This window comes from Arthrobacter nitrophenolicus (genome assembly GCF_000332815.1).
GTDB classification, from domain to species: Bacteria; Actinomycetota; Actinomycetes; order Actinomycetales; family Micrococcaceae; genus Arthrobacter; species Arthrobacter nitrophenolicus.
Genome location: NZ_AOFD01000003.1, coordinates 57,077 through 114,747 on the forward strand (window position 1 = coordinate 57,077; position 57,671 = coordinate 114,747).

Sequence of the window (57,671 nt, forward strand, 5' to 3'; positions counted from 1 at the left end):
AACACAGGGGAACGCGGGCCGTTGCCCTTGCAATGGCCGCCGCCGCTTCGCTGTCGACGGCGGTGCTGGCCGCCGGACCTGCCCAGGCCATTTCCGCGCATGGCTGGGTTGACTCCCAGGCCGTCTCGGTTGTGCTGCCGTTCACCGCTGCAGAGATCAGCGCCCTGCAGGAGCTTGGCGACTTCCTGGGCGCCAACTCACGGATCACTGCTGACCGCTACGCCTCGGGCAACGCCTACCGGTGACAACCGACGATCCAGGCCATAGGGGTCTGGTCTCTTGGCGGGACAGGGACGCGTGCCTGCGAACCTGTCCCGCTCCCATGACGTCGAACCACTATAAATGTAGTGACACTCCACTACATAAGTAGTAATCTGGCCCCGTGGCCACACACTCATCGGGATCCAGTCCGGAAGCGCCGGCCCCCGGCGCCGGCGGGTCCTGCCAGATTTCCCCCACGGAGGCCAGCCATGACCGATTTCTTCACCATGCATCCCGGCGAAACCGCGGCGCCCCTGCCGCCGGGGCCGGTCCTGTCCACTGCGTCCACCGGCATGCAGCGGGTCCACCGCTTCCTGCTCTGGGCCTACGACGAGGCGCCCGACCTGGTGCGTTCCACCGGCCCCGGAGACACCGCCCGCGCCGCCTACGTGGGAAAAATGCTCAGCAACTTCCACAAGGTGCTCCTCGTCCACCAGGAGGGTGAGGACCTGCTGATGTACCCAAAGCTGGGCGAGCGGGCACCGGCGAGCGCACCGCACGTAGCAGATGCTCAGCCACCACAAACAGATCAGGGACCACCTGGAGGCCATCGATCCCATACTGAGGCGGTGGATGCAGACGGCGGATGCAGAAATCAGAACCGAACTCATCCAGCGCTACGAAGACCTGCAGCCCGTCCTCAAGGAGCACCTGCGCCGCGAGGTCACCGAGGTGATGCCCGTCGTCGACCGGGTGATGACCGAAAAGGAACTGATGGCACTCCCCAAGCATGGGGTGGAGCAGTACGACAGGAAGTTCCTGGTCTCCTTCCTCGGCATGGTCCTGGCCACGAACCCGCCGGAAGACCGGAGGAGGATCTTCTTTGACGAGATCCCCGCCCCGGTCCGCCTTGCCTACTGGCTGGTGGGACGAAGGATGTACCGCAAGCAATACGCCACGCTCTTCCCGGGCCGCCCGATCCCCGAGACACTGTAGGCCGACGACGGCGGCCCGCCCCCGCCGTCGTACCTTCCGCGGCCGGCGGGACGGACCGCCGTAACGCCGGGGTAACGCGTCGTCCGGTCCACTGGGTCTTCCGGAAAAGCTGTCGAGGGGGCGGAGTACAGGCATGGGCTGGAGCGGCTGGTTCAACCTAGGTGAACCTGCGGGCGGTTGAGGACGCACTGTAGGAACCAAATGTTCGACGGCGGCACGCGGCCGCCGTCGGGAAGGTAAGGGGTAGGAATTATGAGGACATTACAGACCCCGCAGGCATCGGCGGGCTCTCCTGCAGGGCGCATCGGGGCAGTGGCCGCCGCGGTCATTGGCCTACTGGCCGGCCCGGCGGCCATTCCGGCGGCGGCCTACGACGACGGGCCGCTGGACTACGTGGCCTTCGGGGATTCATACACGGCAGGTATAGGCGCGGGAGTTCCTCGCTTATCGTTGCTTTACCCCATTGATCCTGCGGACCCTAAGCCGTGTTACCAGGCGTCACCGGGTTATGTGGATGTGCTGGACGCACTGGACGACATTGACCTGGCCGTCAACGCGGCCTGTGCCGGCGCTACCGCTGCTGCGACCACGGCTGTGGCACCCACGGTGCCGGAGCAGATTACAGTGGCGTCCGACGCCGGTGATCTGGATTCAGAAACAGACCTCGTCACCATCACTGCCGGCGCCAATGACGTCAATTTCATCAACGCACTCCTGGCCTGCTTGACGCGCAGCGAGGCGGAATGCAGGACTGCAGTTGATGCCGCCGAGGCCCTTGCCCAAAGCGTGTTGCCAGCTGTGCTGGCCCAGGATTACGGAGCAATTCAGACCAAGGCACCCAACGCCACGATCGCGGCACTGGGATATCCGCATTTGTTCGCTCCGGAGTTTGCCGGTGGCGCACTCGTCGAGAACATCGAAATCTTCAACGCCGGTACTGACACCCTCAACAAGATCATCAGGGACGCAGCCAAGTCCTCCGGCGCCGTCTACGTCGAAGTTACTGACGACTTCGCTGGTCACGGCATTGGTGCAGAGGATCCCTGGATCAACTTCAATCCAGCAGACCCCCTGTTCGGCAGCAACTTCCACCCAACTGCCGAAGCTATGCCAAGGGATATGCCGCAGCAGTCGTGGAGGAAGTGGAGATCGGCGAGTTGGCGCACTGACGGGTCAGGGCAAACCCTTCCCCTGAAAAGTCAGGAAGCCTCCGCTTAGCGTTCGACGCTTAACAAATGCATCAGCAAGGCCCGCCGCGGGTTGCCCGGATTGTCGAGGACATGGAATTCCAGTTGGCGGCGGGCCTCCGCTTCGCCGCTGGCCGTGTCTGAGAGGATCTCATCAATAATTTCCTGTGCCTGTTGCTCCAGGAGGACCACTTCCTGATCAGCTTCAGAAAACACCGTGCTGTTATTCATATTCAGCCTTGTCATGTCCGAGCAGGCCCTTATCAGGCCTGCATCCCAGGGCTCCCCAGCCCACTCCAGAATGTTCGGATATTACAAGGCGCCCGGGAAATGCCCGGACAATGACACGCAAATTCGCGGACAAGAATTTTTCGGAATGCAGCACTCAGTTCTGATTTTCGCTACGCAAACTATCCAGCGCGGCCGAAATACGGGTAGCGCCAGCAATTTTAATAGCGGCATAAATTTTGCGCAGCGAAATCGACCGGACCGCTGGATAACATGGCGTGCCCGAGGCTTTGATCAGCGAACCTTCGCCTTGGTCACGGTGATCGTGATCGGGTCCGTGACCGCGTCGGGGCTGAGCCCGTTCGTGGCGGTCACACTGAACGTGAACCTGCCGGCCTTGGTCGGTGTTCCGGACAAGACTCCTGTGGTGGTATCCAGGGTTAGGCCTGGGGGCAAGGCACCGGAGGCAACATGGAAGGTCGGGGCCGGGGCACCTGTAGCGGCGAATGTGTAGCTGTAGGCGGCACGCGTGTTCGACTTGGTCGGCGGTGTGGCCGCGGTGAACACGGGAGCTGCATCCACAGTGATGACCGACACCGTGTTGGAAGCCGTGTTGACGACATAAACCCTCGACCCGTTCGGGGCAACAGCAACGCTGGTCGGAGACGCCCCGACCGTGATGGTGGAAGTCACCGCGCCGGAGACCACGTCGATGACAGACACCGTGTTGGAACCGGAGTTGGTGACGTAGGCTGTCAACCCGTCCGGGGCAATCGCCACACTGTCCGGGGCCCACCCGACCGGGATGGTGGAGGACACAGTTCTGGTTGCCACGTCGATGACCGACACCGTGTCGCCCTCGTTGTTGGCGACGTAGGCTTTGGACCCGTCCGGCGTGAACGCAACGCCGGTCGGAGAAGACCCGACGGGAATGCTGGAGGTCATCTGGCTCGTGCCCACATCGACCACCGACACCATGTTGGAATCCTGCCCGTTGGTGACGTAGGCCGTTGAACCGTCCGGGGTGAACGCAACGGCGTTCGGAAGCGGCCCAACCGGGATGGCGGAGGTCATCGTTCCCAGGGCTACATCGATGACCGACAGCGTGTAGGTACCAGCGCTGGTGACATAAGCCTTCGACCCATCCGGCGTGAATGCAACGGCAGTCGGAGTCTCTCCCATCGAAATCGAGGAGGTCACCGTGCCCGACGCCACATCAATGACCGACACCGTGTCAGAACCGGTGCTGGTCACATAGGCCTTCGACCCGTTCGGGGTTACCGCAACACCGATGGGAAACGGCGCGACCGGGATCGTGGAGGCCGCCGCGCCTGAGGCAACGTCGATGACGGACACCGTGTCGGATTCGGCGTTGGTGACGTAGGCCTTCGACCCGTCCGGCGTGAAGGCGACGTCTCGAGGGCTCGACCCAACCGGGATGGTCGAGGTCACCGTTGTTGCAGCGGTTGCGGGGAGATTGCCGGCCAGCATGAGCGCCGCAACAATTGTTCCGACGACGGCCGCACGCCGCCTGCGCGGGCCGGCTTGCCTAACTTGAGCCGCAGGTCGGACCGAGTGTCGCCGGGACCGTGTCTTTAGTAGCTGCATCAGATTTCCCCTTTTAACGGCGGGCCGAAACGACGGCTTTCGCCGGAGTTTATAGACCGGGAAATCTACGGTCACCGTTGGTTGGTACCTGTCTTTTGCGACGGCGCTACCTGTTGCGGTGGCGGCTAAGCAGAAGGCGTGGGCAGACGCTCTAGCCGATGATGGGCCGTTCTTCGGGGAGGCGGTAGAGGCGCGGGCGGGCTGAGAGCGCCAGGCTGATGCCACTGCTACGGTACCGATGCGTCCAGTGAACATGAGTGCCATGAGAACCCACTCGGCGGCTGGCGGAAGATTGTAGGTAATGCCGGTGCTCAGACCCACCGTGGCGAAGGCGGAGATGGATTCGAAGAGGACCTTTTCCAGGCTGTAGTCGGTAAACATCAGCAGCAGCATGGTTCCGGCGACGACGGCGGCTATCCCGAGGAGAGCCACGGACAGGGCCTGGCGCTGGGAGGATGAACTGACGGACCGGTGTGCGATGGTCACCTGGTCGCGGCCGCGGACTTCGTTCCAGATGGCGAAGCGAGGACCAGGAAGGTGGTGATCTTGATGCCGCCTGCTGTTCCAGCGCTGCCGCCGCCGATGAGCATCAGGATGTTGGTGACCATGAGCGTTTCCGGTGCGGCGACGCCGTAATCGATGCTGTTGAACCCGGCGGTGCGGGGAAATACACCCCCTGCGAAGGAGCCGAGGATTTTGCCGGTGAGGGACAGCTGGCCCAGGGTTTCGTTCCTGTTCCATTCGAAGGCGCCGAACAGCAGCGTTCCGGCGAGCAGGAGCAGGAGCGTTCCGTAGATAGTGAGGCGCAGGTGGATGGTCCAGTTCCTGGGGTGGATGTCACCGCGGGTGAGCTGGATAATCACTGGGAACCCAAGTCCGCCGGCGATGATGGCCAGGCAGATAGGTGTGATGATCCAGGGGTCTTCGGCGAAGTCGATGAGGTTGCTGCTGTAAAGGGAGAAGCCGGCGTTGTTGAACGCGGACACGGCGTGGAACGCCCCGTGCCACAGCGCCCTAGCGGGATTCGAGTCATACGCGATCCAGAACCGGATGGTCAGGACCAGGGCTGTTGCGGCTCGAAGGTCAGCATGATCTTCGCTACCCGGGTGAGCACGGCCCGGACGTCGCCGAGGTTCAGGGTGTGTGTTTCCGACTGGGCGACGAGCTGGCCGCGCAGCCCGATGTTCTTGCGGACCAGCAGCGCGAGCAGGGTTGCCAGGGTCATGATGCCGAAGCCGCCCACCTGGATGAGCCCGAGGATGATGCCCTGGCCCAGCGGGGTCCAGAACGTTGCCGTGTCCACGGTGATCAGGCCCGTTACGCAGACCGCCGAGACAGAGGTGAACAGGGCGTCCATGAACACATCTGCCGACTGGTCGGTCCGGGCCGCCGGGAGCATCAGCAGTGCCGCGCCAATGATGATGACCAGCAGGAACGCCACGGGAACGGCCCTGACGGGATGGGACATTAGCCGGCGGAAGACGTTGTCCTTCCCGGGCTTGCCGTTCCTGGCTTCCCGCAGCATCTTCTGCACGGCGGCCACGCTGGCAGGGTCCAGCCCCGGGTTTCGAGTTTCCGACGGCGGCGGGCCGCCTTTGCGCAGGCTCATCCCACGTGGATGCCCGGACGGCGGTCCGGGTCCGGCTCGTTCTTGCGGATGATTTCGCGGACCACCGGGGCGGTGTCGCCGCGGCCCAGGAGCAGGTAGCGCATCAGGTGGGCGAGGGGGTTTCCTTCCGACCATTCGAAGTAGGCGTGCGGCCGGACACCGGTGGCGTCCCGCAGGGCCAGGAGGATCGCGGCGATGGCGTTGGGGGCGGCCGGGCTCTGGGCGCGGAGCACCCGGTGGCCTCCCACTTCCATGCCGTGCACTTCGAGGGTGTCGCTGAATTCGGAGGGGTCGGTGATGTTCACTTCGAGGAAGATGACGTCGGCAGTCCCGGGCACCGGATTCATCTCGCGCTGGGCGGCTTCCTTGCCCGCGTATTCTGAGGCGCTGCGCGCTTCCGGGCGGTGGGCGATGAGGTTGATCCGGCCGTCAAAATCCAAGGTGTCGCTGATGAAGCGGCGGGCAACGCCGTCGAACACTATGCGGTCGACGCGCAGCTCGGTGGTGCGGCTGACGCGGGAGACAAGGGAGACGGCGATGATGCCGAGGATGAAGAAAGCGGAGATGGTGATGCCGTCAGGTTTGGCCACCACGTTTGCTGCCAGGGCGTAGAGCATCACGAGTGTCAGGACCGTGAAGGCAACGGCGGCTGCCCGGTGTTTGCGGCGGATGGCGGAGATGGTGACGGCGATGGCTCCGGAGACCATCATGGCCAGGATGCCGGTGGCGTAGGCGCCGGCCTGGGCGTTGACGTCGGCGTTGAAGCCGATGGTGATCAGGACGCTGATGGCCGTGTACACGAGCACCACCGGGCGGACGGCGCGGGACCAGTCCGGAGCCATGCCGTAGGACGGCAGGTAGCGGGGGACGATGTTGATGAGTCCGGCCATTGCGGAAGCACCGGCGAACCAGAGGATCAGGATGGAGCTGACGTCGTAGACGGATCCGAAGCCGTTGCCGAGGTGCTCGTGGGCCAGGTAGGCCAGGGCCCTGCCGTTCGCCTCGCCGCCTGCCTGGAACTCCCCGGCGGGGATCAGCACGGTGGTGACGAAGCTGCTGCCGAGCAGGTAGACGCTCATGATCACGGCCGCCGTCGTCAAAAGCCTGCGGGTGTTTTTGACCCTGCTGGCCAGCTTTTCCTCCGGTGTGGCTCCTTGGGCCGCCACGAGGGGCATCATACTGACGCCGGTCTCAAAACCGGACAGGCCCAGGACCAGCAGGGGAAACGCCATCAGCGCCGGCCCAACGACCCCGCTCAAGCCGCCGCCGGACGACGTGAGCGCGTCCGTCCAACCGGTGAGCGCACCGGGTGTGGCGAGGATTTCCGCGACTCCGGCGCCGATGATGATGGCGTTCATGCCGAGGAAGACGGCCACGAGGGGGATGGCGATGGCCACCGCTTCCGAGAACCCCAGCAGGAACACCCCTCCCAAGATCAGGAGCAGGACAACGGTGATCGCCACGGCCTGCCCATCCAGGAAGGGCGGCAGGTAGGGATTTTCGAGCAGGTGCACCGTGGCGTCAGCCGCTGAAAGGGTGATGGTGACGATCCACGACGTCGCGACGAACCCGAGCAGGACCAGCACGAAGATCTTTCCGCGCCAGAAGGGCAGGAGCCGTTCCAGCATCGCCACGGATCCCTGCCCGTGCGGGCTTTCCTTGGCCACCCGCCGGTACATGGGCAGCATCCCTAGCAGCGTCAGGGCCACGATCAGCAGCGTAGCCAGTGGGGACAGCGCGCCGGCGGCCAGGGCTGCGATGCCGGGGAGGTAGGACAGGGTGGAGAAGTAGTCCACCCCGGTCAGGCACATGACTTTCCACCAGCTCTGCTGGGATGCGTGGGTGTCAGAGGTTTCCGGGCCGACGGGCTGGTTGACCCGGTGTTCGAGCAGCCACCGGACCAGCGGACTGCCGGGTGCGGATTTCCGTTCCGGGTTGGGAACGGTGGCGGGTATGGAGAACCGGGCGGAAGCCGTCAAGGACGTGTCTTTCTATACTGCCTGCGACGGGCACAAACAGCCCCGTTTCAGGCGCGACGCTGTGCTGATAACCACCGGAGCGTAGCACCGCGTTCATCCCGTATTCGGGGCGTTTCCGCGGATCTTAATGCTTTCTTAACGCCCCCCCGCTGAACCCTCCAGGGCAGCTATTCCCGGAAACGGTATCCCAGTCCGGCCTCGGTCAGCAGGTGCCGGGGATTCGCCGGATCGGCTTCGAGCTTGCGCCGCAGCTGTGCCAGGTAGACCCGCAGGTAGCCTGTTTCCTCGGCGTAGGCCGGTCCCCAAACCTGCCGGAGGATCTCCTCATGCGTGACCAGGGCGCCGCTGTTCCTGACCAGCAGCTCAAGGATGTTCCACTCTGTGGGGGTCAGACGGACGGGAACTCCGCGCCGCGTCACCTGCTTGGCCGGGAGGTCGACAGTGAAGCCCTCGGTTTCAATCACCGGAACATCCCCGGATGATCCCCTCCGCAGGGCCGCCCGCAGACGGGCCAGGAGTTCATCCATTCCGAAGGGCTTGGTGACGTAGTCGTCGGCGCCGGCGTCCAGCGCCTGGATCTTGTCATCGGAGCCGTGCCGGGCTGAAAGGACCACAATCGGGACGTCGTTCCAGCGCCGGAGCCTGCGGATCACTTCAACCCCGTCCAGGTCAGGAAGCCCCAGGTCAAGGATGATGACGTCCACCGGATGCTGTGCTGCCCGCTCCAGAGCATCGTTCCCCGTCAACGCGGTCACCGTCGAGTAGCCCCGGGCGGTCAGGTTGATCTGGAGGGCACGGAGGATCTGAACCTCGTCGTCAACGATCAGAACTGTGGCCACGCTGTCCTTTCGTGCCGGATGAAGGCGCTACGCCGGTGGAGAGCGGCAACCGGACCACCATCGTCAGGCCCCCGCCAGGGGTGGGCTCGGCCAGCAGGACCCCGCCCATGGCCTCGGTGAACCCCTTCGCCACGGCAAGGCCAAGACCGATCCCGGTTCCCGGCGTCGTGTCATCAGCGCGCTGGAAGGGCCGGAACATCGCCAGGACCTCATCAGCCGGGATGCCCGCGCCGCGATCGACGACGGTCAGCTCGCTGGCGGGAACATCCCCAATTCTTGCACTTCCGGCACCGCCAACAGTTCCGGAAATCACCACATCCGACCCCGGTGCATACTTCAGGGCGTTTTCCACCAGGTTGGCGATCACCCTCTCCAGCATTCCGGGGTCGGCATCGACAGGGGGCATGTTGTCCGGCAACAGCACGCGGAGCCGCGCGGAGTCGGTGCCGCGGAGCGCTTCACCCACGGCGTCTGCCCAATAGACCGGACGGATCAGGGGTGCCACCGAGTCAGCCGTGATCCTGGACATGTCCAACAGGTTGCTCACCAGCCGGTCCAGCCTGTCTGCCCCTGACTCCACGGTGGCCAGAAGTTCCTCCTGCTCCTCCGCGCTGAAGGTGATGGTCTTGTCACGCAGGCTGCTGGAGGCGAGCTTGATGCCGGCCAGTGGAGTGCGGAGATCGTGGGACACCGCCCGCAGGATGGAGGTCCGCATGGTGTTGCCTTCGGCAAGGCGAAGGTTTTCGCGCTGGCTCGCCGTAAGCTCTTCGCGCTGGACCATGGCCAGCAGGTGGGCGCCGAAGGCGGTCAGCAGCCGCCGTTCATCATCAGTGAGATCCCTTCCGGTGAGTGTCAGGATCCGGTCCCGGTCCAGCTGCTCCACAACGTCCGACGCCGATACGTCACCCGGCTGCGGTTTGCCAGAGGACTCCGCAAGCTCCCACACCACGGCCCCGCCCGGGCCGGTTTCCCGTTTGACCCACAGGCCGGCTCCCACCACCTGGAAATGTTCCCGGACCTTGTCCAGGAAAGCAGGGATGCTGTTTCCCTCGGCGACAGCCCGCCGGCTCAAATCGCTGAGGACCGCTGCTTCCGCCCCTGCCAGGTGTGCTTCCTTGCTGAGCTTGGCCGAGCGGTCCACGACCAGTGACACGGCCACCGCCACCAGGACAAAAATCAGCAGCGCCAGGATGTTCTCTGGATCAATCACCGACAGGGACCCCACGGGATGGACGCTGAAGTAGTTAACGATCAGCCCCGCCACGACGGCCGCCAGCACGGCAGGCCAGAGCCCCCCGAGCAGCGCAACACCAACAATGCCGGTGAGGTGGACCAGCATGTCCGTCGACAGCTGGTCGTGGGGAAGCAGGTCCAGGAGGAACTGCAGGAGCGGCGGGAGTCCCAGAGCGAGGATGAATGCCGGTATCTCCCGGCGCCGGCCCAGCCGCGGACGCCTGCGCCCCCTGCGCTCCCCACCAACGATGCGCCGATTACCCGGTTCCATGGCTCTATTGTTCCCCGCGCGGAAGCTCGAACCCCCGGCGGCGCTGAGTTTTGGGCAGATATGGCGACTTGCGGGCTGTTGAGGTCGCTTTATCTGCCCAAAAACTCCTGATGTGGGGGTTTGGTGTCCGCGCCGCCGTCGTTTTCCCGCCTGGTCCGTCGGCTGGCTAGCGGCAGGATCTCCGCCAAAAGTAACGAGCGTTCGGAAGGGGCGGTGGTTGAGCCTGTCGAAACCCGCGGAGGTTTCGACAGGCTCAACCACCGGTTTTCGCAACTAGAGATCGGCGAGGAGGGACGTGGGGTTCTCCATCGCGTCTGCCACGAAGCGGAGGAAGCCGGCAGCGGTGCCGCCGTCGCAGACGCGGTGGTCGAACGTCAGCGTCAGCTCGGTGACCTTGCGGACAGCCAGCTCGCCGTTGACCACCCACGGCTTGTCGATGATCCGGCCGACGCGAGGATGCCCACCTCGGGGTGGTTGATGATCGCGGCGGACCCGTCCACGCCGAAGACACCGTAGTTGTTCAGCGTGAAGGTGCCGCTGCCCAGTTCGGTGGGGGTCGCCTTGCCCTGGCGTGCGACGTCGGTCAGCCGGCGGATCTCCGCGTCCAGTTCGCGCGCACTCAGCTTTTCGGCGCCGCGGACCGAGGGGACCACCAGGCCCCGTTCGGTCTGGGCGGCGATGCCGAGGTTGATCCCGTCGAACGCGACGATCTCCTGGGACCCGTCCTCCGCGGTTTCGATCCGGGTGTTCAGCTCCGGGTACTTTTTTAGCCCGGCTGTGACAAAACGGGCGATGAACGCCAGCAGGCCCGGCACGTCCGAGCCCCCGGCCTTCATTCCCTCGCGAAGTTCCAGCAGAGCTGTGGCATCCACGTCCACCCATACCGTCGCCTCGGGGATCTCCGAGCGGCTGCGGGCCATGTTTGCGGCAACGGCCTTGCGGACGCCGCGGACCGGCGTGCGGGAGGAAACGGGCAGACCGGTGCGGGCATCGGTCGCTTCCGGTGATCGAGCCTGTCGAGATCCAGGAACCTCAGACTTGGTTTCGACAGGCTCAACCACCGGAGCGTTGGTTGAGCTTGTCGAAACCGCAGGCTTGGTTTCGACAGGCTCAACCACCGGGGTGTGTATGGCGGCCTCGACGTCGCGGCGCATGATCAGCCCGCTTTCGCCGGAGCCATGAAGCTCGCCGAGATCCACGCCGTGTTCCTTGGCCATCCGCCGGACCAGCGGGGAGATCACAGCGCCGAGCTTCCCGGGCACGCGGGTGCGCAAAAGTGAGAGGTCGTCGACGGTGGTTGAGCTTGTCGAAACCGTTTCGACAGGCTTGGTTTCGACAGGCTCAACCACCGCCGTTGCGGACCTGCGGGCGCGGGTGCGGCGGGCTGTGCCGTGGCCGCCAGGAGTTCCGTAGCCGATCAGGACGTTGCCGGAGCCCGCCTTCTCCTCTTCCCGGTAGGACTGGGCGACTTCGGGGGTTTCTTTGGTTTCGACAGGCTCAACCACCGGCCCACCCAATTTGGTTTCGACAGGCTTGGTTTCGACAGGCTCAACCGCCGGGGTTTCGACAGGCTCAACCGCCGGCGTCACCGAGATCAGCGGACGGCCGACGTCGATGGTCTCCCCCGGCTGCCCGTGCAGCTCGGCCACAACCCCGGCGTACGGAGACGGCACCTCCACCGTGGACTTGGCCGTCTCCACCTCCGCGATCGGCTGGTCCACCGCAATAACATCGCCCACGGCAACGTGCCAGGACACCAGTTCAGCCTCGGTCAGGCCCTCGCCCAGGTCCGGCAGCAAAAATACTTTCGGAGTGCTCATGGAATCAGTCCTCCCACTGAAGGTCGTCGACGGCGTCGAGGATGCGGTCCACGCCGGGCAGGTAGTACTTCTCGAGTTTGGGTGCCGGGTACGGGATGTCGAACCCGGTGACGCGGCGGATGGGGGCGGCCAGGTGGTGGAAGCAGCGCTCCTGCACCCGGGCCACGATCTCGGAGGACACGGACGCGAAGCCGTGCGCCTCGGCGATCACCACGGCCCGGCCGGTCTTCCGCACGGACTCACACACAGTGACGTCGTCGAACGGGACAAGGGTCCGCACGTCGATGACCTCCAGCGAGCGCCCCTCCAAGGCTGCAGCCTCGGCGGCGGCCAAAGCCGTGGGGACGGACGGCCCGTAGGCGATCAGCGTGGCGTCGGTGCCGGGACGCGCGACGGCGGCCCTCCCCTCAGACGCAAGGCCCGCCGTCGTGCCTTCCTCATAGGAGGCACGCAGGGACGAAAGGTCCACCAGGTCCTTCGACCAGTACAGCTTCTTGGGCTCCATGAACATGACGGGATCGTCCGAGTCGATGGCCTCACGGAGCATCCGGTACCCGTCCGCCACCGTGGCGGGGGTGTAGACCTTCAGGCCGGCGGTGTGGGCGTAGTAGGACTCGGAGGAGTCGCAGTGGTGCTCCACTCCCCCGATGCCGCCGCCGTAGGGAACCCGGATCACCATGGGCAGCTTCACGGCCCCGCGGGTGCGGTTGTGCATCTTGGCCACGTGGCTGACGATCTGCTCGAACGCCGGATAGGCGAACGCGTCGAACTGCATCTCCACCACCGGGCGCATCCCGTTGATGGCCATGCCTACGGCCATGCCCACGATCCCGGACTCGGCCAGCGGCGTGTCGAAGCAGCGCTGCTCGCCGAACGTCTTGGTGAGCCCGTCGGTGATGCGGAAAACCCCGCCCAGGGTGCCCACGTCCTCGCCGAAGACCAGGACGGAGGAGTCGGCGGACATGGCGTCCACCAGGGCGGTGTTGAGGGCCTTGGCCATGGTGACCGGCTGCGGGCCGGCGGCTTCGGCGGTGGCCGCGGCGGAGGCGGCAGCCCGGGCGGTGGCGGCGGATACGTTGCCGTTGGCCTCGGACGAGGTGGTGACGGTGGGGCTCACTTGGCTGCCTCCTGGGATGATGCTGCGGCGTCGCGGGCGAGTTCGTCGGCGAGCAGGGCGGACTGTTCCTTCAGCTGCGGCGTTTGCCGAGCGAAGACGTGGCGGAAGAGTTCCTGCGGGTCCACGGGCACGTCCTCGCTGAGGCCCTCGCGGAGCTGCGCGGCCACGGCCTCGGCCTTCTCGGCGATCCGGGCCTCGCCAGCGGAGTCCAGCAGGCCGCGGTCCGTCAGATAGGTCCGCATCCGGTTCACGGGGTCCTTGGCCCGCCACTCGGCAACCTCGGCGCTTTCCCGGTAGCGGGTGTCGTCGTCGGCGTTGGTATGGGCCTGCATGCGGTAGGTGTTGGCTTCCACCAGGAGCGGGCCGGAGCCTTCGCGGGCGAGTTTCACGGCGCGGTCCAGGACGGCGAGGAGCGCGACGACGTCGTTCCCGTCCACGCGTTCGCCCGCCATGCCGTAGCCCACGGCCTTGTGCGCGAGCGACGGCGCCACGGACTGGTGTGCCAGCGGCACCGAGATGGCGTACTTGTTGTTCTGGACGAAGAAGATGACGGGCAGGTGGAAGACGGCCGCGAAGTTCAGGGCCTCGTGGAAGTCGCCTTCGCTGGTGGCGCCGTCGCCGCACATGGCCAGCACTACGGTGTCCTCGCCGCGGAGCTTGGCAGCATGCGCGACGCCGACGGCGTGCAGCAGCTGGGTGGTCAGCGGGGTGCACTGGATGCCCACGTGGTGCTTGAGGGGGTCGAACCCGCCGTGCCAGTCGCCGCGGAAGATGGTCATCACCTGCACGGGGTCCACGCCGCGGGTCATCACGGCGACGGCGTCGCGGTAGGTGGGGAACATCCAGTCACCGTCGGACAGGCACAGGGCGGCGGCCACCTGGCAGGCCTCCTGGCCGTGGCTGGACGGGTACACGGCCATGCGGCCCTGCCGGACCAGGGCGGAGTTCTGGTCGTTGACCCGGCGTCCGACGACGAGCTGCTCGTACGCTGCCAGCAGTTCCTCATCGCCGGGCAGGGGGTATTCGTGGCCGGGTTCGGTGCCCTGCTCGGCGTCGGGCTTGAGCCGGCCGTCCGGGTCCACCATCTGGATCTGGTACCGGGCGGGGAGCATGTAGTCCTCGGCCGTGATGCCGAACTTCTTGACGGCTTCGGTGAGCGCGTCCTCGTGCTGGACTGCGCCGGCCTCGCCGGTGCTTGTTGCGTCCCGTGCCGTGTGGTCTGCGGAGATCGTCATTGGTCCGTTCCTTCTGTTGCCACTATTCCTCCCCAGTATTGACCTGCTGGAGGTTTCGTATCCAGCACCTGCGGGAATCGTGGAGAAGCTGCACGAATCAGACCCAACCCGGAGACGAATCGTAAGTGTGACGCGCATTACGTGCCGAAGCGGTGGACGAAATGCCAGCCTGACAGGCGGGAACAGCCAGCAGCGCCCGTCACGCCGGTGCGGGGAATGGGTTTGACCGTTTCCGAAGAGGCCTTGACCTCTCCCTGCGCGGGGAGCACACTCTTATGAGCCCGATTGACGAAAATCGTCTATCGCTCAATGGTCGGAAACATCTTTTCCACTGATCACAGGGAGAAGATTCCGCACAGGCGAATGGTCTCGCCTACATGGGATCTCCTGGTGCGGCCGAGACGCGGAGGGGACACTGCGTCCCCTCCGTCTCACATCATTCATGCATAGGGAAATTACAAAGGGTGGGGCATCTGTAATGGACATTAAGCAGCTGTGGGACCGGCTCGAACCAGAGACACGGCATTGGCTCGTGGACAATCCGGGGTGCCGCATCCTCCCCCGGACCATTGCGGCAGAGATCAAAAAGGCCACCGGAGCCGAGTTCGAACAGGACCGGCACGGCGAAAGCATCCTCTCCCCCAGCGACTGCGACTTCATCCGGAGGGCAGCGGAACTCCACGACGCCCGGCGGCGCTGAGTCGATCTAGACGTGATGCCGGTTCGCTACGCCTGGGTCAGACGCGTACCAGGGCGGCGCCCACTACGGCTGCGGTGATGACCAGGAGGACGGCGAGCACGGCGTAGCCCTGCCATTTGGGGCGGCCCTTGTGGGGGTTGATGTCGACGTACGGCATGTCAGGTGCGGCCCTTCCGTCGCACGGCGGGGACAGTTGCCCGCATGGCGCGTCGTTTGAGCCTCAGCATCTGGTGCAGGACGAAAAAGGGTACGAGCAGGGTGCCCAGCAGCAGGCTCAGGGCAAAGGCGTACTCGGATATAGCCACACCAGTCTCCATCGGTCAGAGTGATCTACGATCACCCAGACCTAAGCACGTGACAAGGGCAATGACAAGTCACGCCAACAGCACCGCACCGCCGGCAGGTGTTACCTCCGCAACGCCATCGCCACAACAGCTACCGTCGCGACGGCCAGGGCAGCCAGCAGAAAATAGGAAAGTACCCTTATTTTCCGCTGCCTCAGCTCCCGCCGCGACTGCCGCACGCTGTAAGTTCCCCCATATCTCCCCATGCCGCGATGCTACAAAACACACCCTCAAGGTTTGATCAAGTCACGCCCAGTGTTACGACTCATCAGGACGCAGAAGGCACCGGAGCCGCACCGTTGCTCCCTCTGCCAAGGATCCCTGGGGCTCAGCCGGCGGCCCAGGTCTATGGTCGTGTCCGCGCACGGTGAGCCTGTCCTCGCGCAGGGCAATGGATGGACTTTTCGTATCCAGTGCCCGTCTGAATCGTGGAGAAGCTGCTCCGGCCTGCCTAAACTGGGAGACGATTTGCAAATGTGGGCCGGATGACGAGTAGGGGCCGTGGAGAAGATGCCAGCAAAGGAAACCCGGACGGAACCGGTGCCGCTGGACGACATCGACCGCAGCATCATTGCCGAGCTCACCCGGGACGGCCGGATGTCCGTGACCCAGGTGGCCGAGAACGTCCACATCTCGCGGGCGCACGCATACACCCGCATCGCCCGGCTGACCGGCGAAGGGGTGCTGTCCCGGTTCACGGCCGTGGTGGATCCCATTAAGGCGGGGCTGAAGTCCTCGGCCTACGTGACCCTAAAGCTGAAGCAGGACGCCTGGCGGGAACTGCGAGACCAGCTGGGTGCCATCCCCGAGGTGCACCACATCGCGCTGGTGGGCGGCGACTTCGACGTCATCCTGCTGGTCCGCGCCGTGGACAACATCGACCTGCGCCGTGTCATCTTCGACCAGCTGCAGTCCATGCCGGGCGTGCTGGACACCCAGACGTTCCTGGTGTTCGAGGACGTGGATACGCGGTGAGCATGAGTGATATTTTCCTCCAACAGGCGCGAGGCAACCCGGGAACGTGCGCTACTGACTGCCACTTTGAGACCTTCTTCTCTCCACTGTCCGAGGTGCCGTGGTGATGGGTAGAGAAGGATCACACAGCCGTGGCCACCTTAGTCCTATCTGCGCCTGCCGGTGGGATTATCAACTTTTGCGGCGACCTTACCTTCTAATTAGGGGTGGCAGCTCGGTCCATCTGGGAAGTAAGAAATCCGTTCCGGATTATCAGCTTCTTGTTGATGGACAGCCACAGCCGCCGACTGTTGGATGGCGACTTATCTACGGTACCTATGCCCGGGGGAGCGCGGGCATTAATATCACCCAACAATTGCCAGCGCGTCACGAAGGACGGGCTGGAACTCCCGGCTGACGTCGGCCTTCAAATTACCTCGACCAGCATCCCTGAACCATCCGTCGGGAAGAAACACCCACGCTGGTTCCTCCGGTACAAAGGCCAACGTCGCTGGCCCCTACTGGTAGGTAGGGCAGATGGTACGGGATCTATGAATGGGCAAGGGCCGGGCAGCATGAAGGTGCCTTAACGGCGCCTGCGGGTCGCGCTACGCCTGCACTGACGGAGGGGCGGGTACGACGTTCTACGTCAAGGAAACCGGGACTGGGAACACCGGGCGGGTTTGCTAAGTAACTCCGGCGAGGCGATGGCTAGACGATATGTAGCAGGAGGTGGCCTGCTTAGGCGAAACCCCCCGTGGCGCCTCCGGACCTTCTGAAGGCCCATTGTCGCCGGACCGTTTCCGGAGCGTCCAGCTTTGTGGTCCCCCGTCCCCCCGATGACGGGGTTGGTGGACGCTCCGGATCCTGTTTCCGGCGCTGATGGGCCTCTATCAGAAGGTCCGGGAAATGTGGTCTAGGGGCTGGAACCTCCTTTTCAAAGCAAGACGTGGGTTGCCTGCCACACTTGGCGGACAGGTAGAGCCACATTTGAAATTTGGAGGTTCCAGCTATGTTCGAGCGTACAAGCGTCGGCTTGGATGTCCATGCCCGAACCGTTGTCTCATGCGCGTTGGACGCGCAGACCGGGGAGATCATTCTGCACCGGATGACTCCGGATCATGGTGAGATTCTCGCCTGGATTCTCTCCCTTCCATCGCCGGTCAGAGTCGTTTACGAGGCAGGACCCACCGGCTTCGGCCTGGCTCGGTTCCTGCTGGCCTCCGGAATCGACACAGTGGTCGCGGCGCCATCGAAGCTCCAGCGCCCGTCCGGGGACCGGGTAAAGACCGATGCGAAGGATGCACTGCATCTGGCCCGGCTGCTGAAGCTGGGTGAGGTCACCGGGGTAAGAATTCCCTCAACGGACCAGGAAGCAGCACGGGATCTGGTCCGTTCCCGCGAAGACGTCCGCGGCGATCTCATGCGTTCCCGGCACCGGATCTCCAAACTGCTGTTGCGCCAAGGCCTCGTCTATTCAGGCGGGCAAGCCTGGACTGGCACCCATGAGCTCTGGCTGGCCGGCCAGCGCTTCGATAACCCGGCCCGGCAACTGACCTACGAGTCCTCCCTTGAGGCGATGCATGAGATCTCGGACCGCCGCGACCGCCTCGACCAAGCGATCACAGCGATGGCATACAGCAGTGAATACACCCCCGTGGTCCGGGCACTGCAGTGCCTGCGCGGCATCTCAACACTGACTGCTTTCGGCCTGGCCGTGGAGATCGGCGACTGGGACCGCTTTACCGGCTCCACCATCGGCGCTTACCTCGGCCTCGTTCCGACAGAGCATTCCTCCGGCGCATCCCGGTCCCTGGGCTCAATCACCAAAACCGGCAACAGCCACGCCCGCCGGCTGCTTGTCGAGGCCGCATGGCACCACCGCCGACCCTACAACAACCCGTCCAGGCTCATGCGGTCGCGCTGGGAGGAGGCCACCTCAGAGGCACGAATCCGGGGCCACGCCGGGAACCGGCGCCTGCACGAACGCTGGATCAGCTACCTCGAGCGCCGCAAGCGTCCAGTCATCGCCAACGTCGCCATCGCCCGCGAGCTCTCCGGCTGGTGCTGGTCCCTGGCCGCCGGCACACATCCGATGCCGGCCACCTCCCCAGAATCAAGCGCTTCCCCTCACTGAATGGAAGGACAGAAAAAACCAGCCCCGGCGGGAAACCCAGTTGGAAGTGGTTCCTTGCAGCGCGTGGAGTAAACCCGCGATACAACTATGGGCAACCGGAAACGGCCACGCCCGTCATTGCTAGACCAGCGGTAACCTCCAGCCGAACACTTCGTCCTGCGGTAACCAACCCGCGCATATCAGTCTGACCGCGCAGTCGCCAACGACACGCTGGCCACACCCGACACCTCTTCCCAGGGGCAATAAAAAAGGAAGCGGTCCCAGGCAACCCAGCCCGCGGACCGCTTCCTCACGCTCTTGACAAACGAGACCTACATATCAGTTGTACTTGCAAAATATGCATGTACGTTGCTTTTGCGATGCAAATGATCATGCTGCAAGTGGCTGCTTCTCTGCTGGCGCTAAGGACATGTGCTGGCCTCGCTGATTGTCTGCGGTGCTGGACGCGAGCAGAGCCCAGGCGCCCAAGATCAGCAGCCAGAAGTAGCCCTGCTGGAGTGCGGCGGAAGTCATCGAGAATCCAATGATTACTGCCAGCACTCCGGCCGATGCTGCGTCCTTACCGTGAAACAAGGCGCCCGCAATAAGCCATGCGATTGCGGCCACAATCAAAGCGATCGCGAGTCCAGTCCCCAACCCGCCTTGGTACCAGGCGCGCAGCAGGATGTTGTGCGTGACGGTGATGTTGTCGTAAGTCGCGCCAGAGCCTGTATCAAGGCCCCGCCCATAGAAGGGGTCTCGTTGGATGCCCTGCCACGCGAATTCGTACGTATATTGGCGGATGTCCAGGGTGCTCTTTTCGTGCGTCTGGCCGGTTACCTGCGCAATGCGCTGCGCAGGCCCTCGCAACAGCCCCGCCGCTGCCAGCTGACCAGTGCCCCACAGAGCAGCGCCCACGACGGTTGCCATGGTCAGTATTACCTTGAAAGAAACTCGCGCCGCGATCATAAATATAAGGACGCCGATGGCACAAGCTATAAGAGCACTGATGCTGCCCGAAATGAACAGTCCTGCCACGTTGAGAGCCAAACCGCACAGAAGCGGAAGCTTGCGCTGTTTAGTTTTGAAGATCAGGAACAGGAACAGGACTATTGCGACGCCTGACAACACGCCAATGATGTTTGGGTGTCCAGCTAGACCTGGCGCGCGGCCGAGTGCAGATTTCCAACCGAAAACTGTCATCCCGCTTGCTTGGGCGACTGCCGCCCCCGCAGAAATGCTTTGGCCCAAGAGGAATGCTGCAACCGCTTTTGCCGCAAGCCCCGGTTTGGCAGCTAAACACTTGATCGCGAATGGCCCGAAGGCTATGAAAACTATGATTTGCAGGGCGTAGAGAAGATGGCCCCGCAGCGACTCCGTCTCCCCTGAGGCGCTCACGGCGCCAACCAAGGCTAAGAAAGCTGACGCTATCCAAATCCCTTGATACTTAGGTTGTTTGCCATAGCCAAGAACTACCGTCCCGACGATGCCGGCAAGAACGAACCCGGTCCAGGCAAGGAATGCCGGGGCTGGTAGCGCCTCAGAAAAGGGCAGGACGAAGAAGATAGAGGCCACTGCCGCGCTGAGTAAGATCACGGAATCGGGGTACCGTCTGCATGAAGGAGCGCGGGTCGCTCAGGTGACACCGTGTACTCAAAGGAACCCCACTTCTGATACATCAGCCCGGACGCGAAAGCGGCGCAGAGGACGAGAATGCCTTTGAGTAGTGATTTCCCCATGCGCTGATTCTACCCGCGCAAAATAAGTACTGTGCTCGTCGCGCTCAAAGTACTCGGAACATGAACGAGTACTTTGCCGCCTGCAGGGCGCGTAGTCTCCACGCTGGTCGTCGCCTCTCCACAGCCCATACCTTCTTCGCATGGTTGAAAAGAAGGACTCACTGCCAACTGAAAATCAGTATCCACCCCGACGAGGCCTCCTAAAACTTGGCTCGTTGGTTGCGGCACTTACTGGGGCTTCGGCTGTTTCGGCGGCCACAGCTTACGCGGCTCCCGGCGATAAGGGGCAACCCATGGATTACGTTCCCACAGCCGAGAAAGGGGCGCCTTCTGGCGTTGCAACACTGGACGTAGCGTCCAAGATTCCAACCTCGCAGTTACCGGACTTGGCGCCAATAATCGCGCCGTCGGTCGAATCCAAGCTGGATCGGGATGAGGCAGCCACCATCTATGTTGCTAAGACGGAAGACGCTTTCAGGGTGTCTCGGGCGGACCTTGTTGAAGGGGCGGACAATCGGGATGCGATCCAAGCTGTTATCAACGCTGCCGCCGCATCCGGGATCAGGCACGTCATTCTCCCCGCGGGTGAAATCACGTTAGGCCGTCAACTGACCATCCCTAGTGGTGCACATAATCTGATAATTGAAGGCCATGGTGACGACACCACGATCAGACAGGTCTCTGGCGCGGTAAACAAGGCCTTGTTTTACGGGGCAGGAACGGACGGTACGAAAGCCGCCCTAACCTCGGATGCCGCGGCCGGATCGGGTAACGTCGAGGTCCCGGCCGCCGTGGCGTCAACTCTGAGTCCAGGGGCCATCCTGGGGCTCGAGTGCCAGACACTGGTTTACGGTATAGGAGTACCAGGGTTTGAGGTCTACGCGAGCGAGTTGCGCAAAGTGGTGTCCGTGTCGGGAACAACCGTCACACTAGACAGTGTCCTGTTGCACTCCTACCAAGTGTCTACCGGGGCAGTGGCGTGGAAAATGGACGCTCTATCGGGCGTTCAGGTTCGAAACATGACCATTACCAGCACCGACCCGTTGGCAATTCGAGGCCGGGCCATCATGTTCGAAAAGGCGCGCAATGTGCGGGTTACTGGCATCCGAATTAGGGACGCTGGAGGCGGAATTTTCGCAATGGACACGATGGACTCCTACTTCGCCGACATCTCAGTTGAGAATCTCCCCAACGTAGGAAACTACTTCGGATACGGATTGACGGTGGGTGGACGGTCAGCTCACGCCTACGTCGAAGGGCTGCGTGGCAGAAACTTCAGGCATTTGTTCACGACTCTCGCTGACGAGCGCAAGGGGACTCTCAGCAATACTCAGTGGGGCGGGCCGAGGCATGTAACCATTCGAGGTGGCGCCGGGGAGCAACAGAGTTCGGGCACGCAGTACTCAGTCTGGGACACCCACCCATGTGGCTACGACATTGTCTTTGACCAGTGCCGCGCCTTTGGGGGCTCTGGCCCATCCTCAAACGGCTTTCAGATCAGGTCGAAAAACACTCGCCTTATCAACCCTGTTGCCATGCACTCAGGCAACCTGGGGATTCGTATCGACCCGACGACTTCCGGAGAAATTGAAATTGTCGGTGGAGAAGTTGCCGCGTCCGGCGCGGGAGGCGTTTCACTCGCTCGTAATACCTCAATAAGGGGCGTTTGGATACACGACAACAAGCTATCGGGCGTCTCTTTCACCGACACGGCCAGTGGCTCCAGGATCAGCGACAACCGGATCGAGAACAACCAGTATGGCATCCATGACCAGTCAAGCGGGGCCGCCAAAGGCGTGATCGTGCAGGGGAACAGTATCCCCAAGTCCGCCGCTCAATCATTGGCCCTCGTCTCGCCGAAATCGAATCTTGCGTACGTCCACAACGTCGTTCCGGGCTACGGACCGGGCCATGACGGGATAGGCGGTTCGCCAGCTACCACCATAAAGAAAGCAGGCAACATCACCGATTAGGTGGCGCACAGGCAGCAGAAAACTCCAGTGGCCTATGACGCCCTCCCGACACGAGCCCAATGGTGAGTGATCAGCGAACTCCGGATTGCAATGCAACTCTGCGTCCACGATGTCGCTTGAAACGCGATCCCGGGAATGAGAACCATACATGAAACGGAAATGCAAAAAAGACAGCGTAGACGAGCAGGTAGTGGGCAAAATCGATGCCTAGCGCTAAGTACACGCCTGCGTGGAAGCCGAGAATGAGTAAGATGCTTAGTCTAAATAGCGCCGGCACAAGTACGGACACGATGACGATTCCTTCGGCAAAGATGGTGGCGTAGTCGAGGAATTTCCAAAAGGCGTCAATTTGAACTGTTCCTAGTAACTCCGCCATTGGCCCGACTTTCACAGGGTCACTCAAGTCTCTAGCCAGGTACCTCGCGTTGCTTGGCGCGAAGGATCAAGCCATCCGGTCAGGACCTTTGGCACAGCAGCTGTGAACAGGGCAAAACCAACGGTGAGAGACCATAGAAGCATCGGGAACCCGGCTACAAACCCTGCGGTTTTGTTTCCTCGTCGGAAATTCGGCGTGCCGCGGGAGTCTAATGAATAGCGCGAACCCCATCCAGCAAAGGCCATTGCTGCAGGAAGTAGTTCGTACAGGATGAAGTGATCGACTTTGCCGTATGAATGCGTAAATCCGGAGCCCACGACCATTACTACTGAGAGCGCGACGGAGACACTCTTCGTATGAAAGCCCACCAAGAGAGCTACAGCTAGCGCAGCACGTATTATCTCCAGAAGTACGAGCAGCTCCAGGGAGGGCGCATCGGTGAAGATCGCAAACGGTCCAGGTGGCGGACGAAAGAACGCTCCGGGGACTTCCGCAACCCACTTGTAGTCGACCGGAAAGATCAGAACGTGTAGCGCAAATACGATGCGGATAATCGACAGCGCCACTGGCGATGCTGTGTACGACTCGCAAAGCCTGTCGATGAAGGCAGAGAATACGGCCAAGATCTTGCTCATAGGTCGATCACCCTGGACTCGCATGCGGCAGCATTTGAATAGGTCGCGGTGCGGATGTCAAGATCCGTCTTTCTCCAGCATAAATCGATGCGCTCAGGTTTCTTGCCGCCCCCGAGCTCGCGAGCCTCGTTGGAAAGCCATGCAAGGACTTCCGAGTCTGGGGTGACCGTGCTCCCGGGCTTGAACATGTAGTCGAATGAATACCGCGCCGACGAGAACCGAAAATCGTTCATGAGTTCCGTGACGTGCGGCTCCAAAGTTGTACCGTCCGCGTAAGTGATCGTCGCGCTAACAGCTACAGTCGGGAACAGTCCTGCCTGGTTTGGCGCCGAGCCAAAGGATGGCATCCGAATACCGGGATAGGGCTCATCTTCAGAGGCAAACGAGACTCCAGCCTGAACAACCAATGCCCCTATGAATGCGATCGTGATTAGTGCACGCCTGCTCAGCTTGGGAGACGACATGCGTCAGTTCCTCCCGGCATAGCGTGACGGTTTTTGGCGATCAGCTTGTAGACCTGCCCAGCTATGTGACGAACTCCTGGCGCTAGAATGAGTCGTCCGGCTATTTGCCATCCGGAACCCTTGGCTATTAGGGCCTTGGCGATGGCTGTTTCAGCCCCAGCTTTGACCTCTCCGCCGTCTGCCCAGTACGCAGCAGCTTCAACCATCGATTCGGTGAGCCCGAGTGCTTCCAGGTCCTGTATCCCTTGCCAGGGCTTAATTTGCACTGCACCACCGCGAGCTAACCATTTAGCGGAGCGAGTGCAAAAACCACAATCAGCGTCATAGATAAGCGTGCGCTCAAGCGCAACATCCCCCATAGTCATAACTTAGATTGTAGGTGACTGAAGGCTGGTTGAATTCCCCACTCGACAGCATATTAAAGTCCAGGTACTCCAGCCTTTGTAAAGGCTTCTGCTACGACTGGCGCGAGTTCGGCGCTGAATATACCAGTTAGGTGCCCGGCGTCCGCGTAGATGGCTCGATTCCCGGCAAAGGAGGGGCAAGTACCTTCCAAGCAGAACCAGTCCTTGGTGTCGATGAAGGTCTTCCCCTTAGCTGTGGTGGCAGCAGCCTCGGTTGTCTTCAACGTCTCCCACTCTCTAGTAATGGACCCGGAGCAGTCAGACGGACTTGACAGTGGCGTGTAGCACTCCTGCATATTCTTAGCGCCCGGAGGAGTCACAAGCGTAATCACCTGCGAGGACGGCGGCAGTGAATCTAAGGCAGCACCGTAGGCGGTGGACCATTCGTCGCCTGCCGCCGGACCTTCTGCGTTGCTCACCAACCGCTTAAGTGACAATGCGGAGTCGGACAAGATGATCAAGTCGGGGTTCATGCCTTTGACGGTTTCGGCCGCCCAGGCTTGATGGGCGGTGCAAGCGTCATACGGAGTGGAACTGTTCTGGCTCGGAAAGACCTTAGCCCAAGCGACCGGGCATGCTTGCTTGGTTAAGGCTTGGATTCGATATCCGGCAGGTTCCAAGGCGCCAATGACCGCCGGAAGCCAACTGGTGGCTATGGAGTCACCCATGACTACTGCTGTCTTTGCAGCGTCGGCAGAGCCGTACACGCATTTGTCAAGGTTGCCAGCTGTGACGTCCAAGCACCCGTTTTCAGTCCATTGAGGTACACGCTGATTCGCCATGTTTCCGATCGGTGGATCGAATGCTGGCCATTCAGTGGCAGTCAGAGCGGCTCGAATTTCGACCGCCAGAGCTCCGGCGGCAGTGCTTGCATCGACGTTTTCTGAAGCCGTAGGCACGGGCAGCGTAATGCTCGCCTCAGGAACTTGTGCAGGCTGGCTCAGCGCCAGCCCCGACACTGCCAACGAGGTGACCGCCAAGAGACTGAGTGCTGTCAGCTTGTAGGAGTCCCGCATCGGCTGCTTGTCGCGCACTCGGGCCTTGGGATCTAACCAAGTGGATTTGCGGATAGGGTCTTCAACTAGATGGTATGCATAGGCCGACACCGCAAGGATGATGGCTGCGACAGACAAATAGAACGCGAGGTTCCGTTCCGGAACGAGGGACTCAGCAAAAATAATCACCGGAAAGTGCCAGAGATAGAGCGAGTAGGAAATATCGCCCAAGTACCTGCTAACCGGATTCGTGAATGGCTGCAGCCCTGGGTGCTCGGAGGCCGCAGTGCCGGCGAAGATGAACAGCGCGGCGGAAAGTACTGGCAGAAGTCCCGTGGGCGCCGGGAAAACCGATTTGCTGCTGATGATGAACAGGGAAGCCAGCATCCCGATGAGTCCGGTCCATGCGACGAAACGGCGAGCAGTGAACGGAATGCGGCTTGCATACGGTGCCAGGAACGCTAGTAGCGCCCCCACGCCGAGTTCCCATGCACGAGAAATGGTCGAGAAGTAGGCACTTGTGGGCGCGGATGTCGATTCCAGCATGGCCCATGCAAAGGAAGCCGCGCAGATGATGACAATGCCAAGGGCACCCATTTTGCGGGCATAATCCTCGCGTCCGGTCCTAACCGCCAGCAGCAGTATGCCTAGGAGCAACCAAGGCCAGACGAAGTAGAACTGTTCTTCCACGGCGAGGGACCAGAAATGCTGCAAGGGTGAGACGGGACCGGCCGCTTGGAAATAGTCTGTCCCGGCCGCCGCGAAGTTCCAGTTTGCGGAGAAGAGAAATGCCCAAAGCCCGTCAAACGCAGTTGATAGGAAACGCCCCTGCCCGAATAAGAAGTATGCGGCCGCGACGGTGATGAGCAATGTAAGGGTGGAAGCGGGAAGAATGCGCTTGATGCGCCGGCGGTAAAAACCCGTGAACGAGATGTGCCCCGTCTTGGCATGCTCCCGCAACAAACTGGCTGTGATGACGAAACCAGAAATCACGAAGAAGATGTCAACCCCGACGAAGCCGCCGCTTGGCCACCCCACCATGTGATCAAGGATCACTACAGTAACGGCGAATGCGCGAAGCCCTTGGATATCAGGACGTAGACCGCTGCCGCCTGATTTGCCGAAGGACTTTTTGGGCGCGAACTTACTGAGAATGCTGGTTGCCATACTTCCCCCACTTGAGACCGTTGCGCTAATTCTAGCGGTCGCGTAAGACGGCTAAGTTCCTGCCGCTTGCCCGGCCTCTAGCGTGCACCTTTCCGAGACTGCCCAGGAGATCAACTACTCAGGTGACCAACTTCCTTGAAAAGCGCTCACCCGCTTGATCACATCTGCACGACAATTGAATGTGCCCCCCAATGAATGAGAACGCGGGTAATGCCCCAAGCAAAGGGGTGTTGTCTCGGTCTGCGGCCATTGGAAACACAATAAGACCGGGCTGAAGCACTCCGTCTAGTTGACCCTCGTACAAGGACGCGACGCTTGGCGGAACTACCGATACCCGTCGACAATCGCTGCGGCGATTTCCTTGTAGGCCCGCCGGGTCTCCGGCTTGAGGACGTCCAGAGTGACAAGGTCGCCATCCGCCACGCCTCGGTCATGCGGGACGGCGATCAGTTCACGACAGATCCCGGCAAGGTGTTCCTCGATCGCATCCTTGTCCACGCGCGAGGACACTTCGTCCTTGTCGGTAATCACTACGATGGCGTTGCGTGCCAGGTCCTCATACCCGTGGCTAGCCAACCAGTGCAAAGTGCTGCGGGCGCGCTTGGCACCGCTCACCGCATAGCCGGCAGCGATAACCAAGTTGTCAGCGGACTGCAAGATGCCACTCATGGCGTTGTGCGTTACCCCGGTACCGCAGTCGGTCAGAGCGACGGAGTAATAGCTGGAGACGAGCCTGCGGATCCGCAGATACTCTTCGGCCGTCAACGAGTCTGACACCTCAGGGTCCTGCTCCCCCGCTATCAGGTGCAGTCGGCCGGCGTGATGCATGTACTGTGCCAAAGCGGTCAGCGAATCAACGGACTCGATGTTCTTGAGAAGATCTGTAATCGTGCGGGGGCTCGATTGCTGATAGATGCCTTCCCCCAGCGCGCGCTCCACCAAGTCCCCTGAATCCGGGTTGGCGTCGATTGCGCAGGGGGCGTCACCCCGGTACGCGGCCAGGGTCAGCCCGACGCCTACCGTCGTCGAGGTCTTGCCGATACCGCCCTTGAGGCTCAGCACAGCCGTGTTGTAGCTACCCTGCAGCTGACGCGAGATGCGGCGAGCCAGCTCGTCTTCCTGCCGCTGTTTCGCACCGGGACCCAGATTCCAGGCACCGCCCGTGAGCTTGTAGATGGCACCACGGAAACCGCCTACGGGGCGTGGTTTTTGTTCTCTGACGAATAACCCTGGCGAGCTGATGAAGTCCGGCATGGGGCTGTCGGAAATAGTGTCAGCAACAGTGGGGCGGCTGCGCCGGAAGACCGGAATGTCTGAGGGCGCATCTGACGGCATCGACGGTACTTGCCCGGCAGCATCGGGCTGCAGGGAAGTGGTGCCCGGGGTCGCTTGCTCTGCAGAGGCGGGCGCCCGCGTAGGGGCAGGTACGTGCGGTTTCTGCTTTGCTTCATCTGCTGCGGCTGCGGCCTCGGCCCAGGAGGTCCGAGTCGTGGCTGGCTGGCTGGGGTCAGGTTGGTTTGAGGTGTTGGGTGTTACGGCTGGCATGGTTCCTGTCCGGACATCCGTCATTTCACCGTCGGCACGACGAAGGTCGCGACGACGGCGCTTCGGCTGCCCTGCATCCTCTGCATGGGCGCGTGCGTTCTGATCCGCCGGATCGGGCATGTCTGTCCCCCCAGGACGTTCGGCATAAGGTTCTGCGGCACTGATTCAAACAGTAAGTCTAGGGGTTGCGGCGATGGTGCCTACTCAAACGCGAGTGAGGGCCGCCGAGACCACAGCAGAATCAACGATCAGAGGACGGTTAGGACGGCGTACCCCTGCCATTTTGGCCGGCCTTGTGGGGATTGATATCTACGTATGGCATGGCGATCGGCGGTTACCTCGAGGCGCGGTGGTGGGGACCGTAATCCGTGCGGGCCGGCACTTGAGTCGCAGCACCACGTACAGTGCAAGGAAGGGAACCAGCAGGGTGCCCAGCAGCGCGCACAGCGCGAGAGCGTAGTCGGAAAAAGCCACAATAGCCTCCATCGGTCATAGTGATCCCCATCCCCATGACCTAAGCACGTGGCATAGCAATGCCGACAGCAGTCGCGCCAGTTTCCCGCTAGCGCCCGTTCTGCGTATCGAGCCGCGTATGCTTCTGCACATCCACCGGTACCGTGTCGCGGCAGGACCTAGCCCTGTGACAGAACGATTGACAACTGATCTGTACTAGATTTGACGCAGAAGACGGCCCGAGCCCACCAATGCCGTGCGTTCTGCAGGATCTGTAGATCGAGTGACACGTTTGTATTGACAGCATCAGCAGCCGGTATGATGGCTCCGACTACACGAATAAAACCGTTCTGGTGGTGCGCCATCGGCAGCCCCAGCCACGAAACAGGGGGACCGGTTGGACTTACGAGACTATCTGCGCATTTTTCGGCGTAACTGGATTTTGATAATATCTCTCGCTCTAACCGGCCTTCTTGTCGGCGGTGGCTTATCGATGTTGATGAAGCCGACTTATACCTCTAGTACCCAATTGTTTGTAGCAATCCAGAGCTCCGGGACAGTTACTGAACTTCAGCAGGGAAATACGTTCAGTCAAGCGCGAGTTCAGTCTTACGTTAAAACTGTAAGCGCCCCAGTCGTCCTGAACCCCGTGATTGAATCACTAGGACTAACAGAAACGGCTGCTACGCTGGCCAACCGTATCGAGGCAACTTCTGATCCCAATACAGTCTTGATAACGATTACCGCCTCGGATGAGTCACCTGCCCGCGCGTCAGCGATCGCTCAAGCGGTGGGAGCGAGCTTGGTCCGCGCAGTGGACGACTTGGAAAGGCCGAAAATCGACGGCACCTCACCCGTTCGGCTGTCGATTATTTCTCCTGCCGTTGCACCCGAACAACCGTCGGCTCCCAATACAAAACTCAACCTTGCTATAGGCCTACTTATTGGTCTGGGTTTGGGGCTGGCCAGCGCATTAGTTCGCACGAGATTCGACACCCTCGTACGCGGTGAATCCGATCTTCGCCAAGTTACAGATGCCCCTATTCTTGGGAGAATTTCGTTCGACCCCGACGCAGCAAAAACGCCTCTGCTTACGCAGACCAGCACTCAAAGCCCACGCGCTGAAGCATTTCGTCAGTTGCGCACAAATCTTCAGTTCGCACACGTTATTGGCGATCGTAAGAGCGTTCTGGTGACCTCATCGATACCAGGCGAGGGAAAGAGCACAACAGCCACAAACCTAGCTCTTGCAATCGCCCAATCTGGCCAAAGCGTTTGCCTGGTAGACGCAGACCTTCGACGCCCTATGGTGGACTCATATTTAGGGCTTGAGCGGCGAGTAGGCCTTACCACCGCCTTAATTGGCGCGGCAGATCTTGACGATATATTGCAGCCCTGGGGGGATGGCTTGTTTGTGCTAACCTCAGGTGCCATCCCACCAAACCCCAGTGAACTGCTCGGGTCTGGGGAGATGAAGTCTGTACTGGAACGACTCGAATCAGTTTTCGACGTTGTTGTTCTCGACGCACCTCCACTGCTGCCGGTCACAGACGCAGCAGTGCTGTCACAGCTGGTCGCCGGAGTAGTAGTTGTAGTTGGTTCACAAAAGACGAGTCGGCCCGAAATTGAAAAATCTCTAAATGCACTTGAGTTGGTCGATGCAAAATTGTTCGGTGTCGTTATGAACCGGCTTCCAACCAAGGGTGCCGACGCCTACTCATACAGCTACTACAGCTACGGCAGCACGGCTGAAGGCGCGGATGCAGGATCAAGTCGAGAGGCTCCAGGCACGTGGAATGGTGTTCCACAGGAGCCCGAGCGGTTGGCAACGACCTTCCCCGCTGATGTCAGCGCACAAGTCTCAACGCGGGCTGGCACCCGTCAAAGCCGCTAGCTTTTTTCGCTACCATATTACGCTTTGATTTGACGCACTTCGTTAAGTCGACTGATTCATCAGCTTTGAATTAGTATCAGCGGCAAACAATTAGGACTTTGTATATGGGTCGAAAGAAACTCGCCTCCCAATTTGCGTGGGTCTCCGCCGGGCGCCTCATTGGAGCGCTCATTCAGGCCGTTACAATGCTTCTCCTTGCGCGGGACCTGGGGCCATATGAATTCGGACTGTTTTCCGCTGTTTTTGGCACTATCATCGTCTTCCAATCCGCCTTGGATTTGGGTATCGCGACAATGGTAGTTAAAGAACGCGCTGCCGATCCGCAGAGTCCAGTGATACACTCCGCGCTTCGAGTGGCCGACCACTCAAGCTTTGCTCTGGCGGCTGTCATTGCTTTTCCACTTGCAGCTCTCGGCACGTTTTTAGATCCCTTCTTTATGCTTCTCCTGCCACTGTCGGTTTGGGCAGCAGCTGAGAGGCACTCGGAAACATGGCTTTCAGTTCCTCTGGCGGACGGTGACGCTAGAATCAATACGCAGAACTTACTTATCCGGCGTACCGCTGCTGCTCTGCTATATCTAGGTGCTGTGTTCGCAGGCATTCATGCTGCCGTGGCCTTCTCGGCCGCCATGGCTCTAACTGCCCTAATATCCCTCATCGTCATCCGTAAGGTAGTAAGTAGCCGCCTGACGCCTCCCCTATCCGCACTAGGATTGCGGGAGATCGTACGCATTTCGTGGCCGTTCTGGATGAATTCCCTTGGAACTCAAGCACGCAATCTTGATACCCTTCTTGTCTCCGCTTTTGCCGGACCGACCCAGGCCGGATTTTATGCAGCCACAAGTAGAGCTACTGGTCCACTAAGGATCTTCTCCACATCAATGGCTGCTGTACTCCTGCCTGCCAGTGCTGGAAAGGAACGAAAACACCTTCGCAAGTTGTTCAAACTTGTATGGGCAATGGGTGCTTTTTGCGGCTTGCTCTATGGGACCTTGATGTTGTTAGTTCCGGCTGTTGTCCACCTCTTTTTGGGCGACGCTTACAGAGGTGCGGTGCTGCCTCTACAGATTGTGCTGGCTGGGCTTGTCTTCGCCGCGCTTTCTTCTCTTTTCAATTCGATATTACAGGGTGCCGGTCTTCAGTATTTCGTAGCAAAAACGTCGGTTATCACCACAGGTGCTTGCTTAATCCTTGTTTCCATTGGGAGCCTGTTCCTTGGCGCTATAGGCGCAGCCTTCGCCCTGAGTTTTTCTTTTGTTCTTCAATCCGCCATATTGGCTTCACGCGTCAGCAAGTTCGCTCGCAGGCCTCCCGCGCGGCATCGTCTATCGGCACCAACAGGAATGTGATGAGCATGACTAATAGAACACTTTTTGGAAGTATCTGTGCGCAACAAGACAATCTTGGAGACATAGCTATCCGGAAGGTATTTTTCGATTCCTTTCTTAAGAAGCAGACGCCATTGGTGCTTCTTACGCATGGGATGCCGCAAACTTACATTGACGCTTTCAAGTTTGGTGGGCCTGTTACGTTCATCTCGAATCCCTTATTGTTTCAGTTCCGCCTTATCACCGCGTCCCTCCTGCGTAAGGCTGACTTGGCTTATGCGCCAGGACCTCATGAGTTACGGGACTCCCCTCTCGCGCTTGCCAAGACGCTCCTTATGATCCTCAACATTTTCCTAATCCGATTAAGTGGAGGTCGGGTGAGAACTGCAGGGCGTGCACTCCGCGGCAATGGCCGGATAGCTAGACGTTTAGAACAACTCCTGGTGTCTCTATGCGAGGCTTACATTGTCAGGGACTCACTCTCCAGCGGCATCGCCCAAGTTCCGCTACGCTTCGCACCCGATCTGGCTCTCGGATTGTGCCATAAAGCCCGCACCAACGGACGTAAGCGGATTGCCTGCTCGTTCCGGAATGACACGATCGTGAGCGCGACTACGTTCGAAGGAATCGTCAAGAGTTTCACAAATCTCGGTTTCGAAGTCGTTTTGGTCTCGCAAGTTCAACGAGATGACTCACAGCACCGCGCACTGGCGGCCAAATTCGGCCTGCGACCATATCTTTGGGAATCAAAGAGCCATACTGAGCAACAAGAAGTAGTCGATCAGGTATACAGCAGCTCCTATGCGGTTATCAGTAATCGTCTCCATGGCCTCATATTCGGTATTAACTGCGGCGCACTCCCAATCGAATATCGGTTTGCAGAATCGGACAAGATTTCCTCAACGCTTTCTGTTGGATTCGGCAGTTATATGGTCCTTCACGACGCCTCGCCAGGTGCGGAAGAATGCCGAAATGCAATCCAACTCGATTCCCTTGAAAAGCTCTCACACTCTTTTCCTGAAGCAACAGGCCTCGCGCGCTTGCGAGTAGAAGAAGCACTCGACTCTCTGATGGCCGACCGAGTCTTGACACCTACCGCCTAGCCCTTTCGTCCACGTCGCCGCAGCCAAGCCATAGTAAGGTGCAAAAAAATATGCATGCCCCCCAAAGTCGTCACAATGTCATGTACTTGACGGTTCTACCCTTCTACCGGCAAACCTGCATCCAGTCACTTATGGATCAAGCTGAGCAAGACAAACCGGAAATCTACGCTGGCCCGCGACAGCTGACAGCAACGGTGACTACAGGAATAGCCTCAGACCTTTACCGTCCGCTACGCGCTTGGTTTCTATTGGGTCGCGGCATTATCCTTCGCGACCACGTCTGGAATGCCATAAATGCTAAGTCGCTGATGTTGGATCTCAACCCCCGGTGCGTGTCGGCTTGGTTACTCCTGATCATCAGGAAGATCTTAAGGCGACGTACTGTTGTTTGGGGCCACCTCTACCCAAGAGCGGGTGCCGGATCGCGAACAGCGCGGCTCAGACGTTCCATGCGTGCACTTGCAGACGGTACCGTGTTGTACGGCTTTGATAGCGTGCTGCCCGCCCGGCAAGATCTACCCAATCAAGAAGTCTGGGTTGCACCAAACGCGCTCTATTCGTCTGAGCTCTTGGGGCCGGCTGAAACGCACACCAACAAGTCTTCAGTCATCTATGTGGGACGCCTCGTAGAAGAAAAGAAGGTCGATCTTCTAATTAGAGCCTTCGCGGAAGCATCTCCAAATATGGCTAATGTCCGCCTGAAAATTGTCGGCTCTGGATCCGAGTTGGAACCTCTGAAGGACTTAGCGAGGAATCTTGGATGCGCGTCAGAAATTGAATTTCTCGGCCCCATCACGGACCCGGCTACACTTAAAGCTGCATATACAGATGCAATATGCTCAGTTTCCCCAGGCTATGTAGGACTAAGCTTGACGCAAAGCCTTGGCTTCGGTGTTCCCATGCTTATCGCCGATGATGAGCCTCATGCCCCCGAAGTAGAACTTGAACGTTTCGGAGGAGTCGCACGTTTCAAGGAGAACGACCCTTCATCGCTAGCATCGTTACTGCAAAAAGTAGCCTCAGGTCAGTACGAGTTTCCCGATGCAGCTCGGCTAGCAGAACCAGTGATAAAGAGCTATTCTGCTGAATCCATGGCCCGGGGACTCCTTGACAGCCTCAGAAATCGGGCGCAGTCCTTGGACAGCACAGGATGGCCCGCGGCATGAGCACTGTACGCGCAGCTCGATCTCGTATTCCTGGCCCACTACAGGTAGTTGTCAGGCGCCTACTCAATCAGATGGCAATAGGCAATAACGTCATCGTTGGACGAAATCTCCGCGCCGGCATGGGCAGCAGGATAAATTCACTCCATGGCCTTAGATTGGGGAATGACGTGTCGGTAGGGCCCGGCTCCGTCATTGAGGTAGACGGTTCTATCGATGACTTCGTTCTAATAGCCAGAAACGTCCAAATTGTCGGCCGTATGGACCACGATATTAGTTCCGTTGGCACGCCGATTGTGCATGCAACCTGGGTTGGAGACCGCGATGCTCGCCAAGTGGACACAGTCCACATCGGCCGGGATGTCTGGATCGGCGCTGGGACTATTGTTCTAGGCGGCGTCACCATCGGTGAAGGTAGCGTAATCGGAGCGGGTTCGGTTGTCACCAAGGACATCCCCCCTTACTCAATCGCCGTAGGCTCGCCCGCCAAAAGGGTAGGACCCCGTTTTTCTGACGACTCAGATCGCAGCGAACATTCCGCAGCGCTAGACGTACTTTCCAAGAAAGAGCAATCGCACTAATGAACAATTCCGAAATTGAAAGTAATAGAAGACTTCGGATAACCATCCTGGGCATTAATTACTCACCGGAACCCTCAGGCAATGCCCCGTATACCACTAGCCTCGCTGAAGGCTTACGTCAAGTGGGCCATGAAGTTCACGTCGTCACCGGATATCCGCACTATCCTGAATGGACTTTGAAGCAAGGTTATTCGGGATGGCTCTCCAACGAGGAAATTAACGGCGTTTCGGTTACGCGTCTCCGCCACTATATTCCCAATAAACCGACGACTATAGGTCGCCTGCATATGGAATTAAGCTTTGGGGTACGGCTGCTATTTGCAAAGTGGCATAAACCCGATGTAGTGCTCGTAGTCAGCCCAGCTCTATTCTCGTGCGCCTTGGCAATGGTGCGGATTCGACTTCGGCCTAATCGACCAGCTGTAGCTATGTGGATTCAAGACCTATATAGCCGGGGAGTTGTAGAAACCGGTACCGGAGGGGGAAGGCTGGGGCGCTTCGCCACCTCAATCGAGTCGAAGATACTCTGTTCCGCCGACGGTATCGCAGCCATACATGATCGGTTTAAGAGTCACATGGTCAAGGCCCTAGAAGTACCGGAAGATCAGGTGAAGGTCATTCGCAACTGGACGCATCTTCCCGCTTCCCCCACAACGGGTATTTCTGAACTCCGGGACCGGTTGGGTTGGCAGCAGACTGATGTGGTGGTTCTGCATGCTGGCAATATGGGGAAGAAACAAGGCCTCGAGAACGTGATTGAAGCAGCACGGATAGCAGATGCACGAAATAGCCCAGTCCGTTTCGTGCTCATGGGCGATGGGAACCAGCGAAGGCATCTTGAGTCCCTGGCATCGGGAATAGAGCGTATTTCATTCGTTGATTCGCTTCCGGATGCCGACTTTCAATGTGCTCTGGTGGCTGCCGACGCACTGCTAGTCAACGAACTGCCTGGGGTCAAAGACATGGCTGTTCCCAGTAAGCTAACTTCCTATTTCAACGCTGGGGTTCCAGTTATAGCAGCCACAGACGAAGACAGCGTTACTGCATATGAAATTGAAAACTCGGGGGGCGGAGTCCGTGTAGATGCCGCCGACCCTCTAGCCCTCGTCATGATGGCGGAGGAGCTAGCTAAGGATCCCTCTCGAGGGGCCAAATTGGCCGAGAACGCCCTACGCTTCCGGCATGAAACATTGTCCGAAGCAGTAGCTGTTGCGCACTATGATGAGTTCATTACGAATCTGGCAACGTCGCGCGGCCGTTAGGTCGGGCGGCACTTTTTTGCCATTGTTACTAGTTCTGGGGGCATCATGACCAAACGTGCACTAATCACCGGCATTACCGGACAGGACGGCTCATACCTTGCAGAGTTGCTGCTTGCCAAAGGTTACGAAGTCCATGGCCTGATCCGTCGCGCGTCTACTTTCAACACAGCAAGGGTCGACCACCTCTACGTCGATCCGCACGACCCCAAGGCAAGGCTGTTCCTTCACTACGGTGACCTAAGCGACGGCGCACGTATGGTGACATTGCTCGCGGACATCAAACCCGACGAGGTCTACAACTTGGCTGCTCAGTCGCATGTTCGTGTTTCCTTCGATGAGCCGGAACACACAGCGGACACGACGGGCGTGGGTACAATTCGCCTTCTTGAAGCAGTCCGCCTGTCAGGTATCGAGACCAGGTTCTATCAAGCATCATCATCGGAGATGTTTGGTGCCACCCCTCCCCCGCAGAACGAGGAAACCCCCTTCTATCCTCGGTCTCCTTACGGTGCCGCCAAGGTGTACAGCTACTGGATCACGAAAAACTACCGGGAAGCGTACGGGATGTTCGCCGTAAACGGCATCCTGTTTAATCATGAGTCTCCCCGCCGCGGTGAAACCTTTGTGACTCGAAAGATCACCAGAGCTGTAGCTGCCATCAAAGCTGGTAAACAAGACCTGCTTTACATGGGCAATCTCGACGCCGTTAGGGACTGGGGTTATGCCGCCGAGTATGTGGAGGGCATGTGGCGGATGCTGCAGGCAGATGAGCCTGATGATTTCGTCCTCGCGACAGGTGGCAACTACACGGTCCGTGATTTCCTCCAGATAGCCTTCGAGCATGCAGGTCTCAACTGGGAAGAACATGTCCGTTTCGATGAGCGTTATCTTCGACCCACTGAAGTTGATGCCCTAGTAGGAGACGCTTCAAAAGCCCAAGAGAAGCTCGGATGGAAGGCGACGGTCCATACACCAGAGCTGGCTCGAATCATGGTGGACGCCGATATTGAGGCGCTAAAGCATGCCGGCAATAATTGGATTGACTCCGTCGACCTCGCGAGCTGGAAAAACTGATGTCGGATTCGTTGGGCTTCCAGCCAGCTAAGCTAGACCGTTCCGCCCCTTTCTACGTGGCGGGACATAGGGGTCTTGTCGGCTCAGCCATCTGGCGAAACTTGCAGCGCGAGGGCTTCACCGCGCTTATTGGTCGCACATCTTTAGAGTTGGATCTCAAGGACCGGGAGGCTGTTTTCAGTTTTTTTGCCGAGAATCGCCCTCGATATGTTGCTCTAGCAGCAGCAAAAGTAGGTGGCATCCTCGCCAATAACACCTTCCCCGTTGATTTCCTTAGTGACAACCTGAGAATCCAGGTCAATGTGCTTGATGCAGCAAGGGAGTTCGGTGTCGAGCGCCTCCTATTCTTGGGCTCCTCCTGCATCTACCCCAAGTTCGCAGATCAGCCAATCCGTGAGGACTCACTGCTGACCGGACATCTTGAGCCCACAAACGACGCTTATGCCATAGCCAAGATTGCGGGCATCATGCATATACAAGCTGTACGCAGGCAGTATGGCCTTCCTTGGATCTCAGCGATGCCGACAAATCTGTACGGTCCCGGAGACAACTTCTCTCCGGAGGGGTCGCATGTGATGCCAGCCTTGATACGCCGATACGATGAGGCCGCCCGGGCCGGAACGCCGGTTGTAACTAACTGGGGATCTGGTACGCCACGTAGGGAATTCCTACACGTCGACGACATGGCTGCTGCGTGCCTTCACCTTCTTGAAAACTACGACGGTTCGTCTCAGGTCAACGTTGGTACTGGAACAGACGTCACAATTCGTGAATTGGCCACCTTGGTAGCACAGGCAGTGGGATACGAGGGTGACATCGAATGGGACACGACGAAGCCTGATGGTACTCCGAGGAAACTCCTGGATGTCAGCAAGCTGAGTGATGCAGGTTGGACTTCCTCCATTGGTCTGGAAGAGGGCATACGCAGCACTGTGGCTTGGTTCAGGGACAATTACCTCTCCATCCGCAGCTAACTACCCATGACGGTGAAAAGGTTGTACTAATTGTGGTTCTGAATTTGGGGGACGCCGCGTGAGTGAGGACGCGGACTGGAGAGGACGTTCCTCTCGGCTTTTGGGCCTGGTCGATGCCTTTGTTGTGGTTTGGGCTGTCGTAGGTGCTTTTCTTATTCGGTTCGGGGCTGAACCCGACTTCGTCGGCCCTGCCGAAGAAGTAACCTACATCTGGCTTTCTGCAGCTCTGGCGATAGTTTGGTGGTTCATGCTCGGAGCATGGAATAGTCGCCAGAGCCGTATTCTCGGCTCCGGCGCGGACGAATATAAACGTGTGGCCGCGGCATCGTTATGGCTTTTCGGCATTGTGGCAATCGTGTCCTACGTCCTAAGATTCGACACCGCGAGGGGGTACGTGGGTCTTGCCTTGCCCGTAGGCCTCCTTGGGCTTTTGCTTGGCCGTTGGCTCATCCGTCAGCATCTCAACATTAAGAGGCGGCAGGGACGTAACATGTCCCGGTTGTTGCTCCTGGGTGGGCCTGGTGCCGTTTCGCACCTTGCGGCTTCGCTTGATCGGGCAAGAAATGCGGGCTACATGCCGGTGGCTGCCTATATGCCTGGGTTTGAAGGAGCCGCTGAAATCGAACCGGACTCTGGCCTCCGAGTTTTAGGAACTAAGCCGGAGACTGAGTCGATTGTTTCTGCAATCGAAGCGTGCGGGGCGGACGCAGTGGCCGTCTCAGCAGGTGTTCAACTGCATCCACAGACACTCCGCCATTTGGGCTGGGAATTGGCTTCAAGGAACGTGGGGCTGATCATGGCTCCGGCACTGACAGACGTCGCGGGGCCGCGAATTCATACGCAGCAGGTTGCGGGTCTTCCCCTGATTCACGTGACCACACCCACTCTTGAGGGTGGGCAGCGGGTAGCGAAACGACTCTTCGATATTGTCGTTTCGGCCCTACTGATACTCCTGGCAGCTCCGGCGATGGCCTGCGTAGCCGTATTGGTCAAGCTGGATAGCCCAGGGCCAATTCTGTTTCGCCAGGAGAGGGTAGGTATCGAGGGTCGACACTTCCGAATGCTTAAGTTCCGTTCCATGGTTGTTGATGCGGAGTCGAAGCTACAGGAACTAGCGGACCAGAATGAAGGCTCCGGCCCTCTCTTCAAGATGAAGAATGACCCCCGTATCACTCGTATCGGGGGTGCACTTCGCAGGTTCAGCATCGACGAGCTCCCACAGCTTTTCAACGTCTTTTCAGGATCGATGAGCTTGGTGGGACCCCGGCCGCCGCTCCCGCGCGAGGTTGAAGCCTATGAAAGTGACGTCCGCCGGCGCTTGCTGGTGAAACCAGGGGTTACGGGGCTGTGGCAGGTGAGCGGCCGTTCGAACCTTTCTTGGCAGGACTCTGTCCGCCTCGATCTTTACTACGTCGAGAATTGGTCACTTGCAGGTGATCTCGTAATCATTCTTCGCACTGTTCGGGCGGTTTTTCATAGCACTGGCGCCTACTAACGGTACAAATGCCCTCTGGGGAAGGAATCAAGACAATGCGCATATCTGTAATCGGCTGTGGTTATCTAGGTGCAGTACACGCTGCCTGCATGGCCAAACTCGGGCACGAAGTAGTCGGCATTGACGTGGACGAGCACAAGATCAAAGAGCTAGCAGCTTCCAGAGCGCCTTTTTATGAGCCAGGCCTCGAGGACCTTCTGCGCGAGGTCCAGGACACCGGTCGGCTTTCTTTTACAACAGACATGTCAGCTGCTCAGGGTAACAGTGTCCATTTCGTCTGCGTTGGCACGCCACAGAAAAAAGGTGAGAATGCGGCCGACCTGACCTACGTCGATGCGGCGATTTCCGCGCTCCTCCCGTTCCTGTCACCAGGAGACGTCGTCGTGGGCAAGTCGACTGTTCCAGTTGGAACCGCCGCCCGGCTTGCAGGCTTGGTCGAAAATAAGGAACCTACAGCTCACCTAGTCTGGAATCCAGAATTTCTGCGCGAAGGCCATGCCGTATCTGACACCCTTGAACCAGATCGCTTTGTCTATGGCGTGAGCGATGGATCGGAGGACCATCCAGCCGTCTCAATATTGGATGAAGTCTATGCCGCGCCGCTGTCGAGTGGGACGCCACGTCTCGTAACTGACCACCCCACGGCTGAACTAGTCAAAACCGCCGCAAATTCGTTTTTGGCTACAAAAATCTCGTTCATCAATGCGATGGCGGAACTATGTGAAGCGGCGGGAGCGGACGTCACGAGTTTGGCTGATGCAATCGGCATGGACGACAGGATCGGGCGAAAGTTCCTCAATGCAGGCATAGGCTTCGGTGGAGGCTGTCTGCCGAAGGACATTCGGGCATTTATGGCACGAGCCGGAGAACTCGGCGCTGATCAGGCCCTCACATTCCTTCGAGAAGTCGACGCCATCAACATGCGGCGGAGGGGCCGGGTCGTGGAATTGACCCGGGATTTATGCGACGGCTCCCTGCTTGGGAAACGTATTACAGTTCTTGGAGCGGCGTTCAAACCAGAAAGCGATGACGTTCGGGATTCTCCAGCACTAAGCATCGCCGCCCAACTACAACTTCAAGGCGCTGTAGTCTCCGTAACTGATCCTAAAGCCATCGAGAATGCAAGACGGCGGTTTCCCGAGTTGCATTACGAGCCCAATACCGAGTCTTCCGTTCAGCGTGCCGACGCCATCCTTCTACTGACTGAGTGGAACGAGTATCGGGGGCTGGACCCATATGAATTGTCGCGTCACGTTACGAGTCCCCGTATCCTCGACGGACGTAATGTCCTGGATGCTGCCAAGTGGCGTGCCGCCGGCTGGATATATCGCGGGCTTGGACGCCCGTAGGGATGAGTCCAATGCCAAAGGGTAAGACTCCGCATTCACGGCCTGTACCAAGCAGGAGACGCCGGCGACTTTTGATGGCTCTTGCATTCTCCGCGGTTATTGTTGTGGCCGGAGTGGCAGCCACATTTTGGCTCGCTTCCAAAGCCAATACCATTCAAAGAGAACTGACCAGCGCCACTGCCCTCATTGCTCCTTTAAAGAGCTCAATATCAACCAATGATGCAGAAACCGCTGCAGCTACCGTTGAGCGCCTTAAGCGGCATACGGCAGTTGCCAGAGATACGGCCAACGACCCGCTGTGGAGCCTGGCGTCAGCGGCTCCATGGGTGGGCGCAAATTTCAGCGCTGTTGCAGAAGTTGCTCGTTCCGCAGATGATGTCGCAAACCTGAGTATTGGTCCACTAGTAAAAGTGTACAAGTCGCTCGATTGGAACACGTTGTTGCCTGGTGGTACGGGGACAGACCTTGCACCCCTGCAGAGCGCATCGCCCAGCATCTCCTCAGCAGCCCATGTAGTGAGGATCTCGTCTGAGCGATTGGACCAGATCGACGAAAGCAACCTGCTGCCGCAGGTTGCTGAGCCGCTTAGACAGGCACGTGATGATCTAAGAGACGTGACGGGAGCTTTGGACGCTGCTTCAAACGCCGCTGCCATTGCACCTGACATGCTCGGCATAGCCTCGCCCAGGAACTATCTGCTGATGATTCAGAACAACGCTGAATCCCGTGCTTCGGGAGGGATCCCGGGGGCATTAGCTGTACTGACCGTAGATAACGGAAAGCTGAGCCTCGGCGCCCAAATCAGTGCTTCGGAATTCGGTGTCATATCACCCACACTGCCTGTCGATCTCGAGCAGCGAAGCATCTTCTCTACTCGCATGGGCAAGTTCATCCAAGATGTGAATCTGACCCCTGACTTTCCCACTGCTGGATCAATGGCTCAAGCGATGTGGGAGAAAAAGACGGGCCAACGTGTCGATGGCGTACTGTCCATAGACCCAGTTGCGCTTAGCTTCATTTTGAATGCGACTGGGCCTGTCCAGATCTCAAATCCTGAACTTCTCGCTCTGTCTGGCGGAGGGCTACCTTCAGAGCTCAATAGCAGCAACGTGGTTCCGACTTTACTTTCGGACGTGTATGCCAAAATCAAAGTCCCACAACTGCAGGATGCTTATTTCGCCGCCGTCGCTCAGGAGCTGTTCTCGGCCGTGTCCAGCGGCAAATCAGAGCCCGAGAAATTGCTGAGCAGTATCACCCGCGGTGTAGCAGAAAACCGCATACTCCTCTGGTCCAACAACGAGGACGAGCAAGCTATAGTCAGCCGCTATCCAATTAGTGGTTCTATCGCCGGTCCAAGCGTTTCTCCTGCCCAGTTCGGTGTGTACTTCAACGACGGCACTGGGGCGAAGATGGACTATTACGTCGAACGCACTGTCCAGCTAGTCAAAGAGTGCCCCAGAGACGGATACGAACAAACCACCGTCAGGATCACGAGCACCAACACAGCACCGGCCAATGCTGGGCAAACCTTGCCTGCCTATGTGACGGGGGACGGTGTCTTCGGTGTCACTCCGGGAGCTGTACAAACCAACATCGTGACCTACGGTCCAATGCAGGCTTTGGTTGAAGCAGCGAAACTCAACGGCGAGCGAACGGGTTTTGCCCCCCATGTCCACAGCGGCCGTCCGGTAGCAGTACTCGCCGTGCAATTGGCGCCTGGGGAAACCAAGACGGTCGAGGTCACGTTTGCCAAAATAGTGCAGCATGCAGAACCTAACGTAGTTGTCACGCCCACTGTGCAGGCGGTAAAGGACGTTACATTGCCCACAGAAAATGCTGCCTGCGGCTAGATGATGGCGGTGGCGTTAACACTATGTAAACCGACTGGATTGAGATTGCTCACAACGAAGAGCAGATGGTACGGTCTTTGTTGGGATATATATCCGTAGTTCTGCACAGGGTCTCGTGCGGAGGGGAATACTCCCCAATTCGGGTACATCAAAAACTTAAACGTCTCCGGGGGGACACATGAAGAAAACACTCGCAGCACTCGCACTTGCCGGTTCCATCGCGCTCGTAGGCGCGGCTCCTTCCATGGCCGCCACCTATCCCGCCCTTCCGCCGCAGGCCGCCGTTTCTGACGGTGTCGTCGGCCCGGGTGAAGACTTTATCTTCAGCGGCCAGGGCTTTCTTGCCGGCGAAACCCTTACCATCACCGTCACTCCGGGCCAGGCCCCGGCATCCGACGGCGCGAGCATCGCCGGTGGTGCTGCCGTAGCGGCCAAGATTGCCATCGTTCAGGCTCCGCAGACGCTTTCGACAGTTGCAGACGCGCAGGGCCGCTTCTCACTTCCCATTTCCATCAGCGAGGCGGGTACTTACTCGCTGACAGCAACCGGCAACACGTCCGGCGTTGTTGTTGGACCCGTTACGGTCACCGTCGCTGCATCCCTGGCCAACACCGGCGGCAACGCTGGCGGTGCGCCGCTGGCCAACACCGGTTCCGGCCTGGCCAACACCGGTGCCGACTCCGGCCTGGTCCTTTGGACCCTGGTTGGTGCTGGCGCCCTGGCTGCCGGCGCAACTTCCGTAGTGGTTGTACGCCGCCGCGCTAAGGCAGAGGCTGCTGCCTAACAGCATCTAGCCAACACCGAAGAAGGTGGGTGGTCTCCAGAAAGGAGACCACCCACCTTCTTCGTTAAGGTTTCGACAAGCTCAACCATCGAGCTCGGCAAGTCAACCACCGCGCTCGACAAGCTCAACCACCGCAGTTCTAGGGTCAAATGAGACTTCTCCACAATCGTGGCTTCTGGCGAGTCACACTCGGCGTCATGCTCATTCCCCTAGCTTTCATAGCCTTTTGGCCTAGCCCGGTGGATCAGCCTGTCCAGGGACTGCTCGCCGACATCCTGAGTTTCCTTCACCGGCAAGGAATTCCACGCTGGTTCAATTACAGGTTTGTCGAGGCCTCGGCCAATGTGGGGCTATTTGTTCCCTTTGGAGTAGTCAGCGCCCTTGCATTTCCTAGAAAACGTTGGTGGCAGTTGGGGGCCTTTGGGTTGTTCATTTCCTGCTGCATAGAGCTCGGCCAGTTCCTGTTTCTCCACAACCGCTTTGCTAGTCCTGTTGACCTCATGACAAACGCTTCAGGTGCTGTCATCGGGTCTCTGATCGCCTCTGTTGCCCTTAAACGCCTGGAGGCCCACCGCCTTTCGGCAGCGGACCTCCAGTAGGTCTGTACGGGTTCTAGCTAGTTCACGAAGCCCTTCATCCAGGTCTTCAGGTCCTCCCCGAATTCAACGCGCTCGGATGCGAGCGTGATGACGGCCTTGAGGTAGCTCAGCTTGTCCCCGGTATCGAAGCGACGGCCCTTGAAGACCACACCGTACACGCCGGAGCCTTCGCCCTCACCGGCGGCGAGGGTCTGCAGGGCGTCGGTAAGCTGGATTTCGTTGCCACGGCCGGGCGGAGTGTTCTCGAGGACGCCGAACACGGACGGGTGCAGCACGTACCGGCCGATCACGGCCAGGTTGGACGGAGCTTCGCCCACAGCCGGCTTCTCCACCAGGCTGTTCACGCGGACGTAGTCTTCGCCCTCGATGAGGGTGATGTCTGCGCAACCGTAGGCACTGATCTGCGAGGGATCCACCTCGATCAGGGCAATTACGGATCCGCCGGTCTTCTGCTGCACCTCCATCATGGTGCTCAGCAGGGTCTCGGCCTCGTCGATGAGGTCATCGCCCAGCAGGACTGCAAACGGCTCGTTGCCCACGTGCTGCTTGGCGCACAGGACTGCGTGGCCCAGGCCCATGGCCTCGCCCTGGCGGACATAGTGGATGGGACCCAGTTCCGAGGCGTACTGGATGGACTCCAGACGCTCCTTGTCGCCCTTTTCCTCCAGTACTCGTTCCAGGCCAGGAGCGCGGTCGAAGTGGTCCTCCAGGGCACGCTTGCTGCGGCCCGTGATCATCAGGATGTCGTTGAGGCCTGCGTTGACAGCCTCCTCCACCACGTACTGGATGGCCGGACGGTCAACCACCGGCAACATTTCCTTCGGCATCGCCTTAGTGGCGGGCAGGAAGCGAGTTCCCAGTCCGGCAGCAGGAATGACGGCTTTGGTAACAGCTTTCCCCATAGTCATAGGTGAACCTTACAAATTTCGCGGACGGAAAGGCAATTTAGAAGGGGTTCGCCAGGCTTGGTTTCGACAGGCTCAACCACCGGACTTTTTGGGTTTCGACAAGCTCAACCACCAGCTCTGAGGTCCCTGGCGATCTGAGGAAGGGCGCGGAGGAAACGGGCCCATCTCGCCCAATGCTGCATTAGCTGACCGCCTACCGACATGTCCGCATAGATGTTCCCGCTCAGGAAGACCTGCGGCTGCGGGAAGACTGCACGCCACAGCAGCCCCGGCTTGGCCCGCCACGGCGCCTGGACAAGGGCTACAAGCCGGGCGCTGCCCGGTTCCCTGGCCAGCAGGCGGTTGCGCCATTCCATGGACGCCGGCGGCCACTCCACGGCGTGCGGGTCCGCAAGGAGGCCTTCAAGGAAGGGCCGTACTGCCGCCAGGGAGCCTGTGGCTTCGGCGATACGCAGGATGCCGGGCGCTTGGGCTTGGAGCCAGACCAGTTGTGCCAGGTACGCGAGTTCCTGCCGGCAGGCAGGCAGGTGTGGCGACCGGAGCGCATGCAGTGCCAGGATCAGGATTGCGAGAGCAGGCGACGGAACCCGTATTGTCTGCCCTGCCAGATCAAACTCTCCCGTGTGAGCCCACATCGCCTCGAAACACTCAGCGAGACCAGCCTCCATGCCGGGAAAGCGGAAGTGGACGTCGACGCAGCACGGCCACTCCGGGTGGTGAAGGGTGACAGCGTGTTTGGGAAACGTGGTCGTATCCGGGTCGACAGGGCGCTGGCGCCAGCCCCGCTCCTGCAAGCCCTGGAGCATGACATCGAGACCGGCAGGGTCAGCGAAAACATCCACATCGGCTGATGTCTTCGGCTGCCGCAGCCCTTGCAGCACAGTGACCGGTCCCTTGATGAAGAAGGCTCGGACCCCCACGCTGGCCGCCACCCGCGCGACCAGGGCATGACCTAGCAGCACGCCCTCGGAGACGCTGAGTTGGGCATTATCGGGTTGGTCTGCCACGGACACCTTCTAGCCCTTGGCCCGGCGCCCGCTCAGGGCAGCTTCCACGGCGCTTTCCTCTGGCGAATCCACCACGGGGCGCGCTGGCTGGGGAGCAGCCGCAGGCACTGCGGCAGGAGCGGAGGTGTACGTGCCGTAGTAGGAGTACGCATCCGTCCCCCGGGTCGGCACGTAATTCAGGACAGCACCCAGCACGCGGCCCTTGACCTTGTCCAGGTTCCCCAGGGACTGGGCCAGCTGCTCCTGGGTGGTCCTGCCAGACCTGATCACCACGATGGCACCGTCGGCAACGCGCGAGAGAACGGCAGCGTCCGTCACCGGAAGGAGGGGCGGCGCATCGATCAGGACGACGGCATTTTCAGCCAGGGTATTCAACATTGTCTTCATGGCCCGGGATCCGAGCAACTCGCTGGGATTCGGGGGTATGCGGCCCGAGCCGAGGACTGACAGGTTGGGAAGGGCGCCCCAGGGCTGCAGGACATCGTCAAGCTCGGCGGTGCCGGTCAGGACATCCGTGACGCCCGCGCCCGGAACCAAGTTGAAAACGTCCACCAGCGTGGGGCGGCGGAGGTCGCCGTCGACTACCACCACATTTTCGCCGGCCGCCGCCATGGTGACGGCGAGATTGGCGGTGACTGTGGACTTGCCTTCTGCCTGGACTGAGCTGGTCACCACGATGATCCGCGGCGGCTGGTCCACGTCCAGGAAGCTGAGGTTGGTGCGGAGCTCCCGGAGGGCCTCGGCCATGGCTCCCCCGGCGTCGTGGATCTGCTCAGTGGTGCCCGTGTCCAGGACGCTGCTCCTGCCCTCAAGACGGCGGTCCGCGGGAAGAGTGCCGATCGCGGGGACACCGAACAGCCGCTCGATCTCGGACGCCTGCCGGATGCGGCGGTCAAGGTGCCGGCGGACCACTGCATAGGCCATGCCGAGCGCCAGGCCGACGAGTGCGCCCAACGCCAGATTCAGCTTGGTGTTGGGGGACGACGGGCTGGTGGGGAGGACGGCTTTGCCCAGCGGAAGCACCCGGACAGCCGTCGCCGTGGCACCCGCCGGCGTCCCGGCGTCGGGCGTTGCCGCGGCCCCGGACTCCACTGCCGCTTGGGCCGGCGGCACTGTCTCAATCGCTTCCACCTGGGCGGCGAGGCCGTTGACCCACGCGTCCGCCACGCGCTGCGCCGTGGCCGGATCAGTGGACTGGGCTGTCACCCGGATCTCTGCGGTGTCCAGCGGGACCTTCACCGTGACGCTGCCCAGGAGGGCGTCAGCCGTGGTGTCCAGCCCCAGGGCGGCGATGACGCGGTCCGCCACGAGCCGCGACTTCGCCACCGACTCGTAGTTCTTGACCTTGGCCTTGGCCAAGCTGTCGCCGGCGAGCGAAAGGCTGACGTTGTCAGAGCCGGGCGTCACCACGATGCCGCTGGAGTCCGACGAGTAGATCTTGGGCTGCAGCACCGTCCAGCCAAGCGCCGAGAGCGTGGCCAGCAGGGTGAGGGCGACAATCCCCTTCCAGTACGCCCGGATCACGCGGAGGTAATCCGTCAGGTCCAGGCCCGGAGGCGCTTCCGCGGCGGCGGCTGGTGTGGTCATGGTGGTTTCCTTACTTTTCCAAAACTGATTCGGCGGTGAGCTGCTGTGCGGCCCGTTCGACGGCGGCCCGGTAGCCTTCCGGGGTTCCGTGCTGTTTTGCGACGGCTTCCACCAGGTCCTCCAGTGGGACCGGGGCGGCGGCTGCATCCCAGATGGCCGGGCCAATCCCACTGAGCCGCACCACCTGGTTCTCCAGCATCACCAGGAGGTCGCCGCCGATGGCCACGGCATCCCGGGCTGCTGCCCGCCGGAACCAGCCCTGCGGGATGTCTCCGGTGCCGGTATTCTCTGCTATCCGCGCTTCCCATGCCGGCTCCTGCCGAGGCTGCTCTCGAAACAGCGGTTCCAGCGCCGCCGGTAGGTCTTCGGCTTCCGAGTAAGTCACCTGCCACACTCCCCCGACGTCGTCGATCAGGTGGCAGAGCGACTGCAGCGGTGCCCCGATCTCGGCCTGGGAGGAAGTCTCCGGAAGCAGGGCGAGCACGGCGTCGGCCAGCGGGACCTTTTCGAGGACCGGAGCTATGGTTGGGCCGCCTTGGACCCGGTCAAGCAGCACGATGGACTGGATGAAGGGCATGGCGGTGACCGGCAGGAGCCCCAGCTCGTCCGGCCCCACCTGCCGCTTGTACGGGCTGTGACCGCGCTTCACGGACAGCGGCTTGGGGTACGGCACCACGGAACCGTCATGGGCGATGGCCACTGTCTCATCCGTGACGTACCCGTAGCTCCTGGCCAGCACGGACGCCGCGGTGGTCTTGCCGGTGCCGGACTTGGCCACCAGCGCCACCACGGCCCCTGTCAGGGGATCCGCGATCCCGCAGGCGTGCAGCATGGTCAGCTCGCCCGCGTTGGCCAGGATCGCGGCCAGCGTGAGCCTGGTGGTGACCGCCTCGGCCAGTTCCTCAAAGGAGGCTGCCTGCAGGTGGAACTTGCCGCCGTCGTGCGTCACGGACCGGTGAGCAACCGACGCGTGAACGGCAGGCCAGCCGTGGGTTCCTCCGGCATTGGCGGCAGCATGAGCTGGCGAACGCTGGCGCAGCGTGACCACGCCGCGCTCATGCCCTCCCGCTGCTGCCGGGTGACAGCACGGCCCCACCGCACACCGAACTGCACGCCCAGGACGTCCACGCACAGCAGGTCGCTGCCTTTCGCCAGCTCCTCGAACAGCCGCTTCTCCCAGGAGACCAGCGCGTTCCGCACCGGGCTCCCGGGAATGAAGCTGCTAGCGGTCACTGCCGGGCGCAGCCTCGATCAGGCGCTGTGCCTCCAGGCTGGCCAGGAAGCTTTCCACCTGGGCGTGCATCTGCCCTGTCCGGTCCTCGAAGGTGGCCTCAAGTTCCGCGAGGATGGACTGCTCCGTTCGCTGGCCGTCGATCAGGTCCCAGATGACCGCTGCCGGGCCTTCCAGGACCACGGGCTGGGTTGCGTCCACATGGAGCAGGGCAACCCGGCTTCGGCGTTCGCTGCATACTTCGGCCACCAGGCCGCCACGTTTCCAGACCATTAGATAGTCATGGTGATGTTCGGAATCACAAGCGGGGTGATTGACGTCCCCGTGATTGTCATCGTGAAGGTATAAACCTGCCCCGCAATCGGTGCCGATTGGCCGTTCCCTTCTACGTACTGAAACGACACGCCGCGGCTGACGAGTTGGTCTCCGGCAATGGTGATAGACGCTGTCGAGATATAGGCCGCATCGAATACCGGTGCCAGGACAGTAGCGCCGTCAAGGGCCTTGATGGCGATGCCGGCTCTGACCGATCCGCTGTTCACGGCCGGAACAATTCCAACGGTGATTGTCTGCGCAATGCCGGTAGTGTTTTGGATGTCCAGGTTGGCAGGACCTTGTCCATGTCGAATCTGCCCCTGTCCCTGCACTCCCTGCTTGGTGAAGGTGATGCTTCCAACCTGTCCCAAGGCGAGTGAAAGTGTTCCCGACGCTGCGGCAGCCGGGGCAGCAATGGCTGTGGCGATCACCGGCAGCGACCAGGCAACACCTGCAACCACCCTGCGGCGGCTCACACCGTTTTCGTTGTCAACGACTTCTTCCTGCAAAATCTCAGACAAATAAGCCCCCAGAGTAGTTTTTGAGCATGGTCAGCTGCCTCTAGCCGACGCTGTGCTTTTTGGCCGGCGAACTCCGGCCTCTTCTACTCTTTCCAACGGGGATAAAGATCGCTGCAAGTGGGACTCAAGCTTCAATCAAGATTGGGTTCTTTTTATCTCAACCCTGCTTCCACCTGCGGAAACGTGGCCCGCAGACTCAAAGCTGCTCTTGATGAGTGCCTGACTGGACCGAGAACGTTGTCCCGCCTTCATCCGTCACCATCTGGTCGGATTCCTCCAGGCCCGTCGACGCGGAACAGTCATCGCATCGGCCAACGAATTGGTGGGGACAGGCCGCGAGGTTCATGCCGTCGCCTGTGGACAATCTGGCTCGCATGGTTTCCGCCGTTCCTGAGCCGGTCCCGGCCTGCCGGGGACTCATGTGTTTCAGCCGCCGCAAGGGTGGTGCCGGCGATGTTCCGGAGCGGGAGCCGTAGTGGCCAACTCCCAATCCTCGCCGGCACTTCCAGTGAACAACCAACTGGAGGGCAAATCACGAGTAGGCGATACCCGTTTCCTGTGGGCCTACCCTACCTCCGCAATACTCGGGAAGCGGGACCTACCTAAGCCCCTAGCCGGTTTTCGGCAGTCCCGGGCCGACCCGTGGGCCGGTCCCCCAACCGACTGGCACCGGCCCACGGAGGCGGCCCTGCCCAGCCATGGCCGCCTTCACCTGTTCCCGCGGCTTGCGCCGGGGTCTACAGGTGGTCTTGTCGCGCTGGCACGGGCCCCAGCGCTGACTGGAACGTCGACCGCCTGGACAGCTCGGAGTCGACGAGGTGCAGCAAGGCAAAGTTTCCAATGGGGTTGAAGGCAGTCACTGCCACAGAGTTGCCCAGCGCCCACCGCAGCTGGAGGAGGTCCGACATCGGCACCTTGTGCAAGTTTTGGAAGCGATGAAAGACCCTGCCCGCGGGTGCACGGCGAAACAGCGCCTTATTGGCGGCGGGGTTGCCAGTGGTGGGGAGCATGAATAAGGCTCTCGTGGGGATTCCAGGAGGCTGGCTGCTCAACCAAAAGTAAGGACACGATACCCAACGGCGCGCTGAAGCGCATTAGTTTCCGTTTTTTACAAGTACGTGACATCGGCGAAGCGCCCCAGGAGAGTCGGCTCCTGGGGCGCTTCTGGGCATTGCGGTCAATCAGGCAAGGCACCCGCCGAGCGCGATCGTCCCGTCGATGACGGCGATGCGGTCCAAGACCACCTTGTACTGGGCCAGAAGGCCGGCGACAACGACCTTCTGGGCGGCAACGGCGTCGCGGTTGACCTTCTTGGCGCTCTCCAGGGTCCGCAGGGTCGCGGACTCGGTGACGATCTTGGCGTCGAGAGCGTTCAGGTCGGCCTTGGCGGTGGTCAAGGCCGCTTCCTTGTCGCTAATCGCCTTGTTGAGCGTGTTCAGCGAGGTCTGCAGCGGGGTGAGCTGGTTTTGCAGGGACAGGATCGCGTTCTCGGTAGCGGTGATCGAGGTGTTGAGCGTGCCCAGAGTCGTGACCAGCTTTGCGACCTCACCTTCGAGCCGGGTGACCTCGGCGGTCTCGTTGGTAACCGCAGTGTTGGCGGCGGTCAGTGTGGCCTGCAGGCCGGGCAGTGCGTCCTCGAGCGCCTTCAGCTCACCCTGCTTGGCAGTGATCTCCGCCTTGGCGGCAGTCAGGTCCCCGGTCAGCCCGGGCAGGGCAGCCTCCAGCGCGGCGATCTCGGCCTTCTTGGCCGTGACCGCGGCGTTGGCGTTGGTCAGGGCGGTGTTCGCGGCGGTCTGGGCGGCCTTGGCGTCGGCCAGCGTCGCGGTGGCAGAGGTGACCTGCTCGTTGGCGCCGACCAGGCTGGTCTGGAGGCCCAGGAGCTGCTGCTGAAGGTTGCTGCTCTCCTGCTGCTTGGCCGACAGCTGGGAGTTAAGTGTCGCCAGCTGACCCTGGAGCTTGGTCAGGTCACCGTTCAGGGCGGTGATCAGCGCTGTCTTGGTTGCTGCCTGCTGCTCGGCGGCAGCGATTTCCGCCTTCTTGGCCACGATCAAGTCCTGCAGCTCCTTGGCCCGGGCGCCGCTGTTGTTCGCCAGCGCCTTGCGCTCGGCCTCCAGTGCGGCAAGCTCCGTCTTGAGCGCGGCTGCGTCGGCGACCGGCATAGCGGTCGCGGCGGCGATCTCCTGCTCCTTGGCGGCGATTTCGGCATTCTTGGTGGTGATGTCACCCTGCAAAGCCGCGATTTCGGTCTGCAGCACAGGAAGCTTGGCCTCGACGGCGCCAATCTGCTGGGTGAGGGTTGTCACGCTCTGCTCTGCCAGGCGCAGGTTCTCCTCAGCCTTGACCACCGCGGCGGTCGCGGCGGCGGCGTTCGTGTCAGCAGTCTTGGCCGCTGCCTCCAGCGCCGGCAGGGCCGCGCGGGCGTCTGCCAGGTTCTTCTCCGCCGCATCCACCAGCGCCTGGGCGGTGTCACCCTGAGCGACCAGACCGGCCAGTTCCTGCGTGGCCTTCTCGATCGCGGCCACCTGGTTGTTGACCATGGTCTGCGCTGCCGCCGCCGCGCCGGTCAGATTTTGTAGGCGGGTCTTCGCGGCGGCAAGGTCGGCTTCCTTAGCCGCCTTGTCGGCGAGGGCTTGGGTCTTCTTCGTGTTGAGGCCGGTGAGCTCGCTCTGCGCGGCGGTTAGCTGCGTCTCCAGCGGCGTGATCTGGTTCACCAACGTCGTCCTTTGGCCCTGAAGCGTGGTCAGCTCGGTGTTCGCTGCGGCGATCGCGGCGGTCAGCGTAGCCTTGTCGGCCTCAAGCTTGGTCAGCGACATCGTCGTCGCGTCGATTTTTCCGACGAGGGCGGCATACTCCGTGTCCAGCGCGGAGATCTCGGCCTCCGCAGCCTTGATCTCCGCACTCAAAGTGGTCTGCGTGGTGACCAGCGCGGCCCGCTCGGCGGTCAGCGCCGCGATCTGCTCGGCGTTCTGCTTCGCCGCGGCCCTGAGCAAATTCGGCTGCGCGTTGCCGCGGTGCGCCTGCTGGTTGGTCACACCGTTGCAGATGCCCGATACAGGGGCGGTCTCGGCCAACGCCTGAGGCGCGAGAACCAGCATGCTGGTCAGAACTCCCGGGAGGATGACAGCGGTTGCAACGCGGCGGGCAAGGGCGGGTTTCGCACTACTGGCGCTCACAGTCACTCCTGGTGATTTCGTGCTGGGTCCGGTCGCGACGCGAGCCGAGATCTTCTTGCTCATGGTGTTCCTTGGTTCTGGCCGTTAGGGCATGCGGTTTTTGGAGTAGAGGATGGGAGAATCCGCGCAACAGTTCAAGCGGATCAGCAGTGGCGGGAGCGTTCCTGCAGGTATGTCAGCAGCAATCTGGCTCTCAATCCCTTGGTGTCCAGCCGGCCCGCCCTGATGAATTAAGGCTACGGCGAAACGGGACAGGAAAACCGTTTGCCTGCGTTCAAATGCCTAAACGCTGATTGCGGTCAAGAGTAGACATCAATTCTGCAATCCAAGTTGGACAGGATGCTGCGTTCACTGTGGGTCAGGCCTTCGTTGCAAGTAGCGCGCCTTTGAGAATCAGGTAATTGATACCCGGGCTTTCCGATGATTGCGGCATTAGTGTTTGCTGGTCGGCGATTACGCACTGAGGCAGTGACGTGATGCACGGGGGCCGCTACAACTGGTGTCGAAGTGACTCCGAGAACGGGACCTTCGCATTGGGTGCAGTGTAGGGGGGACTGATGTCGGTTGAAGACCGTCTTAGTAAGGAACGGCTCCGACACGCCCTGCGCCTGACACTGGTTGGATGGGTCCTCGGGCTCGTGGTCACCGGCCTGGTGGTGTGGAGCCCTCACGTGTTGTTTGGATACCGCAGCCCCGCTCTCCACTTAGTACTGGAGTCCGTTGACGCATGCGTGGCCTTGTTGGTGGCATATTTGCTTGCCGGCCGTTACAGGCGGCGCCGAAGGCTCCATGACTTGTTGCTGGCACAAGGCCTTGTGCTGCTGGCGGCCGCGGGAACTGGCATGTCGTGGCTAACGGGATCATTGACCGGGGACCGCGACGGAAGCCTTAGTGTGTGGCTTCCCCTTGCGCTTCGGCTTATCGCTGCAGCCCTTATTGCGGCCGCGGCCCTGGTAAGCCTGAACCGGGAGTCACCGTCGAGACGGGGACTGCGGACGGTGACCATACCTGTAGTCCTTGTCATCCTGATGTCGTTACTCCTGTGGGCAGCCAAAGCCCGGCTGCCCATCGCTGTGGACCCCTCGATAAACGGAGCGCCGCAACCATTGTTGTTTGCCGTTCATCCCCTGTTTTTCGTTGCCCAATGCGTGGCGGCCCTATGTTTTTTCGTGGCGTCCATCGCTTTTACGAGGCGTGCCGCACATCATGATGACTCGCTGCTGTACTGGCTTGGCCCTGCTTGTGCCGTTGCAGCCTTCTCCCGCGTTAATTACGCACTTTTCCCCTCGCGGTACACAGATTGGTTCTACACCGGGGATCTGCTGCGGACCGGGTTTTACGTCCTTTTGCTGGTCGGCGCCAGCCAGGAAATTGGGCAGTACTGGGACGCCCATGCCCGTGTGGCCGTTCTCGAGGACCGAAGGCGGCTCTCCCGCGAGCTGCATGATGGCGTCATCCAGGAGCTCGCACTGCTCCGAATGGAAGGACACTCCCTGCCTCCGAATTTTCCGGCCAGGAGCCGAATTCTCGCCGCCTGCGATCGGTCCCTGGACGAAGCCCGCGCAGCCGTTCACGCCCTTGGCCATGGCGGCGACGAGCCCCTGGCGCTGGCATTGCGCCGGACAACACGGGAGCTGGCGCAGAGGTACGGAGTGCGCCTGGACATCCAAATTGACGACTCCATCGAAGCCAGTGCGGACCAGCAGCACACGTTGCTCCGCATCATCCGCGAAGCAGTGGCAAACGCGGCACGCCACGGCCACGCCCAACACCTGTGCGTGCGATTAGTCAAGGACGGCGAACGGCGGCAACTGCTTGTAGAAGACGACGGTGAAGGTTTTGACAGCGCTGGCGCCACAGGCGCCAACGCTGGCTACGGGTTGGTCAGCATGCGGGAAAGGGCTCGAACCTTGCCCGGGTTCCTTGACATCACGTCCCGTCCGGGAGAAGGAAGCATGGTTACTGTGACATGGTAGAGCAGCAGCGCCTACGCGTAGTGATGGCTGATGATCACGCGCGCATCAGGGGGAAGGTCCGCCAGGCGCTTGAAGCGGGCGGCTGGGAAGTGTGCGGAGAGGGCGCCACCGCCACAGAAGCGGTTGAGCTGGCCCTGAAGCACCGGCCCCACGTAGTCCTGCTTGACATCCACATGCCCGGTAACGGGATCTCCGCCGCCCAGGAAATCAGCAGGACGTTACCCGAAATAGCTGTTGTAATGCTGACTCAATCCGCGGACGATGAGGATCTCTTCGATTCCCTACGGGCGGGGGCCATCGGCTACTTACTCAAGACAACGGACCCGCTGACACTAACCGATGTTCTGCGGAGGGTTCTCGCCGGTGAGGCGGCCATGTCTCCTACCCTCGTGACCCGCATCCTTCAGGAGTTCAAAGCACCCGCCCGAAGGGTTTTGAACTGGAAGCCGGCGGCCGTGGCGAAGCTGAGTGCGCGGGAGTGGGAGGTCATGGAGCTTCTCGCTACAGGACTGTCCACCGAGGACGTCGCCAAGAAGCTTTTCGTGTCTCCAACCACGGTCCGGGTGCACGTCTCAGCGGTCCTGCGCAAACTCCGGGTTAAAGACCGTGAGAGCGCCTTCCGTATGTTGCGGGAGTAGCGGAACAGGGCCCGTTATCTCTGGCCGCCAATTACTCCACTGAAAGCCCGGGAGCCCAGGCTCAACCAACGCACCCGAAAAACTTCGGCTCCCGCTTCTCTTGGAACGCCCAAAATCCCTCGGCGTAATCCTCGGTCTTGCAGAGCCGCGCCTGCTCGGTGTTTTCCTCCTGCATGGACTCCCACAGCCTAGGCGCTGGTCCCGGATGTGCGCCACCAATTCCTTGCACTCCACGAACGCGCCAGTGGCGCCGGAGGCCACCCCGGGCCACGATCTCCCGGGTGCTGTCCAGCAGCTCGTCCGCGCGCATAGCGCGGCTGAACTTGCCCTGCGCCACCGCCTCCGCGCCAGAGATTAGGTCCGCCGTGTGAATCGGGTCCAGCGTCCGGTGCATGCCCAGCCGCTCGGTGAAGTACCAGTGCCCGCCAGAATCCAGCTTGGCGCCCAGCTTCGCGAATGGCGACCCGAACTTCGCGTTCTCCGCCACGGACACTACATCCGTGGCCAGCAGCAGCCCAGCCCCACGCCCAGGCACGCGCCCTGCACCGCAGCGAACGTCAGCGCCGGGAACGCCGCCAGCTGTTTAAACAGCGGCTCCACCAGCCCGCCCAGGTACGCGGCGGCGTCGTCGCTCTCCGGCGTCACGTGCTGGCTCAGCGGACCTTGCCCTTGGTCACGGTGATGGTGATGGGACCGGTGGACGCGTCGGGGCTGACGCCGTTGGTGGCGGTCACCGTAAACGTCGCCTTGCCGGCCTTGGTCGGGGTCCCGGAAAGGACACCCGTGCTGGAGTCCAGGCTCAGCCTGCGGGCAGTGCACCGGAGGACACGTAGAAGGTCGGGGCAGGGTCGCCCGTGGCGGTGAACGTGTAGCTGTAGGCGGCGCGCATGGTCGCTTTGGTCGGGGGTGTTTTCGCGGTGAACACCGGGGGTGTTGCGTTGACATCAATGACCCAGACCATATCAAAACCGGGCCTGCCGCCACTGTTGGTAACGTAAGCTGTCGACCCGTCGGGGGTGAAGGCAACATTTTCTGGGTCTGGTCCCACAGGGATGGTGGAGGCAATGATGCCAGAGGCCACATCGATAACGGTCACTGTGCCGAAATAGATGTTTGTCACGTAGGCGGTGGACCCATCCGGGGTGAACGCAACAGCGTTCGGATTCGGGCCGGCCGGGATCGTGGAGGTCACGGTGCCAGACGCCACTGCGATAACTGCCACTGTGCCGGCATCGAAGTTGGTGACGTAAGCTGTGGACCCGTCCGGGCTGACTGCAACGCCCCAGGGGATAGCCTCAAGCGGGATTGTGGAGGTCACCGTGCCCGACGCCACGGCGATAACCGATACCGTGTTGGAATCGGCGTTGGTGACGTACGCCGTCGCGCCGTCCGGGGTGAACGCAACGCCAACCGGAGACAACCCGACCGGGATCGTGGCGGTTACGGTAGCCGACGCCACGTCAATGACTGACACCGTGTCGGGGCCGGCGTTGGTCACATAGGCTTTTGAGCCGTCCGGGGTGAACGCAACGCCGAACGGGTCGACGAGGGCCGGGATAGTGGAGGTCACCGTGCCCGACGCCACAGAGATGACCGATACTGTGTTGGAATTCCAGTTGGTGACGTAGGCTGTGGACCCGTCCGGGGTGAATGCGACAGCTCGTGGGCCCGTTCCGACCGGAATGGTGGCCGCCACTGTGCCCGACGCCACGGAGATGACCGATACCGTATCGGAATGCATGTTGGTGACGTAGGCTGTGGACCCGTCCGGGGTGAACGCAACACCCCTCGGGTCAGACCCGACCGGGATCGTGGAGGTCACCCCGCCAGCAGTTGCCGGGAGATTACCGGCCAGCATGAGCACCGCCAGGGCCGTGCCGATGATGGCGGTACGCCGCCGGGCCAATGTTGTCCTGACCGTCATCAGATCCTCCTGCATTTTCCGGGCGAAGTCGCCTGGACCCGGAGTCTATCGACCAGCTAAATCAACAGTCAGCAGTAGTCGTTACCCGTCTTCCGGTGGGGGCCTACCTGTTCCGTGGGCAGCGCCAGCGTCTCTGTTGTCAAGAGGTGTGCGAGCCTATACTCGTGGTACCGAAAATCACTGCATTGCAGGGACGGGATCGTTGGAAAGGTCGCGGTCAGCCGTGGTCGGTAACCCATTCAGGAACAGCCACCATTCCCACAAAAGTGAGGCCAAAGACGGCCCTCAGCGGACGTCCTGGTTGAAGCGCGAGGACGCCGCCATCGCCCACGGCCACAGCAGTCTTTTCTTCCTGGCGCACGACACTCCGCCCCCTCCCTCCGCTACCTGCATTCAGGGTCACGAGCTTTTGCCCGGGGAAACCACCTGCAGCCACGGCCACCCAGTCGGTTGACCACATCCCGAGTTCCCCTTCTTAGCGCGCTGGCTGCGATGGCGCTGGCCCTGGGCGCGTGCACCTACTCTGAGCCGGCTCCCGCCCCCGTTTCCTTTGGCAGCGCGCCGCCTCCCACCAGGTCGATCGATAACACCATGCGCGCTTTTGTTGACCAGGGCTCCGTCGCTGTGGTGGCGGAAGTCAGGTGGCCGGGAGGAACCTGGTCCCGGGCCTACGGCGTCCGCAACCTGGAGTCGAGGGAGGCCGCGACGCCGGAGGACCAGGTGTTCGTCGCCAGCATCACCAAGTCC

53 protein-coding genes and 2 pseudogenes (1 of these 55 cut by a window edge) are annotated in these 57,671 nt (G+C 60.8%); 23 read left to right on the forward strand and 32 right to left on the reverse strand.

All coding sequences use genetic code 11. The features are described from left to right. Positions 1-32: 32 nt before the first annotated feature. The 3 genes from G205_RS01520 (at position 33) to G205_RS01530 (ending at position 2,415) form a co-directional block, all read left to right on the forward strand. Positions 33-245 (forward strand): hypothetical protein, encoded by a 213-nt coding sequence (locus G205_RS01520; RefSeq protein WP_009356407.1) that lies wholly within the window; start codon positions 33-35, stop codon positions 243-245. 523 nt (positions 246-768) lie between these two features. Further along, entirely contained in the window at positions 769-1,197 is a 429-nt protein-coding gene (locus G205_RS22375; RefSeq protein WP_009356408.1) for a hemerythrin HHE cation binding domain-containing protein, read from the forward strand. 252 nt (positions 1,198-1,449) lie between these two features. Next, the gene (locus G205_RS01530) at positions 1,450-2,415 is read left to right on the forward strand and encodes an SGNH/GDSL hydrolase family protein (protein WP_083874982.1); all 966 of its coding nucleotides are present in this window, start codon (positions 1,450-1,452) and stop codon (positions 2,413-2,415) included. On the opposite strand, the gene G205_RS01535 is transcribed toward G205_RS01530, so the two are convergent. The 10 genes and pseudogenes from G205_RS01535 to pdhA form a co-directional block, all read right to left on the reverse strand. Further along, on the reverse strand, positions 2,412-2,615 hold the full coding sequence (locus tag G205_RS01535; protein WP_009356410.1) for a hypothetical protein: 204 nt from the start codon (positions 2,613-2,615) through the stop codon (positions 2,412-2,414). The two genes, G205_RS01530 and G205_RS01535, sit on opposite strands and share 4 nt — an antisense overlap. Before the next feature lie 291 nt (positions 2,616-2,906). Next, complete coding sequence (locus tag G205_RS01540) at positions 2,907-4,103, reverse strand: beta-propeller fold lactonase family protein (RefSeq protein ID WP_009356411.1); 1,197 nt, start codon at positions 4,101-4,103, stop codon at positions 2,907-2,909. A 396-nt stretch (positions 4,104-4,499) separates the two neighbouring features. Continuing rightward, a pseudogene (locus G205_RS23630) lies at positions 4,500-5,206 on the reverse strand (potassium transporter TrkG); the annotation flags it as partial. Between the two features lie 68 nt (positions 5,207-5,274). Further along, a complete protein-coding gene (locus tag G205_RS23635; protein ID WP_338058361.1) occupies positions 5,275-5,829 on the reverse strand; it encodes a potassium transporter TrkG in 555 nt (184 codons plus the stop codon). Beyond that, positions 5,826-7,808 (reverse strand): APC family permease, encoded by a 1,983-nt coding sequence (locus tag G205_RS01550; RefSeq protein ID WP_009356412.1) that lies wholly within the window; start codon positions 7,806-7,808, stop codon positions 5,826-5,828. The genes G205_RS23635 and G205_RS01550 overlap by 4 nt, the downstream gene beginning before the upstream one ends. Positions 7,809-7,975: 167 nt before the next feature. Continuing rightward, on the reverse strand, positions 7,976-8,647 hold the full coding sequence (locus G205_RS01555; protein WP_009356413.1) for a response regulator: 672 nt from the start codon (positions 8,645-8,647) through the stop codon (positions 7,976-7,978). After that, complete coding sequence (locus G205_RS01560) at positions 8,625-10,151, reverse strand: sensor histidine kinase (RefSeq protein WP_009356414.1); 1,527 nt, start codon at positions 10,149-10,151, stop codon at positions 8,625-8,627. The genes G205_RS01555 and G205_RS01560 overlap by 23 nt, the downstream gene beginning before the upstream one ends. A 273-nt stretch (positions 10,152-10,424) precedes the next feature. Next, a pseudogene (locus G205_RS01565) lies at positions 10,425-11,971 on the reverse strand (dihydrolipoamide acetyltransferase family protein). Positions 11,972-11,975: 4 nt separating this feature from the next. Then, positions 11,976-13,088, reverse strand: a complete 1,113-nt coding sequence (locus G205_RS01570; protein ID WP_009356417.1) for an alpha-ketoacid dehydrogenase subunit beta — start codon at positions 13,086-13,088, stop codon at positions 11,976-11,978. Then, positions 13,085-14,323, reverse strand: coding sequence for a pyruvate dehydrogenase (acetyl-transferring) E1 component subunit alpha (gene pdhA / locus G205_RS01575; RefSeq protein ID WP_009356418.1), 1,239 nt, complete (start codon positions 14,321-14,323; stop codon positions 13,085-13,087). Before pdhA ends, G205_RS01570 begins: the two co-directional genes overlap by 4 nt. Before the next feature lie 478 nt (positions 14,324-14,801). On the opposite strand from pdhA, the gene G205_RS01580 reads away from it, so the two are divergent. Continuing rightward, a complete protein-coding gene (locus G205_RS01580) occupies positions 14,802-15,023 on the forward strand; it encodes a hypothetical protein (protein WP_009356419.1) in 222 nt (73 codons plus the stop codon). Between the two features lie 158 nt (positions 15,024-15,181). On the opposite strand, the gene G205_RS21865 is transcribed toward G205_RS01580, so the two are convergent. Then, positions 15,182-15,328, reverse strand: coding sequence for a hypothetical protein (locus G205_RS21865; protein WP_160166583.1), 147 nt, complete (start codon positions 15,326-15,328; stop codon positions 15,182-15,184). Between the two features lie 549 nt (positions 15,329-15,877). Between G205_RS21865 and G205_RS01585 the strand changes: the two genes are divergently transcribed. Both G205_RS01585 and G205_RS01590 read left to right on the forward strand, forming a co-directional pair. Further along, positions 15,878-16,342, forward strand: a complete 465-nt coding sequence (locus G205_RS01585; RefSeq protein ID WP_035751762.1) for an Lrp/AsnC family transcriptional regulator — start codon at positions 15,878-15,880, stop codon at positions 16,340-16,342. 991 nt (positions 16,343-17,333) lie between these two features. After that, positions 17,334-18,458 (forward strand): IS110 family RNA-guided transposase, encoded by a 1,125-nt coding sequence (locus tag G205_RS01590; RefSeq protein ID WP_009356421.1) that lies wholly within the window; start codon positions 17,334-17,336, stop codon positions 18,456-18,458. A 369-nt stretch (positions 18,459-18,827) separates the two neighbouring features. On the opposite strand, the gene G205_RS01595 is transcribed toward G205_RS01590, so the two are convergent. Next, entirely contained in the window at positions 18,828-20,033 is a 1,206-nt protein-coding gene (locus G205_RS01595; protein WP_009356422.1) for an O-antigen ligase family protein, read from the reverse strand. 436 nt (positions 20,034-20,469) lie between these two features. Here G205_RS01595 and G205_RS01600 point away from each other — a divergent pair, with 436 nt between their 5' ends. Continuing rightward, positions 20,470-22,149 (forward strand): right-handed parallel beta-helix repeat-containing protein, encoded by a 1,680-nt coding sequence (locus G205_RS01600; RefSeq protein ID WP_009356423.1) that lies wholly within the window; start codon positions 20,470-20,472, stop codon positions 22,147-22,149. 70 nt (positions 22,150-22,219) lie between these two features. Here G205_RS01600 and G205_RS01605 read toward each other — a convergent pair whose 3' ends face one another. From G205_RS01605 to G205_RS21870, 7 genes are all read right to left on the reverse strand, one after another. After that, on the reverse strand, positions 22,220-22,552 hold the full coding sequence (locus G205_RS01605; protein WP_160166584.1) for a hypothetical protein: 333 nt from the start codon (positions 22,550-22,552) through the stop codon (positions 22,220-22,222). Then, positions 22,549-23,160: a hypothetical protein gene (locus tag G205_RS21610; RefSeq protein WP_152419495.1), complete on the reverse strand. Its 612-nt coding sequence runs from the start codon at positions 23,158-23,160 to the stop codon at positions 22,549-22,551. Before G205_RS21610 ends, G205_RS01605 begins: the two co-directional genes overlap by 4 nt. After that, positions 23,157-23,624: a hypothetical protein gene (locus tag G205_RS01610; protein ID WP_009356424.1), complete on the reverse strand. Its 468-nt coding sequence runs from the start codon at positions 23,622-23,624 to the stop codon at positions 23,157-23,159. Before G205_RS01610 ends, G205_RS21610 begins: the two co-directional genes overlap by 4 nt. After that, the gene (locus G205_RS20845; RefSeq protein ID WP_083874984.1) at positions 23,606-23,989 is read right to left on the reverse strand and encodes a thiol-disulfide oxidoreductase DCC family protein; all 384 of its coding nucleotides are present in this window, start codon (positions 23,987-23,989) and stop codon (positions 23,606-23,608) included. The genes G205_RS01610 and G205_RS20845 overlap by 19 nt, the downstream gene beginning before the upstream one ends. 53 nt (positions 23,990-24,042) lie before the next feature. Continuing rightward, positions 24,043-26,190: an acyltransferase family protein gene (locus G205_RS01615; protein ID WP_035751699.1), complete on the reverse strand. Its 2,148-nt coding sequence runs from the start codon at positions 26,188-26,190 to the stop codon at positions 24,043-24,045. Positions 26,191-26,514: 324 nt separating this feature from the next. Next, on the reverse strand, positions 26,515-27,855 hold the full coding sequence (locus tag G205_RS01620) for a MinD/ParA family ATP-binding protein (protein WP_035751701.1): 1,341 nt from the start codon (positions 27,853-27,855) through the stop codon (positions 26,515-26,517). Positions 27,856-28,044: 189 nt separating this feature from the next. Beyond that, on the reverse strand, positions 28,045-28,209 hold the full coding sequence (locus tag G205_RS21870) for a hypothetical protein (RefSeq protein ID WP_160166585.1): 165 nt from the start codon (positions 28,207-28,209) through the stop codon (positions 28,045-28,047). Between the two features lie 376 nt (positions 28,210-28,585). On the opposite strand from G205_RS21870, the gene G205_RS01625 reads away from it, so the two are divergent. The 13 genes from G205_RS01625 to G205_RS01660 all read left to right on the forward strand — a co-directional run bounded on the left by G205_RS01625 (position 28,586) and on the right by G205_RS01660 (position 43,644). Then, on the forward strand, positions 28,586-30,082 hold the full coding sequence (locus G205_RS01625; RefSeq protein WP_009356427.1) for a tyrosine-protein kinase domain-containing protein: 1,497 nt from the start codon (positions 28,586-28,588) through the stop codon (positions 30,080-30,082). A 104-nt stretch (positions 30,083-30,186) separates the two neighbouring features. Beyond that, entirely contained in the window at positions 30,187-31,431 is a 1,245-nt protein-coding gene (locus tag G205_RS20850; RefSeq protein ID WP_009356428.1) for an oligosaccharide flippase family protein, read from the forward strand. Continuing rightward, positions 31,431-32,513 carry a polysaccharide pyruvyl transferase family protein gene (locus tag G205_RS21615; RefSeq protein WP_152419496.1) on the forward strand — a complete coding sequence of 361 codons (1,083 nt, stop codon included), beginning with the start codon at positions 31,431-31,433 and terminating at the stop codon, positions 32,511-32,513. Before G205_RS20850 ends, G205_RS21615 begins: the two co-directional genes overlap by 1 nt. A 449-nt stretch (positions 32,514-32,962) precedes the next feature. Continuing rightward, positions 32,963-33,679, forward strand: coding sequence for a glycosyltransferase (locus tag G205_RS20855; protein ID WP_235046741.1), 717 nt, complete (start codon positions 32,963-32,965; stop codon positions 33,677-33,679). Between the two features lie 257 nt (positions 33,680-33,936). Further along, complete coding sequence (locus G205_RS22380) at positions 33,937-34,257, forward strand: DapH/DapD/GlmU-related protein (protein WP_235046744.1); 321 nt, start codon at positions 33,937-33,939, stop codon at positions 34,255-34,257. Next, positions 34,257-35,519, forward strand: a complete 1,263-nt coding sequence (locus tag G205_RS01630; RefSeq protein WP_009356430.1) for a glycosyltransferase family 4 protein — start codon at positions 34,257-34,259, stop codon at positions 35,517-35,519. The genes G205_RS22380 and G205_RS01630 overlap by 1 nt, the downstream gene beginning before the upstream one ends. Positions 35,520-35,564: 45 nt before the next feature. Then, entirely contained in the window at positions 35,565-36,593 is a 1,029-nt protein-coding gene (gene gmd / locus G205_RS01635; protein WP_035751704.1) for a GDP-mannose 4,6-dehydratase, read from the forward strand. Beyond that, positions 36,593-37,567 carry a GDP-L-fucose synthase family protein gene (locus tag G205_RS01640; RefSeq protein ID WP_009356432.1) on the forward strand — a complete coding sequence of 325 codons (975 nt, stop codon included), beginning with the start codon at positions 36,593-36,595 and terminating at the stop codon, positions 37,565-37,567. Before gmd ends, G205_RS01640 begins: the two co-directional genes overlap by 1 nt. Positions 37,568-37,625: 58 nt before the next feature. Next, positions 37,626-39,062 carry a sugar transferase gene (locus G205_RS01645; protein ID WP_035751707.1) on the forward strand — a complete coding sequence of 479 codons (1,437 nt, stop codon included), beginning with the start codon at positions 37,626-37,628 and terminating at the stop codon, positions 39,060-39,062. A 35-nt stretch (positions 39,063-39,097) separates the two neighbouring features. Continuing rightward, on the forward strand, positions 39,098-40,411 hold the full coding sequence (locus tag G205_RS20860; protein ID WP_083874986.1) for a UDP-glucose dehydrogenase family protein: 1,314 nt from the start codon (positions 39,098-39,100) through the stop codon (positions 40,409-40,411). Between the two features lie 74 nt (positions 40,412-40,485). Next, the gene (locus tag G205_RS01650; protein ID WP_083874987.1) at positions 40,486-42,261 is read left to right on the forward strand and encodes a DUF4012 domain-containing protein; all 1,776 of its coding nucleotides are present in this window, start codon (positions 40,486-40,488) and stop codon (positions 42,259-42,261) included. A gap of 178 nt (positions 42,262-42,439) precedes the next feature. Next, a complete protein-coding gene (locus G205_RS01655) occupies positions 42,440-43,045 on the forward strand; it encodes an LPXTG cell wall anchor domain-containing protein (RefSeq protein ID WP_009356436.1) in 606 nt (201 codons plus the stop codon). 197 nt (positions 43,046-43,242) lie between these two features. After that, positions 43,243-43,644, forward strand: coding sequence for a VanZ family protein (locus G205_RS01660; RefSeq protein ID WP_152419499.1), 402 nt, complete (start codon positions 43,243-43,245; stop codon positions 43,642-43,644). 17 nt (positions 43,645-43,661) lie between these two features. On the opposite strand, the gene galU is transcribed toward G205_RS01660, so the two are convergent. From galU to G205_RS01710, 9 genes are all read right to left on the reverse strand, one after another. Then, a complete protein-coding gene (galU, locus tag G205_RS01665; protein ID WP_035751710.1) occupies positions 43,662-44,552 on the reverse strand; it encodes a UTP--glucose-1-phosphate uridylyltransferase GalU in 891 nt (296 codons plus the stop codon). 104 nt (positions 44,553-44,656) lie between these two features. Then, on the reverse strand, positions 44,657-45,565 hold the full coding sequence (locus G205_RS01670) for a nucleotidyltransferase family protein (protein WP_338058362.1): 909 nt from the start codon (positions 45,563-45,565) through the stop codon (positions 44,657-44,659). Between the two features lie 3 nt (positions 45,566-45,568). After that, on the reverse strand, positions 45,569-47,146 hold the full coding sequence (locus tag G205_RS01675; protein ID WP_009356440.1) for a tyrosine-protein kinase domain-containing protein: 1,578 nt from the start codon (positions 47,144-47,146) through the stop codon (positions 45,569-45,571). A 10-nt stretch (positions 47,147-47,156) separates the two neighbouring features. Continuing rightward, complete coding sequence (locus G205_RS01680) at positions 47,157-48,095, reverse strand: ATP-binding protein (RefSeq protein WP_009356441.1); 939 nt, start codon at positions 48,093-48,095, stop codon at positions 47,157-47,159. Next, positions 48,092-48,379 (reverse strand): hypothetical protein, encoded by a 288-nt coding sequence (locus G205_RS22385; RefSeq protein WP_035751713.1) that lies wholly within the window; start codon positions 48,377-48,379, stop codon positions 48,092-48,094. The genes G205_RS01680 and G205_RS22385 overlap by 4 nt, the downstream gene beginning before the upstream one ends. After that, positions 48,369-48,650, reverse strand: a complete 282-nt coding sequence (locus G205_RS01690; protein ID WP_009356443.1) for a PqqD family protein — start codon at positions 48,648-48,650, stop codon at positions 48,369-48,371. Before G205_RS01690 ends, G205_RS22385 begins: the two co-directional genes overlap by 11 nt. Continuing rightward, positions 48,650-49,213 carry a hypothetical protein gene (locus tag G205_RS01695; protein WP_052013987.1) on the reverse strand — a complete coding sequence of 188 codons (564 nt, stop codon included), beginning with the start codon at positions 49,211-49,213 and terminating at the stop codon, positions 48,650-48,652. The genes G205_RS01690 and G205_RS01695 overlap by 1 nt, the downstream gene beginning before the upstream one ends. Before the next feature lie 737 nt (positions 49,214-49,950). Then, the gene (locus G205_RS21875) at positions 49,951-50,121 is read right to left on the reverse strand and encodes a hypothetical protein (protein WP_160166587.1); all 171 of its coding nucleotides are present in this window, start codon (positions 50,119-50,121) and stop codon (positions 49,951-49,953) included. Between the two features lie 273 nt (positions 50,122-50,394). Beyond that, positions 50,395-52,449: a coiled-coil domain-containing protein gene (locus G205_RS01710; RefSeq protein ID WP_235046742.1), complete on the reverse strand. Its 2,055-nt coding sequence runs from the start codon at positions 52,447-52,449 to the stop codon at positions 50,395-50,397. A 935-nt stretch (positions 52,450-53,384) separates the two neighbouring features. Here G205_RS01710 and G205_RS01715 point away from each other — a divergent pair. Further along, on the forward strand, positions 53,385-54,362 hold the full coding sequence (locus G205_RS01715) for a sensor histidine kinase (protein ID WP_160166588.1): 978 nt from the start codon (positions 53,385-53,387) through the stop codon (positions 54,360-54,362). After that, positions 54,356-55,000: a response regulator gene (locus tag G205_RS01720; RefSeq protein WP_009356448.1), complete on the forward strand. Its 645-nt coding sequence runs from the start codon at positions 54,356-54,358 to the stop codon at positions 54,998-55,000. The genes G205_RS01715 and G205_RS01720 overlap by 7 nt, the downstream gene beginning before the upstream one ends. A 61-nt stretch (positions 55,001-55,061) precedes the next feature. Here the strand turns inward: G205_RS01720 and G205_RS01725 are convergent, their stop codons facing one another. Genes G205_RS01725 through G205_RS01730 form a run of 4 tightly spaced genes read right to left on the reverse strand, consistent with a single transcriptional unit; the run spans position 55,062 to position 56,924 of the window. Beyond that, the gene (locus G205_RS01725) at positions 55,062-55,487 is read right to left on the reverse strand and encodes an enoyl-CoA hydratase/isomerase family protein (RefSeq protein ID WP_235046743.1); all 426 of its coding nucleotides are present in this window, start codon (positions 55,485-55,487) and stop codon (positions 55,062-55,064) included. A 5-nt stretch (positions 55,488-55,492) separates the two neighbouring features. Further along, the gene (locus tag G205_RS21880) at positions 55,493-55,645 is read right to left on the reverse strand and encodes a hypothetical protein (RefSeq protein ID WP_009356450.1); all 153 of its coding nucleotides are present in this window, start codon (positions 55,643-55,645) and stop codon (positions 55,493-55,495) included. 8 nt (positions 55,646-55,653) lie between these two features. After that, entirely contained in the window at positions 55,654-55,803 is a 150-nt protein-coding gene (locus G205_RS22390) for a putative Ig domain-containing protein (protein WP_083874989.1), read from the reverse strand. Further along, entirely contained in the window at positions 55,800-56,924 is a 1,125-nt protein-coding gene (locus G205_RS01730) for a beta-propeller fold lactonase family protein (protein WP_009356451.1), read from the reverse strand. Before G205_RS01730 ends, G205_RS22390 begins: the two co-directional genes overlap by 4 nt. Positions 56,925-57,416: 492 nt before the next feature. Between G205_RS01730 and G205_RS01735 the strand changes: the two genes are divergently transcribed. After that, positions 57,417-57,671, forward strand: partial view of a serine hydrolase domain-containing protein gene (locus G205_RS01735; protein ID WP_009356452.1) — the 5' portion only. Its footprint extends 879 nt past the window's final position; only the first 255 of its 1,134 coding nucleotides appear in the window; it begins with the start codon at positions 57,417-57,419; its stop codon lies beyond the right edge, outside the window.

Bases quoted from the DNA above. Each gene is read 5' to 3' on its own strand.
- G205_RS01560 (WP_009356414.1), bottom strand. From the start codon at position 10,151: ATGGAACCGGGTAATCGGCGCATCGTTGGTGGGGAGCGCAGGGGGCGC.
- G205_RS01630 (WP_009356430.1), top strand. From the start codon at position 34,257: ATGAACAATTCCGAAATTGAAAGTAATAGAAGACTTCGGATAACCATC.
- G205_RS01615 (WP_035751699.1), bottom strand. From the start codon at position 26,190: ATGGCAACCAGCATTCTCAGTAAGTTCGCGCCCAAAAAGTCCTTCGGC.
- G205_RS22375 (WP_009356408.1), top strand. From the start codon at position 769: ATGCTCAGCCACCACAAACAGATCAGGGACCACCTGGAGGCCATCGAT.
- G205_RS20845 (WP_083874984.1), bottom strand. From the start codon at position 23,989: ATGACTATGGGGGATGTTGCGCTTGAGCGCACGCTTATCTATGACGCT.
- G205_RS01655 (WP_009356436.1), top strand. From the start codon at position 42,440: ATGAAGAAAACACTCGCAGCACTCGCACTTGCCGGTTCCATCGCGCTC.
- gmd (WP_035751704.1), top strand. From the start codon at position 35,565: ATGACCAAACGTGCACTAATCACCGGCATTACCGGACAGGACGGCTCA.
- G205_RS01600 (WP_009356423.1), top strand. From the start codon at position 20,470: ATGGATTACGTTCCCACAGCCGAGAAAGGGGCGCCTTCTGGCGTTGCA.
- G205_RS01640 (WP_009356432.1), top strand. From the start codon at position 36,593: ATGTCGGATTCGTTGGGCTTCCAGCCAGCTAAGCTAGACCGTTCCGCC.
- G205_RS01690 (WP_009356443.1), bottom strand. From the start codon at position 48,650: ATGGTCTGGAAACGTGGCGGCCTGGTGGCCGAAGTATGCAGCGAACGC.
- G205_RS01720 (WP_009356448.1), top strand. From the start codon at position 54,356: ATGGTAGAGCAGCAGCGCCTACGCGTAGTGATGGCTGATGATCACGCG.
- G205_RS01710 (WP_235046742.1), bottom strand. From the start codon at position 52,449: ATGAGCAAGAAGATCTCGGCTCGCGTCGCGACCGGACCCAGCACGAAA.
- galU (WP_035751710.1), bottom strand. From the start codon at position 44,552: ATGACTATGGGGAAAGCTGTTACCAAAGCCGTCATTCCTGCTGCCGGA.
- G205_RS01540 (WP_009356411.1), bottom strand. From the start codon at position 4,103: ATGCTGGCCGGCAATCTCCCCGCAACCGCTGCAACAACGGTGACCTCG.
- G205_RS01590 (WP_009356421.1), top strand. From the start codon at position 17,334: ATGTTCGAGCGTACAAGCGTCGGCTTGGATGTCCATGCCCGAACCGTT.
- G205_RS01675 (WP_009356440.1), bottom strand. From the start codon at position 47,146: ATGACCACACCAGCCGCCGCCGCGGAAGCGCCTCCGGGCCTGGACCTG.
- G205_RS01580 (WP_009356419.1), top strand. From the start codon at position 14,802: ATGGACATTAAGCAGCTGTGGGACCGGCTCGAACCAGAGACACGGCAT.
- G205_RS21875 (WP_160166587.1), bottom strand. From the start codon at position 50,121: ATGTCGGACCTCCTCCAGCTGCGGTGGGCGCTGGGCAACTCTGTGGCA.
- G205_RS01610 (WP_009356424.1), bottom strand. From the start codon at position 23,624: ATGTCGTCTCCCAAGCTGAGCAGGCGTGCACTAATCACGATCGCATTC.
- G205_RS20860 (WP_083874986.1), top strand. From the start codon at position 39,098: ATGCGCATATCTGTAATCGGCTGTGGTTATCTAGGTGCAGTACACGCT.
- G205_RS01520 (WP_009356407.1), top strand. From the start codon at position 33: ATGGCCGCCGCCGCTTCGCTGTCGACGGCGGTGCTGGCCGCCGGACCT.
- G205_RS01650 (WP_083874987.1), top strand. From the start codon at position 40,486: ATGGCTCTTGCATTCTCCGCGGTTATTGTTGTGGCCGGAGTGGCAGCC.
- G205_RS01530 (WP_083874982.1), top strand. From the start codon at position 1,450: ATGAGGACATTACAGACCCCGCAGGCATCGGCGGGCTCTCCTGCAGGG.
- G205_RS21610 (WP_152419495.1), bottom strand. From the start codon at position 23,160: ATGAGCAAGATCTTGGCCGTATTCTCTGCCTTCATCGACAGGCTTTGC.
- G205_RS01535 (WP_009356410.1), bottom strand. From the start codon at position 2,615: ATGAATAACAGCACGGTGTTTTCTGAAGCTGATCAGGAAGTGGTCCTC.
- G205_RS22380 (WP_235046744.1), top strand. From the start codon at position 33,937: ATGGACCACGATATTAGTTCCGTTGGCACGCCGATTGTGCATGCAACC.
- G205_RS23635 (WP_338058361.1), bottom strand. From the start codon at position 5,829: ATGAGCCTGCGCAAAGGCGGCCCGCCGCCGTCGGAAACTCGAAACCCG.
- G205_RS20850 (WP_009356428.1), top strand. From the start codon at position 30,187: ATGGGTCGAAAGAAACTCGCCTCCCAATTTGCGTGGGTCTCCGCCGGG.
- pdhA (WP_009356418.1), bottom strand. From the start codon at position 14,323: ATGACGATCTCCGCAGACCACACGGCACGGGACGCAACAAGCACCGGC.
- G205_RS01660 (WP_152419499.1), top strand. From the start codon at position 43,243: ATGCTCATTCCCCTAGCTTTCATAGCCTTTTGGCCTAGCCCGGTGGAT.
- G205_RS01585 (WP_035751762.1), top strand. From the start codon at position 15,878: ATGCCAGCAAAGGAAACCCGGACGGAACCGGTGCCGCTGGACGACATC.
- G205_RS20855 (WP_235046741.1), top strand. From the start codon at position 32,963: ATGCGTGCACTTGCAGACGGTACCGTGTTGTACGGCTTTGATAGCGTG.
- G205_RS21615 (WP_152419496.1), top strand. From the start codon at position 31,431: ATGAGCATGACTAATAGAACACTTTTTGGAAGTATCTGTGCGCAACAA.
- G205_RS01730 (WP_009356451.1), bottom strand. From the start codon at position 56,924: ATGACGGTCAGGACAACATTGGCCCGGCGGCGTACCGCCATCATCGGC.
- G205_RS01620 (WP_035751701.1), bottom strand. From the start codon at position 27,855: ATGCCCGATCCGGCGGATCAGAACGCACGCGCCCATGCAGAGGATGCA.